The organism is Enterococcus durans, from assembly GCF_002277935.1.
GTDB classification, from domain to species: Bacteria; Bacillota; Bacilli; order Lactobacillales; family Enterococcaceae; genus Enterococcus_B; species Enterococcus_B durans.
Map to the genome: position 1 here is coordinate 230,686 of NZ_CP022930.1, position 57,186 is coordinate 287,871.

The 57,186-nt window shown below is 39.2% G+C and carries 61 protein-coding genes, 3 tRNA genes and 1 riboswitch (2 of these 65 cut by a window edge); of the genes, 8 read left to right on the plus strand and 56 right to left on the minus strand.

Features of this window, described 5'->3' with window-relative positions; genetic code table 11:
* Nucleotides 1-2,665: the 5' portion of a 2-hydroxyacyl-CoA dehydratase gene (locus tag CJZ72_RS01105; RefSeq protein WP_095443563.1), read on the minus strand. It extends 1,574 nt beyond the left edge of the window; only the first 2,665 of its 4,239 coding nucleotides appear in the window; it begins with the start codon at nucleotides 2,663-2,665; the stop codon falls past the left edge of the window.
* A gap of 176 nt (nucleotides 2,666-2,841) precedes the next feature.
* On the opposite strand from CJZ72_RS01105, the gene CJZ72_RS01110 reads away from it, so the two are divergent.
* On the plus strand, nucleotides 2,842-3,453 hold the full coding sequence (locus CJZ72_RS01110; protein WP_005880444.1) for a TetR/AcrR family transcriptional regulator: 612 nt from the start codon (nucleotides 2,842-2,844) through the stop codon (nucleotides 3,451-3,453).
* Between the two features lie 53 nt (nucleotides 3,454-3,506).
* On the opposite strand, the gene CJZ72_RS14450 is transcribed toward CJZ72_RS01110, so the two are convergent.
* From CJZ72_RS14450 to CJZ72_RS01230, 24 genes are all read right to left on the minus strand, one after another.
* Entirely contained in the window at nucleotides 3,507-3,677 is a 171-nt protein-coding gene (locus CJZ72_RS14450; protein WP_005880446.1) for a hypothetical protein, read from the minus strand.
* A gap of 119 nt (nucleotides 3,678-3,796) precedes the next feature.
* Nucleotides 3,797-3,868, minus strand: a tRNA-Gln gene (locus CJZ72_RS01120).
* Nucleotides 3,869-3,873: 5 nt separating this feature from the next.
* Nucleotides 3,874-3,954 (minus strand) — tRNA-Tyr (locus CJZ72_RS01125).
* An 87-nt stretch (nucleotides 3,955-4,041) separates the two neighbouring features.
* Nucleotides 4,042-4,275 (minus strand): DUF2969 domain-containing protein, encoded by a 234-nt coding sequence (locus CJZ72_RS01130; RefSeq protein ID WP_095443564.1) that lies wholly within the window; start codon nucleotides 4,273-4,275, stop codon nucleotides 4,042-4,044.
* 87 nt (nucleotides 4,276-4,362) lie between these two features.
* Nucleotides 4,363-5,247 carry an ROK family protein gene (locus CJZ72_RS01135; protein WP_005878484.1) on the minus strand — a complete coding sequence of 295 codons (885 nt, stop codon included), beginning with the start codon at nucleotides 5,245-5,247 and terminating at the stop codon, nucleotides 4,363-4,365.
* A 74-nt stretch (nucleotides 5,248-5,321) separates the two neighbouring features.
* On the minus strand, nucleotides 5,322-5,771 hold the full coding sequence (locus CJZ72_RS01140) for a GNAT family N-acetyltransferase (RefSeq protein WP_005878482.1): 450 nt from the start codon (nucleotides 5,769-5,771) through the stop codon (nucleotides 5,322-5,324).
* Between the two features lie 12 nt (nucleotides 5,772-5,783).
* Complete coding sequence (gene yidD / locus CJZ72_RS01145; protein ID WP_005878480.1) at nucleotides 5,784-6,050, minus strand: membrane protein insertion efficiency factor YidD; 267 nt, start codon at nucleotides 6,048-6,050, stop codon at nucleotides 5,784-5,786.
* A 309-nt stretch (nucleotides 6,051-6,359) separates the two neighbouring features.
* A complete protein-coding gene (locus tag CJZ72_RS01150) occupies nucleotides 6,360-6,536 on the minus strand; it encodes a DNA-directed RNA polymerase subunit beta (protein ID WP_005878478.1) in 177 nt (58 codons plus the stop codon).
* A gap of 12 nt (nucleotides 6,537-6,548) precedes the next feature.
* On the minus strand, nucleotides 6,549-7,850 hold the full coding sequence (gene murA / locus CJZ72_RS01155) for a UDP-N-acetylglucosamine 1-carboxyvinyltransferase (RefSeq protein WP_005878476.1): 1,302 nt from the start codon (nucleotides 7,848-7,850) through the stop codon (nucleotides 6,549-6,551).
* Nucleotides 7,851-7,938: 88 nt separating this feature from the next.
* Nucleotides 7,939-8,175, minus strand: coding sequence for a DUF1146 family protein (locus CJZ72_RS01160; RefSeq protein ID WP_005878474.1), 237 nt, complete (start codon nucleotides 8,173-8,175; stop codon nucleotides 7,939-7,941).
* 469 nt (nucleotides 8,176-8,644) lie between these two features.
* Complete coding sequence (locus CJZ72_RS01165) at nucleotides 8,645-9,067, minus strand: F0F1 ATP synthase subunit epsilon (protein ID WP_005878470.1); 423 nt, start codon at nucleotides 9,065-9,067, stop codon at nucleotides 8,645-8,647.
* A gap of 13 nt (nucleotides 9,068-9,080) precedes the next feature.
* Nucleotides 9,081-10,487: a F0F1 ATP synthase subunit beta gene (gene atpD / locus CJZ72_RS01170; protein WP_005878468.1), complete on the minus strand. Its 1,407-nt coding sequence runs from the start codon at nucleotides 10,485-10,487 to the stop codon at nucleotides 9,081-9,083.
* Nucleotides 10,488-10,509: 22 nt separating this feature from the next.
* Nucleotides 10,510-11,412 carry a F0F1 ATP synthase subunit gamma gene (locus CJZ72_RS01175; protein ID WP_005878466.1) on the minus strand — a complete coding sequence of 301 codons (903 nt, stop codon included), beginning with the start codon at nucleotides 11,410-11,412 and terminating at the stop codon, nucleotides 10,510-10,512.
* Nucleotides 11,413-11,425: 13 nt separating this feature from the next.
* The gene (atpA, locus tag CJZ72_RS01180) at nucleotides 11,426-12,982 is read right to left on the minus strand and encodes a F0F1 ATP synthase subunit alpha (protein ID WP_005878464.1); all 1,557 of its coding nucleotides are present in this window, start codon (nucleotides 12,980-12,982) and stop codon (nucleotides 11,426-11,428) included.
* A gap of 22 nt (nucleotides 12,983-13,004) precedes the next feature.
* Nucleotides 13,005-13,547, minus strand: a complete 543-nt coding sequence (gene atpH, locus CJZ72_RS01185) for an ATP synthase F1 subunit delta (RefSeq protein WP_005878462.1) — start codon at nucleotides 13,545-13,547, stop codon at nucleotides 13,005-13,007.
* Nucleotides 13,534-14,058, minus strand: a complete 525-nt coding sequence (atpF, locus tag CJZ72_RS01190) for a F0F1 ATP synthase subunit B (protein WP_005878460.1) — start codon at nucleotides 14,056-14,058, stop codon at nucleotides 13,534-13,536. The genes atpH and atpF overlap by 14 nt, the downstream gene beginning before the upstream one ends.
* A gap of 193 nt (nucleotides 14,059-14,251) precedes the next feature.
* Nucleotides 14,252-14,464, minus strand: coding sequence for an ATP synthase F0 subunit C (atpE, locus tag CJZ72_RS01195; RefSeq protein WP_005878459.1), 213 nt, complete (start codon nucleotides 14,462-14,464; stop codon nucleotides 14,252-14,254).
* Nucleotides 14,465-14,511: 47 nt separating this feature from the next.
* Nucleotides 14,512-15,231: a F0F1 ATP synthase subunit A gene (atpB, locus tag CJZ72_RS01200; protein ID WP_005878457.1), complete on the minus strand. Its 720-nt coding sequence runs from the start codon at nucleotides 15,229-15,231 to the stop codon at nucleotides 14,512-14,514.
* A 301-nt stretch (nucleotides 15,232-15,532) separates the two neighbouring features.
* A complete protein-coding gene (gene smpB, locus CJZ72_RS01205) occupies nucleotides 15,533-15,997 on the minus strand; it encodes an SsrA-binding protein SmpB (RefSeq protein WP_005878455.1) in 465 nt (154 codons plus the stop codon).
* A gap of 27 nt (nucleotides 15,998-16,024) precedes the next feature.
* Nucleotides 16,025-18,388, minus strand: coding sequence for a ribonuclease R (gene rnr, locus CJZ72_RS01210; RefSeq protein ID WP_081134245.1), 2,364 nt, complete (start codon nucleotides 18,386-18,388; stop codon nucleotides 16,025-16,027).
* A complete protein-coding gene (locus tag CJZ72_RS01215) occupies nucleotides 18,385-19,137 on the minus strand; it encodes an alpha/beta hydrolase (protein ID WP_081134244.1) in 753 nt (250 codons plus the stop codon). Before CJZ72_RS01215 ends, rnr begins: the two co-directional genes overlap by 4 nt.
* 401 nt (nucleotides 19,138-19,538) lie before the next feature.
* Nucleotides 19,539-19,775 (minus strand): preprotein translocase subunit SecG, encoded by a 237-nt coding sequence (secG, locus tag CJZ72_RS01220; protein ID WP_005878449.1) that lies wholly within the window; start codon nucleotides 19,773-19,775, stop codon nucleotides 19,539-19,541.
* A 207-nt stretch (nucleotides 19,776-19,982) separates the two neighbouring features.
* Nucleotides 19,983-20,255, minus strand: a complete 273-nt coding sequence (locus CJZ72_RS01225; protein WP_005878447.1) for a GNAT family N-acetyltransferase — start codon at nucleotides 20,253-20,255, stop codon at nucleotides 19,983-19,985.
* 98 nt (nucleotides 20,256-20,353) lie between these two features.
* Nucleotides 20,354-21,322 carry an alpha/beta hydrolase gene (locus CJZ72_RS01230; protein WP_081134243.1) on the minus strand — a complete coding sequence of 323 codons (969 nt, stop codon included), beginning with the start codon at nucleotides 21,320-21,322 and terminating at the stop codon, nucleotides 20,354-20,356.
* Between the two features lie 230 nt (nucleotides 21,323-21,552).
* Nucleotides 21,553-21,597, plus strand: a riboswitch (PreQ1 riboswitch).
* Between the two features lie 23 nt (nucleotides 21,598-21,620).
* Here CJZ72_RS01230 and CJZ72_RS01235 point away from each other — a divergent pair.
* The gene (locus CJZ72_RS01235) at nucleotides 21,621-22,595 is read left to right on the plus strand and encodes a nucleoside hydrolase (protein WP_081134242.1); all 975 of its coding nucleotides are present in this window, start codon (nucleotides 21,621-21,623) and stop codon (nucleotides 22,593-22,595) included.
* A 5-nt stretch (nucleotides 22,596-22,600) separates the two neighbouring features.
* Nucleotides 22,601-23,185 (plus strand): ECF transporter S component, encoded by a 585-nt coding sequence (locus CJZ72_RS01240; protein ID WP_053109380.1) that lies wholly within the window; start codon nucleotides 22,601-22,603, stop codon nucleotides 23,183-23,185.
* Between the two features lie 354 nt (nucleotides 23,186-23,539).
* Here CJZ72_RS01240 and CJZ72_RS01245 read toward each other — a convergent pair whose 3' ends face one another.
* From CJZ72_RS01245 to rpoN, 9 genes are all read right to left on the minus strand, one after another.
* Nucleotides 23,540-23,947 carry a DUF2000 family protein gene (locus tag CJZ72_RS01245; protein WP_005878439.1) on the minus strand — a complete coding sequence of 136 codons (408 nt, stop codon included), beginning with the start codon at nucleotides 23,945-23,947 and terminating at the stop codon, nucleotides 23,540-23,542.
* Nucleotides 23,948-24,283: 336 nt separating this feature from the next.
* Nucleotides 24,284-25,291 carry an alpha/beta hydrolase gene (locus tag CJZ72_RS01250; protein WP_081134241.1) on the minus strand — a complete coding sequence of 336 codons (1,008 nt, stop codon included), beginning with the start codon at nucleotides 25,289-25,291 and terminating at the stop codon, nucleotides 24,284-24,286.
* Between the two features lie 151 nt (nucleotides 25,292-25,442).
* Nucleotides 25,443-25,958, minus strand: a complete 516-nt coding sequence (locus CJZ72_RS01255) for a GNAT family N-acetyltransferase (RefSeq protein WP_081134240.1) — start codon at nucleotides 25,956-25,958, stop codon at nucleotides 25,443-25,445.
* Nucleotides 25,959-26,260: 302 nt separating this feature from the next.
* Entirely contained in the window at nucleotides 26,261-27,559 is a 1,299-nt protein-coding gene (eno, locus tag CJZ72_RS01260) for a phosphopyruvate hydratase (protein WP_005878433.1), read from the minus strand.
* 115 nt (nucleotides 27,560-27,674) lie between these two features.
* On the minus strand, nucleotides 27,675-28,430 hold the full coding sequence (tpiA, locus tag CJZ72_RS01265) for a triose-phosphate isomerase (protein ID WP_005878431.1): 756 nt from the start codon (nucleotides 28,428-28,430) through the stop codon (nucleotides 27,675-27,677).
* A gap of 132 nt (nucleotides 28,431-28,562) precedes the next feature.
* On the minus strand, nucleotides 28,563-29,753 hold the full coding sequence (locus CJZ72_RS01270) for a phosphoglycerate kinase (RefSeq protein ID WP_005878429.1): 1,191 nt from the start codon (nucleotides 29,751-29,753) through the stop codon (nucleotides 28,563-28,565).
* A 108-nt stretch (nucleotides 29,754-29,861) separates the two neighbouring features.
* Nucleotides 29,862-30,863, minus strand: coding sequence for a type I glyceraldehyde-3-phosphate dehydrogenase (gene gap, locus CJZ72_RS01275; protein WP_005878427.1), 1,002 nt, complete (start codon nucleotides 30,861-30,863; stop codon nucleotides 29,862-29,864).
* Between the two features lie 40 nt (nucleotides 30,864-30,903).
* Entirely contained in the window at nucleotides 30,904-31,995 is a 1,092-nt protein-coding gene (locus CJZ72_RS01280) for a sugar-binding transcriptional regulator (RefSeq protein ID WP_173284501.1), read from the minus strand.
* A gap of 153 nt (nucleotides 31,996-32,148) precedes the next feature.
* On the minus strand, nucleotides 32,149-33,483 hold the full coding sequence (gene rpoN / locus CJZ72_RS01285) for an RNA polymerase factor sigma-54 (RefSeq protein ID WP_005878423.1): 1,335 nt from the start codon (nucleotides 33,481-33,483) through the stop codon (nucleotides 32,149-32,151).
* Between the two features lie 59 nt (nucleotides 33,484-33,542).
* Here rpoN and CJZ72_RS01290 point away from each other — a divergent pair.
* Nucleotides 33,543-33,614 (plus strand) — tRNA-Arg (locus CJZ72_RS01290).
* A 153-nt stretch (nucleotides 33,615-33,767) separates the two neighbouring features.
* On the opposite strand, the gene CJZ72_RS01295 is transcribed toward CJZ72_RS01290, so the two are convergent.
* From CJZ72_RS01295 to CJZ72_RS01355, 12 genes are all read right to left on the minus strand, one after another.
* Nucleotides 33,768-34,001 carry a hypothetical protein gene (locus CJZ72_RS01295; protein WP_081134239.1) on the minus strand — a complete coding sequence of 78 codons (234 nt, stop codon included), beginning with the start codon at nucleotides 33,999-34,001 and terminating at the stop codon, nucleotides 33,768-33,770.
* Nucleotides 34,002-34,310: 309 nt separating this feature from the next.
* Nucleotides 34,311-34,829, minus strand: a complete 519-nt coding sequence (locus tag CJZ72_RS01305; RefSeq protein WP_081134237.1) for a GrdB-related putative oxidoreductase — start codon at nucleotides 34,827-34,829, stop codon at nucleotides 34,311-34,313.
* Nucleotides 34,830-34,843: 14 nt separating this feature from the next.
* The gene (gene celB, locus CJZ72_RS01310) at nucleotides 34,844-36,199 is read right to left on the minus strand and encodes a PTS cellobiose transporter subunit IIC (RefSeq protein ID WP_053109198.1); all 1,356 of its coding nucleotides are present in this window, start codon (nucleotides 36,197-36,199) and stop codon (nucleotides 34,844-34,846) included.
* 61 nt (nucleotides 36,200-36,260) lie between these two features.
* On the minus strand, nucleotides 36,261-36,590 hold the full coding sequence (locus tag CJZ72_RS01315; protein WP_005878415.1) for a PTS sugar transporter subunit IIB: 330 nt from the start codon (nucleotides 36,588-36,590) through the stop codon (nucleotides 36,261-36,263).
* 58 nt (nucleotides 36,591-36,648) lie between these two features.
* On the minus strand, nucleotides 36,649-37,596 hold the full coding sequence (locus CJZ72_RS01320) for a N(4)-(beta-N-acetylglucosaminyl)-L-asparaginase (protein ID WP_095443566.1): 948 nt from the start codon (nucleotides 37,594-37,596) through the stop codon (nucleotides 36,649-36,651).
* A gap of 151 nt (nucleotides 37,597-37,747) precedes the next feature.
* Nucleotides 37,748-39,046: a Sapep family Mn(2+)-dependent dipeptidase gene (locus tag CJZ72_RS01325; RefSeq protein ID WP_081134234.1), complete on the minus strand. Its 1,299-nt coding sequence runs from the start codon at nucleotides 39,044-39,046 to the stop codon at nucleotides 37,748-37,750.
* 4 nt (nucleotides 39,047-39,050) lie between these two features.
* Nucleotides 39,051-39,773, minus strand: coding sequence for a GntR family transcriptional regulator, LSA1692 subfamily (locus CJZ72_RS01330; protein ID WP_081134233.1), 723 nt, complete (start codon nucleotides 39,771-39,773; stop codon nucleotides 39,051-39,053).
* A 289-nt stretch (nucleotides 39,774-40,062) separates the two neighbouring features.
* Nucleotides 40,063-40,509 carry a hypothetical protein gene (locus CJZ72_RS01335; protein WP_227259879.1) on the minus strand — a complete coding sequence of 149 codons (447 nt, stop codon included), beginning with the start codon at nucleotides 40,507-40,509 and terminating at the stop codon, nucleotides 40,063-40,065.
* Nucleotides 40,510-40,579: 70 nt separating this feature from the next.
* Nucleotides 40,580-41,470, minus strand: coding sequence for an RsiV family protein (locus CJZ72_RS01340; RefSeq protein WP_081134231.1), 891 nt, complete (start codon nucleotides 41,468-41,470; stop codon nucleotides 40,580-40,582).
* A 13-nt stretch (nucleotides 41,471-41,483) separates the two neighbouring features.
* Entirely contained in the window at nucleotides 41,484-41,903 is a 420-nt protein-coding gene (locus tag CJZ72_RS01345) for an RNA polymerase sigma factor (protein WP_232509773.1), read from the minus strand.
* Between the two features lie 294 nt (nucleotides 41,904-42,197).
* Entirely contained in the window at nucleotides 42,198-42,803 is a 606-nt protein-coding gene (rpoE, locus tag CJZ72_RS01350; protein WP_016177384.1) for a DNA-directed RNA polymerase subunit delta, read from the minus strand.
* Between the two features lie 75 nt (nucleotides 42,804-42,878).
* Nucleotides 42,879-43,316 (minus strand): DUF1934 domain-containing protein, encoded by a 438-nt coding sequence (locus tag CJZ72_RS01355; protein WP_005878400.1) that lies wholly within the window; start codon nucleotides 43,314-43,316, stop codon nucleotides 42,879-42,881.
* Between the two features lie 188 nt (nucleotides 43,317-43,504).
* Between CJZ72_RS01355 and CJZ72_RS01360 the strand changes: the two genes are divergently transcribed.
* The 3 genes from CJZ72_RS01360 to yidA are packed head-to-tail and all read left to right on the plus strand — an operon-like array spanning nucleotide 43,505 to nucleotide 46,514.
* Nucleotides 43,505-44,335, plus strand: a complete 831-nt coding sequence (locus tag CJZ72_RS01360; RefSeq protein WP_081134229.1) for a lipoate--protein ligase family protein — start codon at nucleotides 43,505-43,507, stop codon at nucleotides 44,333-44,335.
* Complete coding sequence (locus CJZ72_RS01365; protein ID WP_005878396.1) at nucleotides 44,319-45,689, plus strand: HD domain-containing protein; 1,371 nt, start codon at nucleotides 44,319-44,321, stop codon at nucleotides 45,687-45,689. The genes CJZ72_RS01360 and CJZ72_RS01365 overlap by 17 nt, the downstream gene beginning before the upstream one ends.
* 15 nt (nucleotides 45,690-45,704) lie before the next feature.
* Nucleotides 45,705-46,514: a sugar-phosphatase gene (gene yidA, locus CJZ72_RS01370; protein WP_081134228.1), complete on the plus strand. Its 810-nt coding sequence runs from the start codon at nucleotides 45,705-45,707 to the stop codon at nucleotides 46,512-46,514.
* Nucleotides 46,515-46,599: 85 nt separating this feature from the next.
* Here yidA and CJZ72_RS01375 read toward each other — a convergent pair whose 3' ends face one another.
* Nucleotides 46,600-47,040, minus strand: a complete 441-nt coding sequence (locus CJZ72_RS01375; RefSeq protein WP_005878392.1) for an NUDIX hydrolase — start codon at nucleotides 47,038-47,040, stop codon at nucleotides 46,600-46,602.
* A gap of 129 nt (nucleotides 47,041-47,169) precedes the next feature.
* Between CJZ72_RS01375 and gloA the strand changes: the two genes are divergently transcribed.
* Complete coding sequence (gene gloA, locus CJZ72_RS01380) at nucleotides 47,170-47,541, plus strand: lactoylglutathione lyase (RefSeq protein WP_005878391.1); 372 nt, start codon at nucleotides 47,170-47,172, stop codon at nucleotides 47,539-47,541.
* 212 nt (nucleotides 47,542-47,753) lie between these two features.
* Here gloA and CJZ72_RS01385 read toward each other — a convergent pair whose 3' ends face one another.
* The 9 genes from CJZ72_RS01385 to CJZ72_RS01425 form a co-directional block, all read right to left on the minus strand.
* The gene (locus tag CJZ72_RS01385) at nucleotides 47,754-49,100 is read right to left on the minus strand and encodes a TrkH family potassium uptake protein (RefSeq protein ID WP_082192126.1); all 1,347 of its coding nucleotides are present in this window, start codon (nucleotides 49,098-49,100) and stop codon (nucleotides 47,754-47,756) included.
* 287 nt (nucleotides 49,101-49,387) lie between these two features.
* The gene (locus CJZ72_RS01390; RefSeq protein ID WP_081135619.1) at nucleotides 49,388-50,020 is read right to left on the minus strand and encodes a V-type ATP synthase subunit D; all 633 of its coding nucleotides are present in this window, start codon (nucleotides 50,018-50,020) and stop codon (nucleotides 49,388-49,390) included.
* An 8-nt stretch (nucleotides 50,021-50,028) separates the two neighbouring features.
* Nucleotides 50,029-51,405 carry a V-type ATP synthase subunit B gene (locus tag CJZ72_RS01395; protein WP_005878385.1) on the minus strand — a complete coding sequence of 459 codons (1,377 nt, stop codon included), beginning with the start codon at nucleotides 51,403-51,405 and terminating at the stop codon, nucleotides 50,029-50,031.
* The gene (locus tag CJZ72_RS01400) at nucleotides 51,398-53,179 is read right to left on the minus strand and encodes a V-type ATP synthase subunit A (protein WP_081135616.1); all 1,782 of its coding nucleotides are present in this window, start codon (nucleotides 53,177-53,179) and stop codon (nucleotides 51,398-51,400) included. The genes CJZ72_RS01395 and CJZ72_RS01400 overlap by 8 nt, the downstream gene beginning before the upstream one ends.
* A 20-nt stretch (nucleotides 53,180-53,199) precedes the next feature.
* Nucleotides 53,200-53,511, minus strand: a complete 312-nt coding sequence (locus CJZ72_RS01405) for a V-type ATP synthase subunit F (protein WP_053109206.1) — start codon at nucleotides 53,509-53,511, stop codon at nucleotides 53,200-53,202.
* Nucleotides 53,501-54,487 (minus strand): V-type ATPase subunit, encoded by a 987-nt coding sequence (locus tag CJZ72_RS01410; protein ID WP_081135614.1) that lies wholly within the window; start codon nucleotides 54,485-54,487, stop codon nucleotides 53,501-53,503. The genes CJZ72_RS01405 and CJZ72_RS01410 overlap by 11 nt, the downstream gene beginning before the upstream one ends.
* 13 nt (nucleotides 54,488-54,500) lie before the next feature.
* A complete protein-coding gene (locus tag CJZ72_RS01415; protein WP_005878377.1) occupies nucleotides 54,501-55,085 on the minus strand; it encodes a hypothetical protein in 585 nt (194 codons plus the stop codon).
* A gap of 21 nt (nucleotides 55,086-55,106) precedes the next feature.
* Nucleotides 55,107-55,577: a V-type ATP synthase subunit K gene (locus CJZ72_RS01420; protein WP_005878375.1), complete on the minus strand. Its 471-nt coding sequence runs from the start codon at nucleotides 55,575-55,577 to the stop codon at nucleotides 55,107-55,109.
* 24 nt (nucleotides 55,578-55,601) lie between these two features.
* Nucleotides 55,602-57,186, minus strand: the 3' portion of a protein-coding gene (locus CJZ72_RS01425) for a V-type ATP synthase subunit I (RefSeq protein WP_081135611.1). Its footprint extends 410 nt past the window's final position; 1,585 of the gene's 1,995 nt are visible here — the last part of the coding sequence; the start codon falls outside the window, past its right edge; its stop codon occupies nucleotides 55,602-55,604.

The window sequence follows — 57,186 nt, forward strand, 5'->3', positions numbered from 1 at the left end:
TACTATCCTCCGTCAAAACATGGAATCCTTCTTGTGTGATGACTTCAGCGATCCCATGATTGATTTCTGGATCTAAATGGTACGGTCTGCCAGAAAGAACAATTCCTCGTTGGTTTTTCTGGTTCAACATAACTAACGTTTCTTCACCTTTTTGTTGGATATCTCGTTTAAAAGAATCGAGTTCTTCATAACCATGATGCAAAGCTGTTGCTACTTCTTCTTCTGTGAAACCAAAGTCAGAAAATGTCTGATGTAGGACTTTTGCAACAGACGCTTCATTTGCTAAATTCAGAAATGGATTGCGATAATCCACTTTGCCTGCGCGGATATCATCGACATTATTGCGGATGACATCTGGATAGCTTTGTACGATCGGACAATTGAAATGATTGTCTGCACCCGCAAATTCAGGACGTTCAAAGATGACCCCTGGATAAAAGATTCTTGAGACACCCGAGTCAATTAGTGCTTGGATATGACCATGTGTCAATTTAGCTGGGTAACAAGCCGTATCACTAGGAATTGTTTCCATTCCTTGTTCATACAGTTCTTTGTTTGAACGAGGAGATAAAGTTACTCTAAATCCTAGATCAGAAAAGAATGTATGCCATAGTGGATAATTTTCATACATATTCAGTACACGAGGTATCCCGATCGTTCCATTGACAGCTTCTTTTTTTCGAAGTGGACGGTACTTGAACAAACGACGGTACTTATAATCGACTAAGTTGACCTTTTTATCTTCTTTTTTGATTTTGATACGTGCGCCGCGTTCACAACGATTTCCTGTAATAAAACGTCGTCCATCAGAAAAAAGAGTAACAGTTAACATACAATTGTTTTCACAAAGACCACAATGAGTGAATTCTTTTTCAGAAGTAAATTGAGCCAATTCTTCTAAAGAAAGAATCGTACTTTCATCACCAATCTCGTAATCTTCCAGTGCAATCAAAGCAGCTCCATAAGCCCCCATCAAACCTGCAATGGATGGACGAACGACTTCTCTGCCACTAATCATTTCAAATGCACGTAACACAGCTTCATTATAAAAAGTGCCACCTTGGCAAACGATTTTTTCTCCAAGTTCTTCTGGTCTTCTTACTTTGATTACTTTATATAATGCATTTTTGATAACTGAATAAGAAAGTCCTGCAGAGATATCCCCTACAGATGCCCCTTCTTTTTGTACTTGTTTTACTTTTGAGTTCATAAAAACAGTACAACGTGAACCTAGATCAACTGGTGCTTGCGACTCGACTGCTGCTTGCGCAAAACTTCTTACGTCATATTTCAAAGATTTGGCAAATGTTTCAATAAAGGAACCACAACCTGAAGAACAAGCTTCATTTAGCTGAATCGAAGATAACACACCTTCTTTGATAGTCATAGCTTTCATGTCTTGTCCGCCGATATCTAAAATAAAGTCAACACCTGGTTGAAAGAAATTTGCAGCTTTATAATGTGCCATTGTTTCAACTTCACCAATATCGACTTTGAGTGCATTCTTGATCAATGCTTCACCGTACCCAGTGGCAGCTGCTTTTCCGATATAGACATCTTCTGGTAACTGTTCATAAAGGTCTTTTAAAACTGCCATCGTTGTTTCCAAAGGCTGGCCTTCATTATTGCCATAAAAAGAAAATAAGATATCGCCATCTTCATTTATCAAGACTACTTTTGTTGTAGTTGATCCTGCATCGATGCCTAAAAATGCGACACCGTGATGTTCAGAAAGCTTTTTTTCTGAAGCCTGTGCTTTTGCATGTCTTTGACGAAATTGAGCAAGTTCATTTTCATCTTTAAATAAAGGAGTCAATGTCTTGGAAGGATTTAATTGGGCTTGGTTCCCATTTTCTAACGTGTCAATGAGTTTCGCCATTGTGGTTGGCTCAGCTTCTTCTGCATAAAATGCTGCGCCCATCGCCACAAACAATTGCGGATCTTCTGGGAAAATGACATCTTCTGGGGCTAGATTCAACGTATCGATGAATCGTTGACGAAGTTCAGACATGAAGTAAAGCGGTCCACCTAAAAATGCGACTTTCCCTTTGATTTTACGACCAGCAGCAAGTCCAGCAATAGTTTGATTCACGACAGCTTGAAAGATACTCGCTGCTATATCTGAACGATCAGCACCTTCATTGATCAGTGGTTGAACATCCGTTTTTGCAAAAACGCCACATCTCGAAGCGATCGGATAAATTTGTTGGTAATTTTTAGCTAATTCATTGACTCCATTTGCGTCTGTTTTAAGTAAAGAAGCCATTTGATCAATAAAAGCTCCCGTGCCTCCTGCACAACTACCATTCATCCGCTGTTCCAAAGAGCCTTCAAAAAGTGTGATTTTCGCATCTTCACCACCTAATTCGATTGCGACATCTGTCTCCGGTATGATTTCCTCTACCGTTCGTGTACAGGCAATAACTTCTTGAACAAAGGGGATATCTAACATCTCTGCTAATCCCATTCCACCTGATCCTGTGATTGCAATCGAAAGAGGCTGCTCAGCAACCAACTTTTGCGCTTCTCTCAATGTTTGTAACGCTGCTTTTTTGACATCTGAGTAATGTCGTTCATACTTAGAATAAATCGTCTTTCCTTGTTCATCTATTACAATTAATTTGACGGTCGTCGAACCGACATCGATCCCCGCTTTTAAACTCATATTTTCTCCCACTCTCTTTTAACGGACACCTTGTTGAATATATAACAAATTGTCTGTTATACTACTTATGTATATTTTAGGTACCTTTTTAAGTTTTTGCAATAAGCAAACTATCGCAGTTTGTGAGATAAGCAACAAAAGAATGTGAAATGTCGAAAAATAAGCGAGGAAATTTTATGGGGAATAAAACAGATCTTCGAGTAAAGCGCACCCACAAAATGATTGTGGAAGCTTTTGTCCGCTTACTAGAAAAAGAAAAAAATTATGAATCAATCACGATCCAAGCCATCGCAGATGAAGCGATGATCAATCGAGCAACTTTTTATGCCCATTTTAAAAACAAAGAAGATCTTTATGAACAGATCTTTGATATTGCCATTGAAGTTTTTATGTCTGTTTTGGATTTAGAACCATTAGTTGATGGCAATCGAATCAAGTTGAACCATATCATTCGTGCATTAACAACGATCTATGTAAATATCCAGAAAAATAAAGTGCTTTTCTTAACTACGATGGATGGAGCATCGATTGAATTATTTCGAAAAAAATTGGAAATGTTTCTGTATGATAAATACGCAAGTATTTTTAACAACTTACAAATCAAAGAGAGCCAATTAGAAGTTCCAATCGATTTCATCACGGAATATATGACTTCTATTTTTGTTGGTACTCTTCATTGGTGGATCACAAGTGACACAGATATGACACCTGAAGAACTTGCCGCATTAGTCGTTAAATTAGTCGGTAACGGACACTTGACCGTCCTAGGAATCGAAGTCGTTAAATAACAAAATCTCTAGAAATCAGTAAAAAAGAAGATTTCTAGAGATTTTTGTTATTATTAGCGGTTTTTTGATAGCCATTTTTTCGTATGGTTCGTGGGGCGTTTAGATGTTATCTGTACAGCTTTATCAGATTTTTTTGGAAAATGGACTTCCACATTGTATTTTTCTGATTTCATTAAATCATAGATCTTTTCTGCAGTTTCATCAACTTTTTCTTTCCATCTCATTTTTCCTGCCTCCATTTCTATCTTCTATACTTACTCTAGCTTAAATTGGCAGAATCTTCAAGAAACAAGGTGTTTTTTGCAAAAAAAAAAGAGCGATTCTCGATGATCACTCGTAAAAACTGGGGTAGCTGGATTCGAACCAACGCATGAGGGAGTCAAAGTCCCTTGCCTTACCGCTTGGCTATACCCCAATGAATGGAGGAGAGTGGATTCGAACCACTGAACCCTAAGGAACGGATTTACAGTCCGTCGCGTTTAGCCACTTCGCTACTCCTCCAAAAGGTCTGTATCAACCTGACTTAGTTATAATACCTAATTTTCCAGATTTTTGCAACCCTTTATTGAAAATTTTTTTGATATTTTTTTAGTCATGCAGATTCCAGTGACGAATCACTGTTTCTATCGCATTTTCAAGGGTTTTTTCTTTGCCAAAATCTTCATCCCCAAAGAAAATCTCAAATTCTTTTGGTCCATAAGCTAAAATTTCACCGATCAATTTTTTGCCTATAAATAACTGTGTGATCTCATATGTTTTTCCATTGATATTCTTTTTTACTTCTTCAATACGAACTTCTATATCTTTATTCTTTTTTGACATCTTTTTCCCACCTCCATGATAGTTTATCATATTTGAAGGGGGAATACATCGTCTACGCCCAAAAGACTTTTTCCCCCAGCAAATTTGTTACGAATCTCCTCTTGCTGTTGCAAAAAAATTAGCTGCTGCCCCGATTAGATTCGCCTCATTTCGGTAGTCGCATAGCAAGAGTTGAGGATCAAAATCATTCAATTCATAGCGAGTGGTCAATTTTTTCATCCGTTGATTCAATTCTTTAAGCAAGTCTTTTTTTGCTGAGATACCGCCACCTATGATAATTGCTTCTGGATCAAAAGTAAATTGGATACTGAATAGCCCTTTCGTCAAATAATCGTAAAAACGGTCGACTTCTTCTTTAGCAATCTGATCGCCTTGTTCAGCTAATGCAAATACTTCTTTTCCGCTATAGGACGTTTTTGCTAGGTCTTTTCGTTCACAGTATCGCCAAGCCATGCTTACCGCAGTTCCCAGCTGACTAAATGTTTGATTGTTGTCTAATAACATCAGCCCGAATTCTCCACCGTATAGATGGGCCCCTTTATGGATCTTCCCATCCATGAACACTGCTCCACCGACACCTGTGCCAATCACCACAAATGCTACATTTTGATATGCTTTCGCTGCACCTTCGTAAAATTCTGCCATCCCTGCACAATTTGCATCATTTTCGATCGTCACAGGTAAACAAAACAATTGCTCTAACTCTTCAAAAATATTGAATCCATGGATATAAGGAATGGCACTGATTCCTTCAATCCTTTGTTTCTCATTGTTCACTACACCTGGTGAACTGATGGCTATCCCTTCGATGCTCAAAGTAGCTGATAATGAGTCATATATCTGGTGTAAATCCGTTTTCATTTTTTCCCAAGTATCGGGAGTTGGAAATTGACCAGTTCCCTCAAGTGATACGCCATTCCAATATCCATATTTCACTGCAGAACCGCCAAAATCAAAAGCTAAAATTCCCATGCTCGTCTGTTCTCCTTTTTTGCTTACTACGTCTATTGTAAAATATCCTGCGCCTTTTTGAAAGCACTTTATTTTTAGATCATCAGTTCCAAAGTGACTTGATCACGTAGCAACTCCCCATTTTCATAGATGGGTTCAGGATAGTTTTTGACAAAATAGTCGATATCCCTGGAAACTTCCACAAATCCAACTTTTTTATAAAGATGGAGAGCAGCAGACGACACACTACCTGTCCGAATGATTATTTTATTTTGGGCGTTTTTACCCTCTCTAAGATGTTTGATCGTGTGAAGCAATAATTGACGGCCAATTCCTCTTCCTTGCTCGCTAGGGGCAACAGCAACGTTCATGATCTCATATTCTGTCTCTCTATTATCGTACACGATGACCCCTTTTATTTCATCAGCTACTTGCCAAACAAAGCCGGAGCCCGTATCTACATACATTTGGATTTTTTCTTTATCAGGATCTGCATCTAATAATAGCTCCCATGGAAGATGCTGCTTATCTAATGTGGTGAACATACCGTCTCCTTACTATTTTTTATAGTGTGGCATTTCCTTATCCTTTTTATTCCTTGTCAATTGGAATTTTAAAGGCACATAATCGATACCACCTTTGACGAACGGATGACAGCGTAAAATGCGTGCTGTCCCCATCAGTGTCCCTTTCATCGCTCCATGCGACTGGATCGCTCGGATCATATAATTTGAACAGGTAGGGTAATAACGGCAACTAGGAGGAAATGCAGGGGAGATAAAGCGCTGATAAAAGCGAACGAGCCCAATCAACATTTTTTTCATATTCTTTCCTCCATTTCTTTTCTACTTCAATAAAAAGCGGAGACAAAAGTAGTGAACCTCAAAGAACAAGAAGGAACTCTCACTAACTGAGTTTATGATCTTTGAGATCTTCGTTTATTTCCGAATAAATTACTTCTGTCCTCGCTCCTTATTCTGATTTAATAAGGGGAATACAGGTGGTCTTTACTCAACCTTTTTTTGCCTAACTTTATTTAGGACGAACGAAACAAAGGGTTTCTTAAAATAGCTATATCAGCGATTTTAAGAACCCTCTTTTTTACTTTAAAACGAACAATGTAAGATCAGTCTTCAACTAAAAAAATCTCGAATATGAAGCCATAAGCTTGGTTGAAAAACTTTAAGCGGATTGCCTTCACCAATCACTCCGTACCCGATCATCGTACCGGCAATAAAAAGGAGAATCAATAATAAGACAACGAGCAGTATCTTGACCAAGCTGACTAAAATATAGCGTTGTGTACTCATCTAACCACGTCCTTAAGCAATCGTTTGTGCTGTCTTATCAGCAGTTACTTGGTTACTCTCAACACGTTCAACATCCGCACCTAATTGTTGCAATTTGATATGGAAGTTATAATAGCCACGATCTAAGTATTTTAGATTACGAACACGTGTGATCCCGTTTGCTTTCAAGCCAGCTAATACTAAAGCTGCTGCTGCACGCAAGTCAGTTGCATACACTTCTGCACCTTGTAACTCATGGTTTCCATCCATGATGGCTACATTGCCGTCGATTTTTACATGCGCATTCATTCGACGCATTTCTTCTAAATGTTGGAAACGATTTTCAAAAACTGTTTCCGTCACCATGCTTGTACCTTCAGCAACTAATTGGATTGCTGTCATTTGTGCTTGCATATCTGTAGGAAATCCAGGATGAGGCATTGTTTTTACATCTGTAGGCAAGATATGTTTTGGTCCAACGACACGGATCCCGCCTTCTTCTTCAGTGATCTTAGCACCCATTTCGATCAGTTTAGAGATCAATGGTCGGTTGTGTTCTGAGATAGCGTCAGCGATCAAAACATTTCCTTCAGTCATTGCAGCGGCTACCATGAATGTGCCTGCTTCGATACGGTCTTGTACGATTGAATGTTTCACAGCATGAAGATGTTCAACACCTTCGATACGCATCGTTTCTGTTCCAGCACCGTAAACATTGGCGCCCATTTTATTTAAAATATTGGCAAGGTCAACGATTTCTGGTTCACGTGCTACGTTTTCAATGATCGTTGTTCCTTTTGCTTTTACAGCTGCCATCATGATATTTTGAGTAGCTCCAACACTAGGAAAGTCCAAATAGATCGTGTTACCGATCAATTGATCTGCAATAGCTTCGATATAGCCGTTCTTTTGGATGATTTTAGCTCCTAATGCTTGGAATCCTTTTAGGTGCAGATCAATTGGACGTTTACCAATTGCACATCCTCCTGGCATAGCTACTTTCGCATGACCATTTCTTGCAAGCAATGGTCCCATTACAACGATCGAAGCACGCATTTGGCTAACATATTCATAAGGTGCTTCAATTTCTAACTGTCTTGAGGCATCAAGTGTTACTTGATTCATTTCTTCATCAAACGCTACATCGACATTTAAATGACGAATCACTTGATTCATCGTGAAAACGTCAGAAAGAATAGGAACATTATTTAATACGGTTGTTCCCTCTTCTGCCAATAAACTAGCAGCTAAAATAGGTAAAACCGCATTTTTAGCTCCTTCGATTTTTACTGTTCCATTTAATTGATTGCCACCTTTTACGATGATCTCTTCCATGTTGTTCCCCCCAAAAAATTCCAATGAGCTACAGTTGCTCAAAATCTTTTCTATTATATCATTTCTTCTTTTAAAATAGTACCTTTTTTTAAAATAATAGGCTAACGAAAAGGTTGCGACACAAAGCGATGATCTCTAAGAAAAAATTACTCGCCGTATACCCTAAAAAAATAGAAAAAAGTACAATCGTCATGCGAATCTGTGTATTATGCATCGCTCTAAAAAAGGTTTCGATGCGCAAAGAACGTAAAGACCAAAAAGCTAAATAAATGAATGCTAAGTGGCTAACAATTCGGATAATCGCATCAATTCCGTATACTTGCATAGCTACGTCCTTTCTAACAATTGTTTTTTTAAGATAACTAACAAAACGATGATACCATAAATTGGAAGAATAGAGAAATTATTGATTGCAAAAAGTATAATTTTTTTGTTTTTTTCTTGACAAATTTCAAGAAATGAATGTGGGACAAATCTAAAAATCAAGTTTGCCACAGACTTTAATTCCCAATAAACGGTGTCTAAAAGTCAGGTTTTTCGGAAATTTCAAAAAAGAGTGTGGCGAACATATAGAAAGACGTTTATCCAATACTTTACATCTCATGTTACTTTTCTTTTAAATAAAAAAAGAACGTGGACAAAAGTAACAAATACTTTTGTCCACGTTCTAATACGAATAAACAATCAGAGCAGAAAACACTTGGAAAAGCAATCTGAAATTCACAAAATCTAAAAAATCGGGTTTCGCAATTTTCTTCTTGATCCCTTAGCACTCCTGTCTCGATTATTTATGACTATGAATGTTTTGAAACCTTGATTCGGTTGATTGCACGATGCAAAGCAACGGTTGCACGTTTCAATTCATTTGTATCTTCTTTTTCTTTTGCTTCTTCGATTTGTCGTTCCGCACGTTGTTTTGCTCTTTCCGCACGAGAAACATCGATATCACGTTCACGTTCCGCACTATCGGCTACGATAGAAACAACGTTATCACGTACTTCCATGATTCCGCCATTTACTGCGATCCAGTCGACATGCGTATCGGAGTCAGTTCTTTTTATACGAACTTCATCGATCGTTAAAGGAACGATGATGGGCGCATGTTTAGGTAGAATACCGAGTTCGCCGGCTGTTGTGCGTGCAACTACGATCGCTGCATGGTGATCATAGACCAAACCGTCAGGAGTAACCACGTTAACTGTTAAATATTGATCCATGGGGCACCCCTTTCTAGTAGCCTAGTTTTTTCGCTTTTTCTACGACGTCTTCGATTCTACCAACACTACGGAATGCTTCTTCAGGAAGGTCATCGTATTTACCTTCTAAGATTTCGCGGAATCCTTTGACAGTTTCTTCAACTGGTACATATGACCCTGGAAGACCTGTAAATTGTTCTGCTACGTTAAAATTTTGTGACAAGAAGAATTGAACTCTACGTGCACGAGAAACTAAAACTTTTTCTTGGTCAGATAATTCATCCATCCCTAAGATAGCAATGATATCTTGTAATTCACGGTAACGTTGTAAGACATGCTGTACTTCCGTCGCTACTTTATAGTGTTCTTCTCCGACGATTTCTGGAGCAAGCGCACTTGATGAAGAAGCGAGTGGATCTACGGCTGGGTAAATCCCTTGTTCTGTCAATTTACGTTCCAAGTTCGTTGTTGCATCTAAATGGGCAAATGCTGTTGCTGGCGCTGGGTCAGTATAGTCATCGGCTGGTACATAGATTGCTTGGATCGAAGTGATCGAACCTTTTTTCGTTGAAGTGATCCGTTCTTGTAATTGACCCATTTCTGTTGCTAGCGTTGGTTGGTACCCAACGGCAGAAGGCATACGACCTAATAGGGCAGAAACTTCTGAACCGGCTTGAGTGAAACGGAAAATATTATCAATAAACAATAGCACGTCTTGTCCTTCAACATCACGGAAGTATTCAGCAATCGTCAAACCAGTCAAGGCAACACGCATACGTGCACCTGGTGGTTCGTTCATTTGACCAAACACCATGGCTGTTTTTTCAATAACTCCTGAATCTTTCATTTCATAATAAAGGTCATTACCTTCACGTGTACGTTCACCAACACCAGTAAATACAGAAATACCACCGTGTTCTTGAGCGATATTATGGATCAATTCTTGGATCAATACAGTTTTACCTACACCGGCACCACCGAATAATCCAACTTTCCCACCTTTTAAGTAAGGAGCAAGCAAGTCAATAACTTTGATCCCAGTTTCAAGGATCTCAGTACTTGTACTTAACTCATCAAAGTTTGGTGCTTTTTTATGGATTTCGCTACGTTTTGCATCTTCTGGGAAAGGTGCAGATAAATCGATCGTATCTCCTAATACATTGAATACACGACCTAACGTTTCTTTACCCACTGGGACAGAAATTGCTTTTTCTGTATCAATGACTTCCATTCCGCGTTGTAAACCATCTGTTGATTCCATCGCGATTGTACGGATGACACCGTCACCTAATTCTAGCGCTGTTTCAAGAACAACTTTCGATTTCTTCTCATCATTTTTATAAACAACTAAAGCGTTGTTGATATCTGGTAAGGATTGGTCTAAAGAAAATTCCACGTCGACAACGGGACCGATTACTTGAACAATCTTGCCTGAACTCATCTTTTTTCCTCCAATCTCAATACTATTCTAGTGCCGAAGCTCCGGCAACAATTTCGGTAATTTCTTGGGTAATAGCCCCTTGTCTTGCACGGTTATAAGAAACCGTTAGATCATCGATGATCGTTGCGGCATTATCCGTTGCTGTCTTCATAGCTGTCATACCGGCAGCATGTTCTGCTGTCTTGGCATCAACGATTGCACCATAAATCAAGCTATCTGCATATTGAGGTAACAATTGAGCCAAGATTTCTTCTTTTGATGGTTCAAAAATATATTCTTGTTCAAAGGTTGTTGCTTCCTCAGGGTCTAAATCAGAAATCGGCAGCATTTTTTCTACCCGAAATTGACTAGTTAGTGAATTGATATGATGGTTGTAACATACATACAATTCATCAAATACTTCATTTTGATACATAGTTGTTGCCATTCCTACGATCTTGCGAACTTCATCAAAACTTGGTTGGTCAGATAAATTACGCAATTCGTAAGCTAAATTGATTCCTCTTGCTTTGAAGAAGTCTGCACCTGTTCCGCCGATTGCGATCATTACGTAATCGTCAGGTGATTGGTGATCTTCTTCTAAAATGGACATCGTTTGCTTCAAGATCGAGCTATTATAGCCACCAACTAAACCACCATCCGCAGTGATCACGATGTACCCCGTCTTCTTCACTGGTCGACTGATCAACATACTGTTGTAGTTGATGTCTCCACGAGGATTGTCTGAGGCGATATCGTTTAATTGCGTTGCGGTCAAATGGGTCACGATCTCTCTAACTTTGTTTGCATAGATCTGAAACTTCTGAGAAGAAGCTTCAGATTTTGTTAGTTTAGAGGCGGAAACCATTTGCATTGCGCGCGTGATTTGACTGGTTTTCTTAGTTGAAGCGATCCGAGTCTTGATTTCATTTAATGAAGCGCCCATTCATCTCACCTCACTATGCATTTTGAATGGATTTCAATTTGTCTTCTGTTGAAGAAGAATTACCTTTTGACGCCAAAAAGATATCTTTATATTCTTGGATCGCAGTATTCAAAGCTTCTTCTTCTGGAAGATCCTTCGTTGTACGAATCGTTTCAAAAATATCTGAATGGTTATTATCTAGATATTCAAATAATTCATGTTCAAAATCTAAAATACTATCAACAGGGATACTATCTAAGAATCCATGTGTCAAAGCATATAAGATGACTACTTGTTTTTCAACAGCAAGTGGTGCATGAAGTTTTTGTTTCAAGATTTCAACTGTACGGCGGCCACGATTTAATTTTGCTTGTGTCGCAGCGTCTAAGTCAGAACCGAACTGTGTAAATGCTTCTAATTCACGATAACTTGCTAAATCAAGACGTAAAGTTCCGGCAACTTTTTTCATTGCTTTGATCTGTGCAGAACCACCTACCCGAGAAACGGATAACCCAGCGTCAACAGCTGGTCGTGTTCCGGCATAGAACAAGTCGCTTTCCAAGAAGATTTGTCCGTCAGTGATCGAGATAACGTTTGTTGGAATGTATGCAGAGATATCTCCAGCTTGTGTTTCAACAAATGGTAAAGCAGTCATTGAACCGCCACCCAATTCATCACTCAATTTAGCTGCACGTTCTAACAGACGTGAATGTAGGTAGAAAACATCCCCTGGATATGCTTCACGACCTGGTGGACGACGTAATAGTAATGAAAGTTCACGATAAGCAACGGCTTGTTTTGATAAATCATCAAAGATGATCAAAACATGTTTTCCATTGTACATGAATTCTTCACCCATAGCAGTCCCTGCATAAGGAGCGATATAAAGTAATGGCGCTGGTTGTGATGCTCCAGCATTCACGACGATCGTATAATCCATCGCACCATATTTTTTCAATGTTTCTACTTGTGTACGAACTGTAGAATCTTTTTGACCGATTGCAACATAGATACAGATCATATCTTGACCTTTTTGGTTAAGGATCGTATCGATTGCAATTGATGTTTTCCCTGTCTTACGGTCACCAATGACTAACTCACGTTGACCACGACCAATTGGAACTAAAGCATCGATTGCTTTTAATCCCGTTTGCATTGGTTCATTAACAGATTTACGTTGCATAACGCCTGGTGCCATTGCTTCAACTGGACGAGCCTTGTCTGTTGCAATTTCACCTAATCCATCGATTGGTTGACCTAGCGGATTAACGACACGTCCGATCAATGCGTCCCCAACTGGAACTTCCATGATCTTTCCTGTACGTTTTACTTTGTCTCCTTCACGAATGGATTCGAAATCACCAAGGATGATGATACCTACATCATTAGATTCTAAGTTTTGTGCCATTCCGTATGAGCCGTTTGAAAATTCAAGCAACTCACCACTCATCGCATTTTCTAAACCATGTGCACGAGCGATTCCGTCACCAACATAAGTAACGGTACCGATTTCTTCGACTGAAAGCACGTTTTGATAATTTTCAATTTGTTCTTTAATCAAGGCACTAATTTCTTCTGCTTTGATAGCCATTCGATTCACCTACCTCTTTGTACTATCTATTTAATTGACTACGCATTTTTTCTAATTGCGTGCGAATGCTTCCGTCGATCACTCGATGGTTGGCTTCAACAATTGCCCCACCAATAATAGATGAATCAACGATTTCTTTTAATTCAACTGTTTGATAGTCCATTGTTTTTGCAACATTCTTTTCTAAATTTTGTAACTGTTCCTCAGAAAGCGGTACTGCTGTTTTTACACTACCTAAAAGTAGTCCTTTATGTTCGTTGTAACGATGTTCGTATTCATCGATCATAAAGGTTAGATCAGACATTCGATTGTAATTGTAAACAACTTCTAAAAAGTTTTTCACAGTGCCCTCGAAGCCTGCAACAAGTTTATCCATAATTAGACGTTTTTCATGAGGTTCTAAGCGGACATCACTAAGCAGGTTTCCTAATTCCGGAACTTCTGCATAGATTTGTCGCAAACTTAATAACTCTTGGTAAATTTCTTCCGCACGATTTGAATCGATCGCCAGTTCAAACAATGCTTTACCATAGCGTCTGCCTACAGTATATTTATCTAGTTTCATTTGAAGAACCTAGACCTTCGATATATTGATTGATTAAAGATTCGTGCATTTCTGGAGAAAGTTCTTTGTTCAAGATTTTTGCCGCAATTTGAAGAGATAGATCAGCTACATCGTCTTTCACAGAGTTTAAAGCTGAGTCACGTTCTAATGTGATATCGGCTTGCGCTTTGCTTTTTAGACGAGCTACTTCTTCTTGCGTATCCTTCAAAATATTTTGACGGCTTAATTCTCCACTTTCTTTCGCATTTTTAATGATATCAGCTGCATCTGAACGAGACGCTAACAATTGTTGTTCACGTTCTTGTTCCATTTTTGCTGATTTGATGCGAGATTGTTCGGCAGAATCTAAATCATTGGCGATCTTATCTTCACGTTTTTTCAAAATATCGCTGATTGGGCCCCAAGCAAAATGCTTTAGTAGGGCCAGTAGTATCAAAAATGAGCCGCTGACAACGATGATATTACCTAACATCGGATTACCAACTTCTGCAATTGCCAATTGATTCAGCATAGGCTAGCCTTCCTTTCTTTCAGGTGTTTCTAACTGGTGTAAAGGATGCGTCTCTCATTTAAGAAATTCGTCTTCCTAAACGCCTTTTTCTAATTTTATGAAGAAACTTTTTTAGTTTTTCTACATCTTTTTCAATTCACTGCAATGAAAAGAGGATTAGTGACATGCGTCCCATCCTCATTGAGTAAATTTACTACATAAATACTAGAATTAAAGCGATAACCACACCTAGAATTGGAACGGCTTCAACAAGGGCTACCCCGATGAACATTGTTGTACGGAATTGACCAGACATTTCAGGTTGGCGTGCCATTGATTCGATGGTTTTAGAGATAACTTGTCCATTACCATAACCAGCTCCGATTGCTGCCCCCATGATTGCGATTGCTGCTGCGATATAATTCATAATATATTTCCTCCTAAAATAGATAAGTAGTTTGTTCAAAAACGATGTTATTCTTCTACTTCAATCTTATGGCTCATATACACCATTGATAAAGTAACAAAGACAAATGCTTGGATGCTTCCGATAAACAATGAAAATGCAATCCAAATCATCTCTAAAGGAATTGCTAATGGTAAGGAGTACCAACCTATGTTATTCATCATGCTGGCGATTAAGGTTAGCAAAACTTCCCCCGCGTAAATATTCCCATAAAGACGTAAAGCAAGTGTTAATAGGTTCGTAAACTCTTCGATCAGTTTCATTGGAAACATGAAACTATATGGTTTTAGGAACGAATTTACGAAATACCCTTTGAAGCCGAGTTTCTTCACCCCAAATAGATGAGTAAGAGTGATCATTATAAATGCCAATGTTAAAGTAATAAATGGGTCTGCCGTCGGACTTTTCCAAAGTGTCGTATCATTCGGTAAGACGATTTTCGTTACTAAACCAATATTGTTCGCAACAAAGATAAATAAAAACAACGTGAATGCCAACAAATGGAAATTGTTTAATTCTTTTCTAGGCAAGTTATCTGTTACGATTCCTCGGGCAAAGTCAATGACCCATTCTATCGCATTTTGTTTTCCAGTTGGTTTCATCTTAAGGTTCCTAGTAAAGAAGTAAACCAAAAAGAAGACGATCAAACAGGTCAATAACACCATCATACAAACTGTACCATCAAACCAAACAGGTCCAATATGGAAGGTTAGCGAGCGTTCATCCAATCCATTTCACCTCTTTTCCCTGAAATTCACATAAAATCAAATTCATGTGTACATCTGGTTTTTCTAAATCGTTTTCTAACCAAACGGTATCATACCACCATGAAACAGAAAACTCAAAACATTTTCATGAAAATTAGACACTTTTTTATTTCAGTCAAAAAATGTCTAAATCTCAAAGAAATCCATCGTGGTATTATACAGAAAAAACCTGTGATAATCATGCTTTATCAGATTAAATGCTAACAAATTTTATCATTAAGTAAAACTAAAAGCACCGAATATGCGAAAAAGGATAATGAAATTATCTAGAGAAATTTTTTAATGTTCGATCAATTTGACGATCCACATCTTTTCTCTTCAAGTCTTCTCGCTTGTCATACGATTTTTTCCCTTTCGCAAGCCCAATGAGGACTTTTGCGTATCCATTGCGTAAGTATACTTTCAACGGTACGATCGTGACCCCAGTATTTTTCGTTTCATTTTCAAGACGTGCAATCTGTTTCTTGTGGAGTAACAGTTTTCTTGTCCGTAATGGATCATGATTGAAAATATTTCCTTGTTCATAGGGGCTGATATGCACATTGTGCATATACGCTTCCCCATTACGTACTCGGACAAACCCATCTTTAAGATTGATCCGACTGTTCCGAATAGATTTTATCTCTGTTCCTTGCAATACCATTCCAGCTTCCATTGTGTCGATGATCGAATAATCGTGGCGAGCTTTTTTATTTTGCGCGATCAGTTTCCCCTCGCCTTTTGGCATAGTTCATTCCTCCAAACGAATAACTTGTTATTTTTTCTTCTTTTTCTTTTTGATTCCTTTATAAAAAGGTTTTTTCCCTTTTTTACCTGTGGTTGATTTCGCATTTTTACGATCGTTCGTGCGCGGATTCTTTTTCCCTTTTTTATCCGAACGTTCGCTATTTCTATTTTGTCGGCTCACGGGTCTACCTTTTCGCTGAGTTTTAGGTCGTTCAAGGGATGCTACTTCTTCCGCAGATACGAGTTCAAAATCAACTGCTCGTTCATCTGGATCAGCTTTCGTGACTTTGACACGAACTTTCTGACCAATTTTGAAAGTCAACCCAGTTCGTTCCCCAACTAAAGCTAAGTGATTTTCGATGAAGTGGAAATAATCCTGTTTCAATTCATTGATATGGATCAATCCTTCTACCGTATTCGGCAATTCGATAAATAAGCCAAACTTGACAACCGAACTGATGATGCCGTCGAATTCTTCTCCGACTTTATCCATCATGAATTCAGCTTTCTTCATTGAATCGACTTCACGTTCCGCTTCTACCGCGCGACGTTCCATTTTCGAACTGTGGTCTGCGATCTCAGGTAACTCGCCTTCCCAATATGTTTTGTTTGTATCACTAGCATCTTGTCCGTACGAACGGATCAACCGATGGACGATCAGATCGGGATATCGTCTGATTGGCGAAGTAAAGTGGGTATAGTATTCTGCTGCTAACCCATAGTGTCCAAAATTGTCTTCTGAGTAACGTGCTTGTTGCATGCTTCTCAATAGCATCGTATTGATCACTGCAGATTCTGGTCTATCTTCTACATGCTCGATGACTTTTTGTAAATCTTTCGGTGTAATCGAACCTTTTGTTCCTTGAACGACGATTCCTAAAGCCGAAGCAAAATCAAAGAACCGTTGCATTTTTTCTTCTTTCGGTTGTTCATGGATCCGATAAATGAATGGAAAATGCTGCTTATAGAAGTGTTCTGCGACAGTTTCATTTGCTGCCAACATAAAGGACTCGATCAATCGTTCCCCTACTCCTCGGCTGCGCAATTGGATATCCATTGGATGGCCATCTGGGTCTACTAGTATTTTTGCTTCACGGTCTTCAAAGGAGATCGCACCACGACGGATCCGCATCTCTTCAAGAATATCATGCAGCTCTTTCATTTCTTGGAACATCGGTACGAGTTGTTCATAGCGTTCCATGACCGCTTCATCTTGCTCCTCTAAGATTTGGTTGACAGCTGTATAGGTCATACGTTCAGTAGTTTGGATCACACTAGGAAAAATCTCATGAGAAATCACCTTTCCAGTCGGATCGATCTCCATCTCACAACTCATCGTCAATCTTGGAACATGGGGGTTCAAGGAACAGATACCATTTGAGAGTCGCTGAGGGATCATTGGGATCACTCGATCGGTCAAGTAGACACTTGTTCCTCGTTCGTAGGCCTCACGGTCCAATTGGCTGCCTTGTGTCACATAATACGACACATCTGCAATATGGACACCAAGAAAATAATTGCCATTTGCCCGTTTTTTTACAGTAACTGCATCATCCAGGTCTTTGGCATCTTCTCCATCGATCGTCACGATCAACTGATCTCTCAAGTCTTTACGACCGATGAGATCCTTCTCGCTGATCTCATCTGGTACATGGTCAGCTTCTGTTAAGACATCATCAGGAAATTGCGTAGGAATACCATTAGAGACCACAATGGATAAGATGTCCATACCTGGATCATTTTTATGCCCGATGACTTGTTTGATGATTCCTTCTAAACTTGTGGCATAGTTTTTTTCTGGATAATGGGTCAATTCGACCATTACGATACTACCATCAACAGGACGGATTCCTTCTGCGGCAGCGTAGATTTTGAATTGATTCATTTTTTTATCTTTAGGGATAACTACACCATATAGATCTGTTTCTTTGATTTCTTCTTCGGGATAAGCAACGAATTCTCCGGCAAGTTGTGTAGTGGCTCTTTTGCGGATCTCGACTACTTTTCCTTCAGCTCCACGATCCATCGCTGTATCTGCGGTTTTGATGATATCGATTGCTACTGTATCCCCATCCATCGCATAACCCGTTGCCTCTTTAGGGATATAAATGTCGTCTTCTTCGGGATCGATCGTCACAAAACCGAACCCCCGTTCATTTGCCCGAAAGGTACCTTCTACTAAAATAGGCTGCAATGGTAATTTCACTTTTCCTTTTTTGGTAAAGACAACTGTTTGCTCTCTTTCCATCTGAGCGATCGTTTGTACAAGTAATTTGAAATCTTCACTTTTTTCCAGCCCTAGTCCTTGGGCAATTTCTTCCATTGAAAAGCTTTTTTTGCGACTGCTTTCAATAAAGAAAATAATTTTTTCTTTCAACGTTTCTTTGGTCATATTGATTCCTCATTCCAAGGTAGATTTTCTAAGAAATCCAACACATCTTTTTCGAGTATCCTTCTTGAATCACCTACAGTAATCACATGTTTACTGTTGGGATACCATTGAAGTGTCACTCTTTTTTCAGCCATCTTTTTAGCGGTCTCAAACACACCATAGGGGTCGATCATTTCATCTTGCCCCGCTTGTGCCATAAAAATAGGCGATTGGATCTCAGAAAGTTTTCCTTCTGTAATTGTTGCCTGATTTTGGATTTCTTCTAATTGTCTGCGTATCATTGGTCTAAAACCTGCTGTTGCAGCTTCGATTGCTTCATCTGACTGTCCAGCAAATTTCAATACTTGCCGAACGTATTTCTCAAAATTTTCTGGTACGTGATTTTCCACAGGAGAAATCGGCGAACAGAAAAATCCTCCCCCGATCAAAGACTCATCTGCCAATGCACGAACAGCAAAAATCCCTCCCATTGATAAGCCAAATGCGGCGATTTGAGAAAAGCCTTCTGATTTTAAAAACTGAATCGCTTTTTGTGTGTCCTTCCACCAGTTCTCCGCTTTTTGAGATAAAATATCTTCAGGGTCCAGTGTTCCATGTCCTTCAAATAAAGGAGCATAGACTGTATACTCAGATTTTTCCAAAAAACGGCAAAGCATTCGTACATCATTCGGACTCCCAGAATACGCATGTAATAAAAGCACGGCACGTTTTCCATGCTTCCCATATAAGGGTTTTGGTAGACTTTTCATTTGGTTCACCTCGTTCTCTTCATTTTACCATAGTTTCCATGAACCCTTCTCGTAAAACAGCTTTTCTAAAAAAGAAAAAAAGAGCCGTGACATCCGCCGCTGCTCTTTTCTGGTTCATTCATCATTGAGCGTGGGACAAAAGTAAGAAACACTTTTGTCTCATGCTTTAAAAACGAATAAACGGTGGGAGCAGAAGCAACTCCTTCGGAAATAAGCCAAAATTCACAAAAATTTGAAAAGCAATTTTCGTGAATTTCTTCTTATTTCTCGGAGTTAAACACTTCTGTCCCAGCCTCTTGTTAAACTTCTACCTATACTTAAGCAATAAACAGACTGCTGATCCATCCTGTGTGCATATAAAAACTATGATTCAGGTTGAAACAAGTAGCTGTCCTCTTCGCTTATTTCGAAGATAAAAAGACAAGTACAAATAATAAGATCATCCAAATCGCACCCATTACCGCTGTCGAGCGTTGCATCACAGCTTCAAAGCCACGTGCTTTTTGTTTTCCGAACAATTGATCAGCGCCACCTGTAAATGCGCTCGCTGCACTATTTTGTTTGCTCGGCTGCATCATAATAGCGATCACCATTACAATAGATAAAACGATCACGATTCCTAAAATTAGATTATACATATGGCAGCCTCCTTTCTAAAAGATATCATCTCTCTCATTCTATCATATTAGAAAAATACCTACAACTCCCTACTTTATCTAAAACCATTCAAGAGAGACGAGGCTGGGACAAAAGTGTTTCTTACTTTTGTTCCACACTCATCAACAAAAAAAGAGTTGCCAAAACCATCTAGTGATCCTGGCAACTCTTCGTTAAGAAAGCAAAGGTTATTTTCGTAAAACGTCCTGATATTCTGGTTTTCTTTCAAATTCTTTTTTAGCGTAAGGGCATAACGGAATCACTTTTTTCCCATCTCTTCTGGCGATTTCTACGCCTGTAGATACTAATTTTTCCGCTAGTTTTTGTCCGCGATAAGCTGGGTCAACAAATGTATGATCAATGATCATAATGTCTGGTCCAGCATCTGACCATGTCATTTCGCCTATTTCTTCTTCAGCATTCAGCAATACCAAACGGCTTTTTTCTTCTTTGATTTCCATTTCACAACACTCCTTGTATCGACCACTTATTTTGTTCATCTTGATTTTAACAGTCTACTTTCCTACAGACAATTATTTATACTCGAACTGCTTTTCCATTATAGACGAATCCGTTGTTCGATAAACGAGAAGACCACCGTCCAATATGTCTCAGGGGCTTTTACCGCTGCTTCTAGATGTTGCGCTTCTGGCACTAAAAGCAGTGCTTTATCACCAGCTGTAGCATTCTGGATAGTATAAGCCGCTTCTGTTGGAACGAAATGGTCATTTTCTCCATGGACGATCAGTACTGGAAGATGGTTACTGCCTAACTGACGGGTAGCCGAAGCTTGTTTTAATGAATAACCCGCATACTTTTTTGCACAGCGATCTGCATGACGCATGATGGATTTTTTTGGAAAAGCAGTCAATTTGCTCAACATATAGCGAAATTCTGCGTAAACAGAAACAAAACCGCTATCCAAGATAAATCCTCGGACTGCAGAAGGGAGTTTTTCTCCACTTGCCATCATGATAGCAGAAGCGCCCATGGATCCACCATGTAAAATAATTTTTGCAGACGGATCTTGATTCAACACATAATTGATCCACACGATCAAGTCGAGCCGGTCGAGCCAACCCATCCCGATGATTTCTCCCTCGCTTTTTCCATGCGCTCTTAGATCTGGTATCAGCACATTGAATCCATTTTCGGCATATTTTTTCCCGATATAAGACATATCTTTCTTTCCATCACTACGGTAATCATGTACACAAATCACCCACTTGTGACTATTCGGTTGGCAGTGAAAGCTTCGGCCAATCAATTTGAGACCATCTTGACTTTTGACTTCTATTTCTTTCCCGCTTGTCCAAAAGTCCTCTGCTTGCGATTCAGCTAGTTGTCGCTGCCTTTCAACCGTCGTCAATGCGGAAGGATCCATTAATTGATGTCCGGTACTCTCATACCATTCATAGCCTCGTTGTAAACCAGACTTGATAAGTTTGTTTGCATAATAATAAGAAAGAACTTGATAAATGACTGTGCCTAAAATTAGGATGCCCACTATCAAATAAAATACAATCACTTATCTTCCCCACTTTCTATCGTTTTTAATCGTACTTTCTACCCTAATATCGATGATTCTATTCTTCTTTATTGTAACATTTTCTAAAAAAACTGCTCAAGGTTTCCCCTTCGATCTGCAGAAAAATAATTTTATCTCAGTGCTCATACCTGTTTCTTAATATTAAATAACGTTTACAATTTATTTAAAAGCCAGTATACTAGGTTCGTGCATTGGAATCAAGGATTTTCCTTGGACTGGTTCGGAAACTTCCCAGAATAAAAAACTAAGGATCTCTAAAGAAAGGAGATTGGAAATAATGCGTAAAGTAATCATTGATTGCGACCCTGGAATAGATGATCTTTTGGCTCTGTTATATGCGGTCAAATCATCTGAAATCGAGGTAGTCGCCATTACCACTGTCTGTGGAAATGTTCCTGTCGAGTTAGGTACGCAAAATGTTTTTACGTGCTTAAACCGATGTGGACGATTAGACATCCCTGTTTATCAAGGAATGGCTAAACCGATGAAACAACCATTTATCAGCGCCCAAGATACTCACGGGATGGACGGCTTAGGTGAAACAAATTTCCCACCGGTCCATGAAAAACAAGCAGAACAGATAAATGCCGTTGACTTTCTTGTTCGCTACTTTTCTGAAGAAAGGGACACATCGATCATCGCACTTGGACCATTGACGAACATTGCCAGTGCCCTTATCAAAAATCCTCGCATCGGCAATCACTTAGAACGTTTCGTTTCAATGGGTGGCACATACAAAAGTCATGGAAACTGTTCTCCTGTTGCAGAGTATAATTACTGGTGCGATCCTGAAGCGGCTGCAGTTGTTTTTGAGAAGCTTGGGAAAACCATTGAAATGGTGGGGTTAGATGTCACTAGGGAAATCGTCTTTACCCCTACGATACTTGAATACTGCTGTCAAATGAATCCAACTGAAGGCAAGTTTTTAAAAGACATCACTCGCTTTTACTTTGATTTTCATTGGCAGCAAGAACGAATTCTTGGTTGTGTGATCAACGATCCTTTAGCTGTTGCTTATTTTATCGATGAACAGCTATGTCAAGGTTTTGCCAGTTACACAGCCGTTGAAACACAAGGTATCAGTCGAGGACAAACTTTAGTTGATCGATTTGATTTTTGGCAAAAACCTGCTAATAGTATCATCATGACTGAAGTAGATTCTCATCTATTTTTTCGGAAGTTTTTGACCGTTCTTTTAAATGCACAAGAAGAAACGATTAAAAAAGATCTGGAAAGATTAAAGATGGGATGAAAAAAATGTTGAATAAAAGAATAACAACAAGAACAATCACGATTATCGCTTTATGTATTGGACTAAATTATATTGGTGGAACAATTGCTTTATGGCTGCGCTTGCCGATTTATCTAGATTCTATCGGTACGATCTTCGCTGGTGCTTTGCTTGGACCTGTGTTTGGTGTACTGACAGGTATAACTAGCGGTGTATTGAGCGGTTTTACTACTGATATCTTTTCATTGTATTATTCGCCTGTCCAAATGATCACTGGGCTGCTAGCAGGAATCATTTTTTATCAGCGATTATACCAAAAGAAAAATCGTTTCACTCTGATTTTTTGGGCATTTGTGTTGTCTTTACCAGGAACGATCCTTTCGTCCCTCATCACAGTAAAGCTATTCGGTGGCATCACATCCTCTGGTTCCAGTATGATCGTCCAATTGCTGCATGGTCTAGGAATGGATCTAACGATGAGCACGATCCTTGTTCAAGCTGGAACAGATTATCTTGATCGACTGCTCTCTTTAATCCTCGTGGCATTCGTAGTCGTTGCTTTAGGAAAACGAGGAAGAATCGGCAGTCAGCTAAAAGAAAATCAGCAGTGATCCTGTTCATTTCACTATGCTACTGAACGATTCGTTGGGTATGCCAACTCTTGAACATCTGACTTAATACCAAAGTGTAATAAATTTAGGCATTTCATGTTTGATCATCACAAAAGAAGCTGTGACCTCTCAATAGAAAAATGAGGTCAAGATAAAAGTCGTTTAGGTTTGAGAAATTGAAAAAAAAAAGCGACTGGGAGCAGAAGCAACTCCTTCGGCTTATTTCCGAAGGAGTTGCTTCTGCTCCCGCCGTTTATTTGAGAGTCTGTGGCAAAACTGATTTTTAGATTTGTCCCATACTCATTTTTTGTTCAATAATCCAAGCTGGTCAACCATACATAATACAAGAAACGCTTATTTCAGTAGGCTGAATTTTTTTGTTACAGCTCTAACCTCTTCATCTGGACCAGAAACGACAATTCCAACTGGCTTCAAATTTTCTAAATCACTTTTTTGGATCTGTTCTTGGTAGACCTCAAATTGATTATTTAAGGACTGCCCTGTTGCGGTGAACACACAACTAGATATCGTTTCACTTTCTTTCAGTGATTTTGCTAAATTAGCGATTTGCCCTGATCCAGCTTTTAATACGACTGTGCTATAACGGATCGCGGCATGACGAACACCATCTGCATCCGTCACTTCTGAATCTAAATAGACCTCTGGATTGATTTGCGCTATTTGTCCCATCAAAATGCCAGCTACATTGCCAACTTCTCCGGCTGTTAAGTTTTTTTCTAATATGATTGCATTTCTTTGCATAGTTATCTCCCCCAATTTTTAAACATCCTTGTCATCGTTTACCCAAGTAAGAATGCCCCAATATGCGCAATCAGTATAACTTAGTTTCTGACCGACTGAAAGGCTTATTTAAGACTCAACCGCTTACTATACGTAAAAACATATAAGCAAAAAATAGAGGGTGTTTTTCTTTCGATACTTATCGAAAAAATCATTATTCTACCTATGGTGTGCCTCTTTCCATGCAAAAGGATCATCACCAAAAATCATGTTCATTTCTGGTGATGATCCTTCTTATCAAAAGAGCATATTGCCAAGTGTGTTGCATCTCAAGCTAAAGAAAAAAGCAGCCTAACATCAAAACAATCCGTTAATAAAGGTCACAGTCTGTTCATAACATTCTTTTGATTCTGGTAGAGAATAATCAAATTGGTATTCATGACTGATTTCTTTTTTCTCATCTTTATAAAACAAACCTTCAACTGGTACCTGTAGTTCTTTCAATTTGTTTTCCAACGCTATCCCTTGTTCTTGGAAAGAATACGCATTTCCATCGGTAATAAAAGTTGGTGGGAAATTTTTTGTGACGTGATCAACTAAACTAGCTTGGAATAAACGGTCATCCGTTTTCCAATCTTTTTGTCCTAATAAAGACCATGCAACAGTTTTAACGAAAAAGCGCATAAATCGATTATCAGATTGTTGTTTAGCCGTTTGTTGTAGATCCACAGGCCCACAATAAGAAATGGTCCCTTTGATTGTTTCTGGCGCCATACTTTGTTTTATATTCATTTCTTTAGCATACTCTTCATTTGTTTGGATCGTTACGTATTGTAACGCAATCTGAGCGCCTGCACTGTCCCCGCCAAAGAGAACATTAGAAAGATCCAACCGTTTATCTTTGTCTTTCTTCAATTGTTGGACTAACTCATCGACTTGCGTTACTTGATTCGGATATTGAGAAGCCGGTGCTGGTTCATAATTCATACTCACTACTGCTACATGAGTATCTGCTGCTACTTTTGTCGCAAACTCTTTTACACCCGCTTTATCTCCACTTACATATCCGCCGCCATGTACCCAAATCAACACTGGAACAGCTTTATCACTATTTTTAGGATAGTAGATATCATAATTGTTCTGTTTATGTTTAGATTGATAGACTTTGTCCGCACTCAATTTAGTCGATGCTTTTGCGTGATCATACTCTTTTTTATTCGTGATCGCTGTTGTATCGTTGAACAAATGAGCAATCACAAAGGCCCCTGGTCTTGGCGAAACTTGGAAGGCTATTACGATCACTAACACTATGCTGATCAGCGCGATCCCCAACCATTTTAATCCTTTAAAAATCTTAGCTCTCATTCATTTTCCCCATTACATTTTTACTTTTTTTGCCTTTAATATCTTAGCAAGAAACAGTCAATTTGTAAATCTGCCTGCTACTTTATCAATAGCCACTTGCTGATTTGTCGAGCCTTTTATCAAGTGATTCATCCTCTTCAAGTTTTACGAGTTAATATTCAGAAGCCAAAATGGCATACTCAAATGTATCTACCCAAATCGGCTTTCCTTGCCCATCTTTCTTGAACCAAATATTTTGACGTAGATGTCCTTCTCTTCGCAAACCTAGACGCTCAAGTAATTGCCACGAAGAAACATTTAAAGGATTACACCTTGCGAAGATCCGATGAGCGTGTTTTTCTTTGAATGCATGCTCTATCAAAGCCAGTGCTGCTTCTGTTGCGTAACCTTTCCCTTGAAATTCTGGATTGAAGACATATCCTAATTCCCAAGTGTCAAACTCCTGACTTGCTAAATAGATGTTCCCAATCAATTTGTTTGTTTCTGCTACACATACTGCCCAAAAAGAATCATCTTGAGAACGTCGAATAGCTTCTTTTTTACACTCCTCGATACTAAGCACATCATAAGGTTCAAATTCAACAACCTCTTCTTTGGATAAATAGTCAAATAGATCCTGCCAATCCTCCTCAGTAAATTTTCTTATTGAAAGTCTTTTTGTTTTCATTGATTTCCTCCAAAAATTTGATTAACAATTTCTTGATCTTAGGCCCGTTTCTTTAATCATACATTGGTAAAGTTTAAGAAACAAATCATTCCTATATTATGGATAGACTTTCCTTTTTAAAACGTTCGCCAAGTTGATTTTCAGTGTTCTTTTACTGCTCTGTTGGATAAAAAAATACCCTCCTCCTATCTTTAATGATAAGAGAAAGGTATTTTAGAATAATCTCATAAGGGAGAAGTAAGTCACTGAATCAGTCGATGGTATCGATTGAAAATCAGTTGTACTTATTTTCCGATTTAAAATTATTTATTTTTTAAGTTGTAGAAAGATTTCAAACCTTTGTATTCTGCAACTTCACCAAGTTGGTCTTCGATACGTAGTAATTGATTGTATTTAGCAATACGGTCAGTACGTGAAAGAGAACCAGTTTTGATTTGGCCAGCGTTTGTTGCAACAGCGATATCAGAGATTGTTGAATCTTCTGTTTCACCAGAACGGTGAGATACAACTGCAGTGTAGCCAGCTTCTTTAGCCATTTCGATAGCTTCGAAAGTTTCTGTCAAAGTACCGATTTGGTTAACTTTGATAAGGATTGAGTTAGCAATTCCTTTTTCGATACCTTCAGCTAATTTTTGAGTGTTTGTTACGAACAAGTCGTCACCAACTAATTGAACTTTGTCGCCTAATACGTCAGTTAATTTCTTGAATCCGTCCCAGTCGTTTTCGTCTAAGCCGTCTTCGATTGAGATGATTGGATATTTAGCAACTAATTCTTCGTAGAATTTGATCATTTCGTCAGTTGTTTTTTCGCCTTCGCCTGAATCAGCTAATACGTAAACACCTTTTTCTTTGTCGTAGAATTCTGAAGAAGCAGCATCCATAGCAAGAACAACGTCTTTACCAGGTACATAGCCAGCTTTTTCGATTGCTTCGATGATTACTTCGAAACCTTCTTCGTTTGAACCAAGGTTAGGAGCAAATCCACCTTCGTCACCAACAGAAGTAGCTAAACCGCGTGCTTTTAGGATTGATGCTAATGCGTGGAATACTTCAGCACCCATACGTAAAGCTTCTTTGAATGTTGGAGCGCCAACAGGCATGATCATGAATTCTTGGAAGTCGATTGAGTTGTCTGCGTGTGATCCGCCGTTGATGATGTTCATCATTGGAGTTGGTAATACTTTTGTGTTGAATCCGCCTAGGTAGTGGTATAAAGGTACTTCTAGGTAGTCAGCAGCTGCACGAGCAACAGCGATAGATACGCCTAAAATAGCGTTCGCACCTAATTTACCTTTGTTAGGAGTGCCGTCTAAAGCGATCATAGCTTTATCGATTGCCATTTGGTCACGTACATCGTAGCCAATGATTGCTTCAGCAATGATGTTGTTTACGTTGTCAACAGCTTTAGTTACACCTTTACCGCCATAACGAGCTTTGTCTCCATCACGTAATTCAACTGCTTCGTATTCACCAGTTGAAGCACCTGAAGGAACCATTCCGCGGCCAAAAGCTCCGCTTTCTGTGTATACTTCTACTTCGATTGTTGGGTTTCCGCGTGAGTCTAAGATCTCGCGAGCGTAAACATCAGTAATAATTGACATGTTTTGTCTCTCCTTTGAGTTTGTTTTTTCCTAAGGGATTACCCTCATATACGATTTTAGTTAATTTCTTGCATTAGTGCAAACATTTCTTGCATTTTTTGCAAATTTTCACAAATTATTTTACAGCGTCTAATAATGCTAAGAATGAATCAGCTTGTAAGCTTGCGCCACCAACTAATGCACCATCAACATTTTCTTTTGCCATATATTCAGCAATGTTTTCTGGTTTAACAGAACCACCGTATTGGATACGTACTGCATCAGAAACTTCTTTGCCGTATAATTTTTCAACTGTTTGGCGAACAACACCACAGATTTCATCAGCGATTTGTGCATCAGCTGATTTACCTGTACCGATAGCCCAGATTGGTTCGTAAGCGATAACCATGTTGCTTACTTGGCCGTCTGTTAACCCTTCAAGTCCAGCAGTGATTTGTCCTTCGATCCATTCAGCTGTTTTTCCAGCTTCATAAGTTTCTAAAGATTCACCACAGCAAAGGATTGGGATCATGCCGTTTGCAAAAATAGCTTTTGCTTTTTTGTTGATGTCTGCATCTGTTTCGTGGAAATATTCACGACGTTCTGAATGGCCGATGATCACATAGTCCACTCCTAGGTCTGCTAAAGCAGCTGGTGAAGTTTCACCTGTGAACGCACCTGAGTTTTCCCAGTAGCAGTTTTGTGCAGAGATTTTTAATTCTGTTCCTTCAGCTGATGCCATTAATTCTTGTAAGAATAATGCTGGAGATCCGATAACTGAATCCACTTTATCATTTGAAGGGATATTGTTTTTTACTGCTTCTGCAAATTCTTTTGCTTCAGAAGCTGTTTTGTTCATTTTCCAGTTACCAGCGATAATTGGTTTACGCATGACAGTATACACTCCTTTAAATTATGAGTCGCAGATGTTCTTCTACGTATTGAAAAAGAAAAACTACGATCCGAACGAATGCTCTCGCTACAAAAAGTAGCTTTTCTTTTCCTACTTAACTTTTACGATTGATTATTTGTCGTTGATTGCTGCTAGACCTGGTAATTCTTTACCTTCTAACAATTCTAAGCTTGCGCCGCCACCTGTTGAGATGTGTGTGAATTTATCAGCAAAACCTAGTTGTTCTGCAGCTGCAGCTGAGTCACCGCCACCGATGATAGTTGTAGCACCTTCAAGGTTAGCGATTGCTTCACATACGCCGATCGTACCTTTTGCAAAGTTACTCATTTCGAATACACCCATAGGTCCGTTCCAAACAACTGTTTTAGCACCTTGTAATGTATCAGCAAATAATTTAACTGATGCAGGGCCGATGTCTAGAGCCATCAAGCCTTCAGGGATATCTCCTTCGATGACTTGTGTTTCAACATCATTTGAAAATTCTGGAGCACATACATTGTCGATTGGTAATACAAGTTTGTCGCCAGCTTTTTCGATCAATTCTTTCGCCAATGCTACTTTATCAGCTTCAACTAAAGAGTTACCGATCTTGATGCCTTTTGCTTCGTAGAATGTGTAAGTCATTCCGCCACCAATCAAGATTTTGTCAGCTTTAGGAATCAAGTTTTCGATTACGCCGATTTTATCAGAAACTTTTGCGCCACCTAAGATTGCGATCATAGGGCGTTTTGGATCTTCAACTGCTTCACCGATAAATTTGATTTCTTTTTCCATTAAGAATCCAGCAACTGTTGGGATACCAGTTGAAGCAATCCCTACGTTAGAAGCATGCGCACGGTGAGCTGTACCGAATGCATCGTTTACAAATACATCACCTAATGAAGCCCAGTATTTACCTAGGTCAGCATCATTTTTGCTTTCTTTTTTACCATCAACATCTTCAAAACGAGTGTTTTCGAAAACAACTACGTCTCCGTCTTTCATGTTGTTGATTGCAGCTTCTAATTCAGCACCACGAGTTTCAGGAACGAAAGTTACTTCTTTTCCTAATAATTCGCCTAAACGTTTTGCAACAGGTGCTAAAGATTTGCCTGCTTTATCTTCTTCAGTTTTCACACGTCCTAGATGAGAGAAAAGGATTGCTTTTCCGCCTTGTTCTAATACGTAGTTGATTGTTGGTAAAGCAGCTTTGATACGTGTATCATCAGTGATCACGCCATCTTTCAAAGGAACGTTAAAGTCAACACGGACAAGAACTTTTTTGTCTTTTAAATCGATATCTTTAACTGTTTTCTTAGCCATTTTATATCCTCCTAAATAAACTTATTATCAAAAAAAGCGGAGAAGCGCGATTGCTTCCCCGCTTTTAAGTGTACATGTTTATTGTTTACACTTGTACGTTTGTCTATCTTATAAGTTAGCGAAGTATTCTAAAGTACGTACTAATTGTGCAGTGTATGACATTTCATTGTCGTACCAAGCAACAGTTTTAACTAATTGTTTGTCGCCAACAGTCATTACTTTAGTTTGTGTAGCATCAAATAATGAACCGTAAGTCATACCAACGATATCAGAAGAAACGATTTCGTCTGTGTTGTATCCGTAAGATTCGTTTGAAGCTTCTTTCATTGCTGCATTGATTTCGTCAACAGTTACTTCTTTGTTAAGAACTGTAACTAATTCAGTTAATGAACCTGTTGGTACAGGAACACGTTGAGCAGCTCCGTCTAATTTACCGTTCAATTCAGGGATTACTAAGCCGATAGCTTTAGCAGCACCTGTTGAGTTAGGAACGATGTTTGCAGCAGCAGCGCGTGCACGGCGGAAGTCACCTTTAGGATGAGGTCCGTCAAGAGTCATTTGGTCACCTGTGTAAGCGTGGATAGTTGTCATTAATCCTTCAACGATACCAAATTTGTCGTTTAATGTTTTAGCCATAGGAGCTAAACAGTTAGTAGTACATGAAGCACCTGAGATAACTGTTTCTTTACCAGTTAATGTTTCGTGGTTTGTGTTATAAACGATTGTTGGAACGTCATTTCCACCAGGAGCAGAGATAACAACACGTTTAGCACCAGCTGTTAAATGTTTTTCAGCAGCTACTTTTGAAGTGAAGAAACCAGTACATTCTAGAACGATGTCAACACCTAGTTCGCCCCAAGGTAATTCTTCAGGGTTACGGTTAGCTAAAACTTTAACTTCTTTTCCGTTAACATTGAATGAACCTTCGTGAACTTCAACTGTACCGTTGAAACGTCCTTGAGTTGTGTCATATTTTAACAAGTGTGCTAACATTTTAGCATCTGTTAAGTCATTGATTGCTACTACTTCGATTCCATCTACATCTTGGATACGACGGAATGCTAGACGTCCGATACGTCCAAAACCATTAATACCTACTTTAACTGTCATTTAAGATTTCCTCCTTATGAAAATCAAAAAAATATTTATTTTAAAGGGATATCCCTTTTAAAATCTCATTTGCAGCAGCTTCATCTGTGATGAGCCACGTTTGTTTTGGTGCATTTTTCATATAGGCTCGAATTGCTTTAGCTTTTGACTTTCCACCTGCAATAGCTAGGATGATCGGTACATTTGCTAAGTCTTTCAATTCTATGCCGATTCTTGGAACCTTATAAACAACTTCTCCATTCTCGTTAAAGAAATAGCCGAAGGATTCCGCAACAGCATTGGCCTGTTTTAGCATGACTAATTCTTGCTCAGTCATTTTTCTTCGTGCAGCCATGTGTAATGCACGTCCAATACTATGAATAACACAATTCGCCTGACTAATCAAGTTTAAGACTTCTTGGATAGACGGTTCATTGAGTAAAGAATTGTACGTAGCTAGACTTAATTGTTCTGGTACATACAACGCACGATGATTGCCACTTGCCTTTGTAGCCATTCTAGCACTGACCGAATTTGCTTGTACAGTTACAGCTTCTCCGATACCGCCACGAGCTGGCACAAATAAGTTATGTCGTTTACTGTTTTCCAGATTTGTCAATTGTTCAGCGACGATTGCCATCGTTGTTCCTCCCATTACGGCGATAATATTATCACCTTCCGGAAGTAAAAGATCCAACGCTTCGTCTAGTGCTTCACCGAAGCCGTCAGCGACTTTAGGCTGTTTCTCACTGTTTCCTGACACGACAATACAACGTTGATTCCCGAAATACTCAGCCAGTTTTTTTTCTGTCTGATGCATACCTAAAAGTTGATCCATGAAGCTTTCAAGACTCTGATAAACTTCCTCACCTTTTTTTGTCAACGTCATTCCGCTTTTAGAGGTGTTGATTAAATTCAACTGTTTCAATAAATCAGTTTCTGTTCGTAATACTCGTTCTGTGATTCCCATACTTTCTGATAAACTGCGGCGACCAATCGGCTGCATCCAATAAATATTTCGCAAAATTTTATAGCGTTCTTGCAGAACCTCGATAATATCTGGTGCAACAGATTCAATCATTTTCAATTCATCTAGCATAGCGATCTCCTTAGTTGGACGATAAATGTCCAATGTAGACTCAAAACGACCCATGTACGATAAAAAAAGAAAAGTGACTTTCCAATTTTTAAAAATATTAAAAAGGAAAATCTCAACCTCACGAGTGTTAGTCTAACAGTTTTATTCTACTTTTTCAATAAAAAACAACTAGAAAAAATTTTTCATTTTTTCTAGTCAAAATTCACATTAATTATCATAACGTTTTCTTTTCGATGAACTTGGGATTCCTAACAGGTCTCGATACTTTGCAACGGTTCTTCTTGAAATCAATATTTCATCTTTTTTTAATAGTTCTACTATTTTTTGATCGGATAGCGGCTTCCCTTTATCTTCTTCCTCGACTAACTCTTGGATTCTTTTTTGGGCCGTATCTGCAGAAAGGTCTTCTTCTGACATGTTTCCACTTTTTTGGATGCGATTCGTAAAGAATTTTTTTAGTTCAAATACACCGAACTCTGTCTCTAAATATTTTCCATTGACAGCACGGCTGACTGTTGATTCATGCACATCGATTTCTTGAGCAACTTCTCTTAACGTCAACGGCTTGATTGGTCGGTTCTTATTCGTAAAGAATTCTTGCTGATGCGCCACGATACTTTGCGCCACACGCAAGATCGTATCCCCTCGCTGTAAGATCGTTTTTTTCAACCAATCAAATTCCTGTTTTCGTTCTTTCAAGTATACTTGTGTTTCTTTGTCCGCTTTTTTTTGCATCTGATTAAAGTAATGTTCTTGAAAACGGACATCTGGTTGGTTTCCCCGATTTGATCGAACATGGACCTGATTGTTCTCATCTACCATTACTCTTACATCTGGAATGATGTAAAGTTCGCTGCTTCGATCAAAAATCCTACCGGGACTCGGACTAAGAGTTTGAATATAATCAAAGATCTGCTGTACTTCGCTTAATTCAATCGAGAAGCGTTGCGCAATTTCTTTCCACTTCCGTTCCACTAACGGTTCAAAACACTCTTCTAAGATGATGTAAGCTAATTCTGGTGCGAAATCATCTCTTTCTGTCTGAAGCATCAGACACTCTTGCAAACTTCTTGCGCCGACTCCTGCCGGTTCGAGTTGCTGGATCAGTGTAAGAGCATCAAGTATTTCAATCGATGACGCATTCGTGTTGGTTTCTGCTTCTTTCAAATCAATCGTCAAAAAGCCGTTCAAGTCGATATACTCAACTAGATAAAGTACGAGTTTACGCAAAAACGTATCACGATAATTCAAATGGACCTGATCGATCAATGATTCAAATAAGGAAGTGCTTGTATCTGGAATTTGATTCAAGTAGTTTGTTTCCTCGCCTTCATAGTTCGACGATTTTATTTTTTGAAAGTCAGGTTGCCAATCTGGCTCTACGACTTCTAATAAAGGATTTTCCAGTGCTTGATTTTCAACAAACGCGAGCAGTTCCTCACTGTTATACTGCAATACTTGAATGGACTGTTGCAGCTGCTGTGTCATGGCTAATTTTTGTGTTTGTTGTTGTTTTTGTGAAAAGTTTTGTTGAAATTTCATTTTTTTGTCCATTCCCCTTGTTTTTTTTTTTGGGTTTCGTTACAATTATCCCAGTGCTTGCGTCCTTAGTGTAGTGGATATCACGTAAGATTCCGGTTCTTGAGACGGGGGTTCGATTCCCTCAGGACGCGTCTATTGTTATCTTAGCATATTTGAGAGCGTTTTGCTTTCTAAAATTTTCACTCAAAAAGCTGGTCCTCGATCGAGAACCAGCTTTTTATTTATTTTCTCTCTTTTATTTCCCTTACAGTCGAACATTTTTCCCTCTATCATCAAGCTTTCACTTAATTTTTGCTTGCAGAAGATATCACGTGGATTGCGTCAATAAAGCGGTTAAGCGAAAAAGCCAAAAATAAAATCGCCAAACTATGCACCAAGAGTGTTCCAGCATATTCAATGAGGTATTGTTCGCCAAAGACTTCCTTGGCAGAGATCGATTGAGAAATTATGACTGGAGCAACAAATAAACTGATGCCTGCTAATACATTCACACCTAATTTCACTATTGGTTTGATCATTTTTATTCTCCCATCACCTTTTATGAACTAAACATCCACTTGTTTTTCCATAGCTTCTTTACAGAACTTCCAACTACAGACTAACCTAATAACTAACGTCATAAAATTGTTATGTTCTAAGTTTTTTTTAAATTCAAACGTTCTTTTTTGCTCATTCTTGTTCTTTGGAAAATGGAGATACCTCACAAAAAAAATAGGACGTGGGACAAAAGTAAGAAACACTTTTGTCCCAACCTCCATGAAAGTCTGATTTTTAGATGACTATTCTTACTTGATTCTTTTGACCAAACGTTATAAGAAAAAATTTTTTTAAAATAAGAGTTCTTGTTCTTCGGCTGTCAATTCTCCTCTTTGTGCTAGGACTGTGACGCATTCTACCATATTTTTGTAGGATTGATTTAAGCCGATTCCGCCCTTTTTCGGCATTTTGATAATTGGGATTGTTTCACGAAATTCTTCAACAGCTGGGTTTTCTGCTGACATTGCTGCCGCTGCGGGGATTCCATTGTTCGCTAATGCTTTTGCTAAGCTACCTGCCATCATACCAAAATTGGGATAATGCATCGCTGGGCCGCATAATACTGCATCAGCGCCGAATTTCTTGGCAAAACCGATGAATTTTTGGTTTACCTCTTCAGGATGACTTACATAGTACTGATCACCACAGTATAAAGTTGCAATAATCTCAGCATCTTTTTCTTTGAATAGTGGAACAAGCGTTTCTGCTGGTCCCATCGCTGCTTTTTTTCCTCCTGGAGGCAGTTGCGCTTGCTCATCACTTCCCATACCAGCCGTGACATGGTTCAAAATCACGAGTATCTTTTTCATGAAATACCTCCTTTTTACAATGTATCAAAATCGAAATCATCAAAATTGATTTCTTCTGTTTCTTTTTCTTCCGCTTCATGTTCTTCTTTTAGGTACTGATTATCTAATACCTTGATAAATGGATAGTAGATTCCCATTCCAAGTAAAATCAAAACGCCTTGTAGGATCGAAGCTTGCCAGCCACTTACTAAAAATCCAGAAATGATCGGTGGTGTCGTCCAAGGAAGTTGGATACCGTTGGTGTAGGCAACCAATCCGAAATCCATACAGAAATAGGCAATGATGATATTGATCGTTGGAACAAGAACAAATGGGATCAAAATGATTGGATTCAATACGATCGGCAAACCGAAAATGATCGGTTCATTGATGCCAAAAATTCCTGGTACAAGGGATAATTGAGATAATTTTTTGATACGTTGACTCTTACAAATGATGACCATCACTAAGATCAATGATAATGTTGATCCGCCACCACCAAAAGTTGCGAACATGTCTTGGAATTGACCGGTAATGATGTTAGGAACTTCCAGACCATTTTTATAAGCGTCTAAATTTTCAATGGATAACGCACGTAGAACCGGATTGAATACTGCTCCGACTACACTTGATCCGTTGATTCCAAAGAACCAGAAAAAGTGTAAGAATAAGTACGCAATGATCATGGCTCCTAGCGTATTCCCCAAACTTAACAACGGCATTTGCAAAAACTTGAATAAAATTTCTTGCAGGTTTCCATATGAAGTTAAATCTGCTAACCAATTGGCTACCATGAAAAATGTAAGGATAACAAAACTAGGGATAAGTGCCTCAAATGATTTCACAACAGTTGGAGGGACGCCTTCTGGCATTTTGATCGTCCAGCCTTTGCGAATCAACGCAACGAACATCCTCGTTGAGAGCAATGCAACGACCATTCCCAAGAATAGACCGCTTGAACCCATCCAGCGTAATGGAAGGCTTCCTACTTCATATACTTCGGTAGAGCCTTCTGGAGTGAAGGTCGTTGAAAAAGGTGTCACGATAAAAAACGAAACTAATGAAATGATTGCTGCCTGCATCGCATCGACTTTGAACTGTTTCGCTAAACTATAGCCGATCCCACCAACGGCGAGGATCGTCATGATATCAAAACTGGCTGTTGCCGGTTTATTCAACATCGTTGCCCAGTCATCACCTAAAAATCCGCTCATGATTTCATTCCAGTTAGGAATCGGGAAATTGGTCAATACTAAGAATAACGATCCTACGATCAATAATGGGGTAGAAAGTAAAAACCCATCCCGAATAGCGATTAGATATTTGTTTTCGCCAATGGTTTTCGCCATTGGTGTAAGGACTCTTTCCAGCCAATTTAAAAATTTCTGCATCTTTTTTCCTCCGATCTTATGTTTGATTTTGACTGTTACCGGTTACATTGCTATTTACTGTTTACTTTTTACTATCTTTGATCAATTTTAGAACATCTTTCATTGCACGTTCGCCGTCCATCATGCCATATGCTTCCGCCGCAATCGTGCCGACTGGTATTCCTTGTGGTTCAAATGTTTGCTTCATCTTGTCACTCAAATGACGAACTTGCGGTCCAAGTAAGATTGCTACTGGTTTTTCTTGTTCAACTTTCTCTTCCGCATGAATTGCTGGAAAAGCACTGATTTCCAAAGGCATTTTGTGTTTTTTCACGACCTCCATCATTTTGTTGACCATGATACTTGTAGACATTCCTGCTTCGCAAAACAAATAGATTTTTTTTGTAGCCATTCTTCTTCCTCCTTAATTTATAAATAATAGCTGAGAGCCAGCTGTATAAATAGATTTATTAAACTGGTGCTTTGATTCTCTTCTCATATGCATCCAACCATTCTTTAGTGATCGGCTCAATGATCGTGTTTTGTTCTGGTCCTGGATTTGCTAAGTAAATAGCTGGTTGCTCTTTCTCAGTAGCAAGACTGAATGTAAATTCGACATTTGTCGCAACACCCCACTCACCTTCATTATTCATTGCGATCAGTGAAAAAGCTCCCGCTTTTCCATAACGTTCTTTCAGCGTGTCGCTGAACCGGTATACTGCTTGGTCACACGCTGCTTGTGGGGAAAGTCCTTCGCCCATCAATCGGACGATCTCATATGACAAACAGCCTTTCATCAAATCTTCCCCAAGACCTGTAGCAGCTGCACCACCGATTTTACTATCGACATAAAAACCTGAACCTGACAACGGAGAATCGCCTACGCGTCCTTGTTTTTTCATGAATAGTCCTGAACTAGAGGTTCCTGCAGCCATGCTTTGGGATTTGTCTAAGGCAACAACGCCAACTGTGTCATGACCATCATATGGACTTAGGTTTGTTTTTGCCATTTCGTCTAATCGTTTTTGCCAGATTTTTTTTGCTCGCTCTGTCAGCATATTTTTACGTTCGAAACCTGCCAACATAGCATATTCGGTTGCTCCTTGCCCGACTCGGAAACTATTGAATTTTTCCTCACTTAACCGACGTGCGACTGCAATTGGATTGGCTATATCAACGATCCCTGCGACAGCCCCTAACTTGAATGTATCACCATCCATGAATGCTGCATCCATCTCTACGATCCCACGTTCATTTGGCAGTCCGCCATACCCGACTGATTTATAAAATGGATAATCTTCCACACACTTGATGGCCGTTTCAACAGCATCACCACAAGTGCTTTGCTCTTCGAGTAATTTTTTTGCTGCGAGAATGCCGTCATGCGCCATGCGCCAAGTTGCTATAATTCCCCACATACCTACTCCTCCTGACTATACTAACGCTTACAATTATTTTTATTTAGTATATACTAATATGTCTATACTAAAAAGAGGCTTATCCAAAAATCTAATCGATTTATAAGATAAGCCTTCTTTATTTCATTATAAAAATCTTCCACTATAGAAACTATTCTAACAGTGCCTGGATACTTTTTAGATAGATCTCTAAATTCATACGTAGATCTGCTACATCCATATATTCGTTTTTATTATGTGCAATCCCTTTTTGCCCTGGAAATGAAGGGCCAAATGCTAACGTATTCGGTATCTTTCTAGCATACGTAGCCCCTGTGGTTGTTACTGGTGTTGGGTCATTACCGGTGACTTCACCATAGATCATTGATAGTTTTTGGATCTCGAGTGAGTCTTTTTCACGACAGAATCCCGGAATACTGCGTGTCACCTCATAAGAAGCACCTTTAGGCAACTGTTGCGCCAATCGACGAAGTACCTCGTCTTCACTAGCAGAAACTGGGTAACGGAAGGCGATTTCCAGATTCAAACCCGTCTCGCTTTTTTGTAAAACTACTGGTGTAAGGATGAGTTTACCAGAATCCTTATCTGCCAAGGCAAGATCGATTCCTTCACCGTAGTGTTTGCCGTGAAAGCTTTCAGCGATCCACCTAAAATAACTTTGCAGTTGTGCAGGTATTTCAGCCTCTTTTAGTTTCTGTGCGAGTAAAGTAATCGCATTCTCACCCATTTCTGGCGCATTGCTTGGTGAACGTTTGCCTGTCACCTGATGAGTGGTGCCATTGATTGTTACACCTAATTGATCTGGAACATGATCTCTGTATTGATCTCCTGAGAATTGACTGATCTGACCAAGCACTTCTGGATCAAGGGGAAGCTTGATCGTTACATTGACGACTCCACGTTCACCATAGACTACAGGGTATTTGCAGTCAGGGGTAAATCCAAAAATCGGCGGTTTTTCCGACTTTAAATAGTGCGGGATATCAGACATCCCACTTTCTTCATCTGTACCAAATATAAGTCTGATCGTCTTTTTGGGAACGAAACCACTTTTTTTCAATAAAAACAGTGCATAAAGACAACTAATGATTGGACCTTTATTGTCTAAGATACCTCGACCATAAAAACGTCCCGCTTTTTCAGTCAAATCAAATGGCGGAAAATCCCAACCTGTTCCTGCAGGCACAACATCAAGGTGACCAATGACTCCGACATATTCTTCACTGTTTTCACCCCATTGAACATAACCGATGGCATCGTCGATTACGTTCGTCTTGAAACCCTTCGCTGCAGCCTCGGACAAAACAAGATCCAATACTCTTCTTGGTTCTGTCCCATACGGTGCATGATGTGCTGGTTTACCTTTCACACTTGGAACTTGCATTACCTTTTGAAGCAAAACTAAAAACTCTTGCCAATGTGAATCAATACTTGCGGTTATTTTTTCCATTTTGTCACCCCTTATTCTGTCGTATCAATGTATTTTTGAATGTATATTTATCCGCACGATAAAACGAGCGGTCATATAAAATAGGGCGGGCGGCTGGTGAATACGTCATGGAGTGAACTAGCAGCATGGGTTCCCCAACCTGGACTTTAAGTAGTTTTGATACATCTTTAGTGACTTTTACTGCTTCGACCTCTTGATGTGCATAACCGATCTCGATATGTTTTTCGATTACTTGATACAATGAGCCACTTAACTCTTTTTTTGTTGCCTCCCCTATATAGCGTTTCAGTACGTAGAGGTTTTCGACTGTCATTGGTTCATCTTCAAAAGACCGTAGTCGAATCAAGTGAACGATTGGCTCAGAGGCATATTCGCCAAATGCCTGTTTTATTTTAAGGGGCAGTTCCTTGGCAATCTCATATCCCAGCACTTCTGTTTTTGTTTGTTTTCCTTGGATACGAGCCGTTTCAGTAAAACTTTGCAGACCACCAGAGCCACTTTGGATCTTTGGCTGCTTCATGACATATGTGCCTTTTCCTTTTTCTTTTACTAAGATATTCTGACTGATCAATAATTCAATCGCTTTTCGTATAGTGAGCCGACTACATTGAAATTCATCCGCTAGATCATATTCAGAGGGTAGTTTTTGACTAGATACATAAACACCATCTTCCACGCGTTCTTCAATTTTGCGTGCAATCTCCTGAAATATCGGCTGGTTTTTCACAGCATTCCCTCCTAATTTCTGTTTCTAATACAGTATGGTATCCCTTTCATTTCAAAACAATTCAACTTTAGAATTACTTTTAAAAGAATACCAACAAAAATAAGTATATACCAATAAGTATATACTTTCACTTAAAATTTCAATTTTAAGAATAATTTATCCAATTGAATGACCGAAAAGAGTCGTTCATTGGCAGCTGCAGAAATAACTATCCCTATTCGGAAATAATTTTTCCGATCAAGAACACTCCAACGAACCGACACTTTTCGTTTTCTTCAATTACTGTAGTTTAGTCTTCATGATAAGGAACATAATCTTCATAACTTTCGCTACTATTCAATTCTTCATTTTCTAAAAGCATGTTTGCTCCGCCCATCAATTCAGAACTCATTGGACCATTGAGTAGTCGATCATTCTCTTCGATCAATCGTTGGTAATCTTCTGAACTGATGATAGCGCCTGTTTTGATATTTTTGTATTGTTCAGGTAACGGTTCTTGTCCTAAATCAATATTTTTATTCTCAAACTCTTCTTCTTTGTAAGTGACGAAATAGCCATGGGACAATTTCTTTTTGACCGTGTAGTCACATTGTGGACAACGGATCGGCATTTCTTTTTTTCGATGATGGACAACATTTGTCACTTCATTATAATAAAATTTCGTTTGACATTGCGGACATTTCAATTTGTCATCAAGCATTTTGATCGTCTCCTTCATCATTTCTTTGTCTACCACTTTTGTCTATTACTATAGTAGCGCAAAAGGAGAATTTTGGACAAATGAAAACTATTTTGACGATACAAAGCTAACGGTCTAAGTAATCACTTGTTGCCAATAATTTGCTGGTTATCGCTTTTGGAATCACAAATTCTGGATTCCCCATATAGCCTGGAGCAATAGCAAACTGGTCGTAAACCAAAACAAGCTCGTAATTTTTATTGATGTAAAAAGACGTATCCTTCGTTACTAACGGGATTTCTTCTACTCCTTCTTGAAAATCTTTGTTTGTCCAGTAGTATTTCTCTGGATTTTCTTTTACTTGTTCGCTCATTTGTTGTTTGACCTCTTTAGTCAGTGTAGAAATATACTGGTCATCCTTGAACAACAATGGCAAAGATAAAACTACACTGTTTTGTTTATCGATCGTGTCATATCTTTTTTCTGTATAACTATCTGCAGCCGTTTTTGTTAGGTTTCTTTCAACAACTAAAAAGCGCGTATCATCTAGGACCTTCCGATAATCACCCGTAACTTGAAAATGACCCTTTTCAATATCCTGATACTCCATTTTTGCTTTTTCAAATTCGACTTTTCCTTCGCGAAAGTATTTTTTGTTCAATCCACTGATGGTTTCATTTTCTTCACTTTCACTTGTCGTTACTTGCGGAACATCGATAGTGATACCCTTATCAGACAGCTGCTCCCCTAAGAGCAATCTGACAGCTGGACCAATGATCGGGAGGTCTTCAGCAAAACTACGTGCCTGATCGCTAAAAAGCAGGCTGCTAGTTGTTACTGCCAATAATGCAATAGTGACTAAAAATCCTTTTATTTGTTTTTTTCTTCTTAACTTCCTAACGAGCAAATGCTCTTCCAAGGAATAACGGGTGAATATCTCATTCTTTATGTTCTCAGGTATTTCTTGTTCTCCATATACTTTCTTTAGTACATCCAGTTCTTTTTGGGCAGAATACATTCTTAACTCTCCTTTACTGTAAAATTTTTCTTAGCAGATTCAATGAACGATACATCTTGGTTTTGACTGTATTTTCGTTCAGCTCTAATATCTCAGCGATTTCTTTCAAGCGAAACCCTTCAAAAAAGTGAAGAATCAAAATTTCTTTTTCCGGACTGTCGATACCTTCTAATACTTCGTAGAGCTCTTTTGTAGAAATTTCAGAAGGATCTACCCCGACTGAGCGTGCTTCTTCAAAAGATTCAAAGCGGTAGCGTTTTTGTTTTCGCCAAGCATCGATAGCTGTTCGGATAAGTATTCGATAGAACCATGCGGCAAAATGTTCGATGTCTTCTCCTTTCTCAAAATAAGTTAATGCTTTGTGAAAGCTATCTTGCATGACATCTAATGCTTCTTCTTTATCATGAACATAAGTCATTGTGATCCGATACATCTTTTCATATTCGGTTTGGATCAATTCATTTAATAAACGTTTAGATTTTTCAATCTGTTTCTTTTTCCTATAACTAGTAAAAATCGAACTCAGCCCCTTTCCGTCTCACCTACTATGACGTTTTGAATCACCAAAAAGTTTCAAAATGATTTATTTTTTTATGTACATACTGATTTAAAGATAGAAAAAAGGTGGGACAAAAGTAAGAAACACTTTTGTCTCGCCCTCTTCTAAATACGAACAAAAGGCGGGAGCAGAAATAATTTCTGCTGTCCCGCCCTCTTTGAAAGACATTTACTCTTCAGTAAATTCTTCGTCTTCGTAGTCTTCATCGTCATCTTCTATAATGCTTAGATCCTCTTCGATGTTTCCTGGCAATTCTTCTTCATCATCACTTGTATCGTCTGCACCTATTTCTTGGAGGTCAGAGTTATAAGCAGCGATTTCTTCATCATCGTCATCATCATCTTCAAAAAGATCATCATCGTCTTCGTCAGACAAATCAGTATCTTCTGGGTCGTCATCATTATAATCGATTGCATCTTCATCATCATTGATAAAGGCATTTACTTTTTTACGTTTGCGTCGACGAGGTGTATCTTCATCTTCTTCGTCGATTCCATGGTTGACTTCTTCATCGATTGAATCGATTGCATACCATGAACGCAAGCCCCAGCGATTGTCGCCTAATGAAATAAAGCTACCATCAATATTTAAGTCAGTATAAAATTGTGCGAGTGAATCACGAATTTCACTATCTGATTTTCCAAGATAGTTTTGGATTTGGTTTGCTAAATCAGAAAAATCCATCACATCGCCACGTTGTTCTAAGATCGCGTGTGCTACTTCGATCATCGATAATTCGTTTTTGTTTGCACCTTCAAATACACTAATTTCCAATCAGGACACGTCCTTTCACAGTCTACTCCTTATCATACAAAATCAAACGCAAAAAATCAAACGTTTCTTTACGATTTAAGCAGTAAAGTCTAAAGTTAAATAATATTCGCCTAATTTTTCAGGACCCATAAATAAATCATAATCAATGAGGACTTTTCCCGCTGTTGGTCGATCCTTCAAACTTACATGTAATTCTTTTGTAAATGTTTCAACTTGGATCATTCCGTAAGGTGTTTTATAATTCGTTTCTAGGCGCTCACGGTAGCCGAATTTCAAGCGCATCCGCATCTCACCTGCGCGAATCAATTGGACATGACCATCTGGCATCAGCTTGATCGTCACTGGCACTTCCTTATCTGTTCCCTCTTGGACTTCTTGATAACGTATGTATAGAGTGTCACCGATTTTGACCATTTGTCCTTTTAAATCAAAGAAAAAATCTTGCTGTTCACCGTGTTGTTGAACTTTCGTGCGTAATTTAATTGAAATAGGTGTACCATTTGATCGTTCCATTTTTTCATTCTCCTTTGCTTCTCATAGCTACATTGTTCCCAGTTTTCCCATATTTGTCAACCAACTTGTATGAAAATCTAAGAAGATTTTTTTCACAACATCTTTTATCATTTAGAGTATAATAATGAAGAAACAGGCTTTCAGCACTCTGTTTTTTCAATCAACCAATTACAAAAGGAGTGAATGGCATGTATCCAACAACCATTTTGGATCAAAAAACTTATCATACAAATGATTTTACCCCTTTTGCCCTGACGGATATATTAACCGAGTATTCCAAAAAAAACAATACGGTCTTTTTACATTTTTGGCAATACGATCAAACGGTGATTCTAGGAATGAAAGATACACGGACACCTTATTTGAAAGACGGAATAAAGGAATTAATAGACTTAGGATTCGTCCCAGTGGTAAGAAATTCTGGTGGATTGGGGATTATTTCAGATAGTGGGATCTTGAATATCTCATTGATCTTCCCTCAAAACGAAGACGCCAAGATCTCGATCGATGATGCGTACAAAAAAATGCTGAAACTGACTAAAGTAGCATTTCCTGAGGCTGACATCCAGGCCTTTGAAGTCACCCATTCCTATTGCCCTGGTACTTATGATCTGAGTATCCGTGGCAAAAAATTTGCTGGGATCGCTCAACGGAGAATAAAAAATGGCATCTCTGTTATGATGTATTTAAGTGTCAATGGCGATCAGCAAGCAAGAGGATCAGCCATGAAAAAATTCTATCAAGCATCTTTACAAGATGACTTTGGAACCAATGGCTATCCTGCAGTCATTCCTGAAAGCATGGAGACTTTAGAGACACTGCTTGCTACTTCCTTTACTGTTGAGGAAGTCAAACAACGCTTCATTCATGCTTTCAATCAGTTATACTTACCTGGTCAGCAACTTGACTCCAATCAATGGAAAAAGGACCATGTCCTTACAGATGAATGGACAACACAGATCGATCGTATGCAGGAACGAAATAAGATAAAGGAGCTTGCCCATGACTATACCATATAAATATCAGATGCTACCGATGGAAAAAGTTTTTCGTGATCCTGTCCATAACTACATCCATGTACAGCATCAAGTAATTTTAGATTTGATAAATTCCAAAGAAGTCCAGCGCCTTCGACGGATCAAGCAGCTAGGAACAGCTTCCTTTACCTTTCATGGAGCTGAACATAGCCGCTTTACACATTCTTTAGGCGTATACGAAATATCGCGACGGATCTGCGATATTTTTTCCCGTAACTTTCCTCAAGAAAAAATGGGTCGTGATGGCTGGGATGATCAAGAACGTTTAGTCACGTTATGCGCAGCGCTACTTCACGATATCGGCCATGGACCTTATTCACATACATTCGAACATATCTTTCATACGGATCACGAAGCAATCACTGTCGAAATCATTACTTCACCTGAAACAGAAGTTTACCAAATTCTTAACCGAGTAGAGGCTGGTTTCCCAGAAAAAGTCGCGAGCGTAATCCAAAAAACGTATCCTAATCCTCAAGTCGTCCAAATGATTTCTAGCCAAATCGATGCAGATCGCATGGACTACTTGTTAAGAGATGCTTACTTCACTGGCACAGAATACGGAACATTCGATCTCACTCGAATTTTGCGTGTGATCCGTCCGTATGAGGGTGGCATCGCCTTTTCAATGAGTGGGATGCATGCAGTGGAAGATTATATCGTTAGTCGTTACCAGATGTATGTCCAAGTTTACTTCCATCCAGTTTCCCGTGGAATGGAAGTCATTTTGGAACATCTCTTGCACCGTGCCCATGAACTTTATCGTGAAGATCCTAGCAGTTTTGAGTTGCACTCACAACTTTTATTGCCTTTTCTTGATGAAAAATTTACATTGAATGACTATTTGAAATTAGATGACGGTGTCTTAGGAACTTACTTCACTCAATGGACAGAATCAGATGATCCCATTTTAAATGATTTAGCCAAGCGCTTTTTAAATCGAAAACCATTGAAATCAGCTGCCTTTTCTGGTGATCGCTCGTCACACTTGATCAAAGAATTGACTACACTTGTTGAAAGAGTCGGTTATAATCCTATTTACTATACTGCAGTGAATTCAAGTTACGATCTGCCTTACGACTTTTATCGTCCTGAGGAAAATCGCCACCGCACGCAAATCGAGATTTTGAGAAATGACAGAACTTTGGTAGAATTATCAGAGGTGAGCCAACTGGTGGCTGCTCTTGCTGGACAAGAGCAAGGAGATGAGCGTTTCTTTTTCCCTAAAGAAATGGTCGATCCATCTTTACGAAACCACTACGATCTATTCGATGAAACGTATCAAGAATTCGCCCGTCATATACGTAATGGTTCATTGATCGAGGAAATAAATTAAATACTGGAGGAAATTATGTCTATCAAGTTAGTCGCCATCGACATCGATGGTACCCTATTAAATGAAAAAAGAGAAATCACGTTAGAAGTCAAAGAAGCAATTGCAAAAGCTGTAGCCCAAGGAGTGGCCATCGTATTATGTACAGGTCGTCCATTACCCGGTGTCAAAGAGCAATTGGATGAATTGGAGCTATTCCAAGAAAATGATTATGTCATCACTTATAATGGTGCATTAGTTCAACAAACAAAATCTGGTAAGATCATCGCCCGTCATGGATTGACCCATGAAGATTTCCTAGAGATCGAAGTAATGGCACGTCGCGTCGGCAGCCATCTACACTCGATCGATGACAAAGCGATCTACACACCCAACCGTGACATCAGTGCTTACACGATCCATGAAGCAAGCTTAGTCAAGATGCCATTGAAATACCGCACACCCGAAGAAATGACACCGGATATGAATCTAGTGAAGATGATGATGATCGATGAACCAGAAGTCTTAGATGCTGCTATCGCTCGTTTGCCGCAAGCTTTCCGTGAAAAATATACGACAGTGAAGAGTGCTCCTTATTACTTTGAAGTGTTGAATAAAGAAGCAAGCAAAGGAGCAGCTGTAGCAAATCTTGCCCAACATTTGGGTATCGCACAAGATGAGATCATGGCGATCGGTGATAACGAAAACGACCTCTCAATGATCGAATATGCTGGATTAGGTGTCGCTATGGGAAATGCTATCCCACTAGTGAAAGAAGCAGCAAATGTCATCACGACCACAAACGATGAACATGGTGTAGCAGAAGCAATCAAAAAGTATGTATTATAGTTTTAACTAATACTATCGTCAAAATTGCATGTGAAAAAAATTAAGAAACACAAACCTCTTCTTTACTTAGGTTTGTGTTTCTTGTTTATTTCTTTTTTGTTAGCCATTGCTCAACAGCCCATTTATGACTCCCACGTTTCAATTTTTGGATAGCATCAACGGGACTTACCCACCAGATCTGATTCGTTTTTTCAGTCGGTTCCCCCACTTGTTGCCAGTTGCTTGCAACATAAAAATAACCGGGATTATAGTAATGTGTTTTACGATAATTGGAATAAAAATATTCATCTGCTTCACCTAGATAGATGTCGATCTCCGCCGCGATCCCCATCTCTTCGATCAACTCACGACGAAGTGCTTCTTTCTTTGTTTCTTGCCCTTCAATCTCTCCACCAGGTAAAAAAAAGGCTCCATTTGGTGCTTCAATCAGTGCAATTTCGTTATTTTTTTCGACGATTATATAGGCAGCATATCGATTCAAATACTCTGCTGATTGTTCTTTCTCACCAAATACTGGTTTATCCATGTTTGTTTGTCCACCTTAAACTTATTTTCTTTTATTCTACATGAGAGTTTTCTCATAAACAAGCGCAAATCTATTATTTTTTATTCTTTTTTTGATATGATTGAAAAAAAGAAAGGATGGATTTTACTTATGAAAATGGCTCATACTTGCGTACGAGTAAAAGATCTTGACGCTTCCCTAGAATTTTATCAAAAAGCATTTGGCTTTGAAGAAAGCCGTCGTCGCGACTTTCCAGAAAGTAAATTTACACTTGTTTATTTGACTTTACCTGGAGACGACTACGAATTGGAGCTTACTTATAATTATGACCATGAAGCGTACGATTTAGGAAATGGCTATGGACACATTGCAATTGCCTCAGATGATTTAGAAGCACTCCATGAAAAACATCAAGCAGAAGGATTCAATGTGACTGACTTAAAAGGTCTGCCTGGAACAGCCCCTTCTTATTACTTCATCGTAGATCCAGACGGCTACAAGATCGAAATCATCCGTGGCTAGATAACTATCTAGATACTAAAAAAGAGGTCAAGATAAATTAAAAAAACGAGCATGGGACAAAAGTAAAAAACACTTTTGTCCCATGCTTTAAATATGAAACGATGAAAAAGATGCAGCCTCTTCGATAATCAATCCGATATCCACAATAAGTTGAAACACAATTTCTGTGATCTCCTTACTTTTTTTGAAGTGAAACCCTTCTTTTCCAACCTCTAGCCAATCATGACACTTTCTTCAGGAAGCTTGTAGTTTGGTTCTGCTTTGTTTGCTTTGACTAATAAAGAAAAAATGACAGTCATGACCCCAACACGCCCGATATACATCAATGAAATGATGACCAGTTTGCCAACAACTGATAAGTCTGGTGTCAGACCCATTGTCAGCCCTACCGTACCGAAAGCTGAAAATACTTCAAAAGCAATGTACTCGATTCCCGAAGTACTTGGAATGGTTTCTGTAACAGACAAGATCATGATAGCCACTACACATAACGTCAGAGTAACAAAGAAGAGTGTCAAAGCTCGTAGAACAGCTGCTTGGCGAATTGTTCGACCAAATGCTTCCGCACGAGTTTTCCCTTTGAACATCGCCCGCATCTGAATGAACAATATCCCTAACGTCGTTGTTTTCAAGCCGCCAGCTGTTGACCCAGAAGTTCCTCCGATATACATCAAAAACATTGTTACGATCAATCCTGCATGGCTCATCCTCAAATAATCAATGGAATAATACCCTGCAGTTCTTGGTGTCACACTCATGAAAAAGGTGTTCGCTAACTTTTCCCAAAATGTTCCATCTACTAGTTTCAGTCCATTTCTTTCCGTAAAGAAAAACAGAATAAATCCACCGATCAGTAGGCTGGCTGTCACTGTCAACGCAATTTTGGAATGTAGCGTGATTCTTTTTACTTTGTGATAGCTTAACAAATCTCGCCAAACAATGAACCCTAACCCACCTGCAATGATCAATACTGAGATCACCATGATCAAATAAGCGTTTGTCTGATAGTCATGCAAACTATCTCCCAGTAAATCAAACCCTGCATTACAAAAACTGGATACTGCATGAAAAATACTAAACCAGATACCTTTGCCCCAGCCAAATTTAGGCACAAATGCGAAACTCAATGCTAAGGCACCCAATAACTGGATAACTACTGCAAATTTCAGGATATAAAGCATCAGACTCATGACACCAGAAATCTCTTCAAGGTTTAATGCTTCCTTTAAAACGATCCGCATACTGAAGCTGACTTTTTTCTTCGCTAATGCGAAAAAGAGAATAGGGATCATCATGAAACCCAATCCACCAATTTCAATCAGCATCATGATCAAAAACTGGCCGGCACTGTTCCAATGCTCTGCTGTATTTAGTGTGGTCAATCCTGTGACGCAGATTGCCGAAGTAGCCGTAAACAACGCATCCAAAAAATTGGTTTGTTCCCCGTTTTGACTAAACATTGGCAAGGAGAGCAAGCCTCCTCCAATGAGTATCAAAACAAAAAATCCTGCCGCAATCAATTGTACGGGCGATATTTTTTTGTTCCTTTTCTTTTTCATGACAGACATTCCTTTTTTGTTTTCATTTACAAAAGTGAGCGCGTGGGACAAAAGTAAGAAACACTTTTGTCTTATTCTTTAAAAACGAATAAACGGTGGGAGCAGAAGCAACTCCTTCTTAAATAAGCCGAACTTCACAAAAATTTGAAAAGAAATTTTCGTGAAGTTCTTCTTATTTCTCGGAGTTAAACACTTCTGCCCCAGCCTCTTTTTCGATTCTCTCAAGCTTTTGCAGCAACTTTTTCATTTCGTCTAAAGAATCATTCACTCAGACGGTCGCTTTTTGGCTACTGCTTGTTGCTCATATTTTTGACTTTGATCAAACGAGTCACTTCCGCACGTTCATTTTCTTCCAGTTTCATTTTAATATAATAAATCGTTTCTTCCAACTGTGGGATCGTCATATACTCTAAAGCATTGACCCGTCTTCTTGTCTTCTCGATTTCTTCTGCCATCAACTGACACGATTTTTCGATTTCTGATAACTCTAGAAGTTTCGGCAACAAATGGGTGAAACGGTCGATCGAGCGATCCAATTCAGCATTGGAATTCAGAAAACCATATTCTAATGGCGCATCACTTAGTTGCTCATCATACTGAAAATTCATGATCGGTACTTTGACACTCATGATATTTTTCTCTACGACAGAAAGTTCCACATTTTCAGTAGGCAAAGCGAGCAACTCCTCAATGAACGAGTCATTGATCGTTGATTTCGCCAAAACGAAATCACTCATCGCCTGTTCCATTGTTTTTTCCACTGTCTGTCGCAAGTCATTATTTTTACGAATCAATAGAATAAATTGTCGCATCAATTCATCCTGTTTGTCTTTTAAAAGTTTATGCCCTCTGGTTGCGGTCGTCAATTGTTTTTTTAATCGAGTTAATTCCATTCTAGTTGGATTGACGTTTAATCGCATCGAAAAACTCACTTCCCTTCCGGCAGATACTTGTCCAGTAGATCGTCTTTGATCCGTTTTAATTCAGTTCGTGGAAGCATCGCTAAAAGTTCCCAACCTAAATCAAGTGTTTCTGTAATTGTTCGGTTTGTATAGAATCCTTGATTCACATATTCATTTTCGAATCGCTCCGCAAATTTCGCATAGATTTTATCGACATCTGATAATGCAGATTCGCCCAAAACGACAGCTAATTCTTTTGCCTGTTTTCCCTGTGCATAAGCTGCGAATAGTTGATTCATCGTTGCTGCATGATCCTCTCGCGTTTTCCCAGCGCCTGTTCCTTTGTCTTTCAAACGAGAAAGAGACGGCAATACATCGATTGGTGGCTGGATGCCACTCTTATACAGCTCTCTAGTCAAAATGATCTGTCCTTCAGTGATGTAGCCGGTCAAATCGGGTATTGGGTGGGTCTTATCATCTTCTGGCATCGTCAAGATCGGTATCTGTGTCACTGATCCTTTCAACCCTCGAATACGCCCTGCACGTTCGAACAATGTCGCCAAATTCGTGTAGAGATAGCCCGGATAGCCACGGCGCCCTGGTACTTCTCGACGAGCAGCGGAGATTTCGCGCAACGCTTCGGCATAGTTGGTCATGTCTGTCATGATGACCAACACATGCATGCCTTTTTCATAAGCCAGATATTCTGCAGCTGTCAGCGCCATTCTTGGTGTCGCGATCCTTTCGATTGCTGGATCATTGGCCAAATTCATGAACATCACCGACCGATCGATTGCGCCCGTTTGACGGAAATCTTCCATGAAAAACTCTGCTTCTTCAAAAGTGATCCCTATTGCGGCAAAAACGACAGCAAAATCATCTGAAGAATCCAATACAGTTGCTTGTCTCGCAATTTGTGCAGCTAATTCTTTATGGGGTAACCCTGAACCAGAAAAGACTGGTAGTTTTTGTCCGCGAACTAACGTGTTCAAATGATCGATTGCTGAAATACCTGTTTGGATGAACTCATCGGGATAGTCTCTCGCAACGGGATTGATTACTTCACCGTTGATATCCAAATATTTCTCTGGCAAGATTTCTGGTCCATTGTCTTTTGGTCTACCTAGTCCGTCAAAGACGCGACCGATCATATCTTCTGATACACCCAATTGCAGTGGATGACCTAAGAAACGAACAGAAGAATCTCTTAGATTGATTCCACTAGTTCCTTCAAAAATCTGGACCATCGCTTTATCTTCTTGCACTTCAAGTACTTGTCCCCGACGGATCTCACCATTTTGCATGCGGACTTCGATCAGTTCTTCATACTTTACTCCAGAAACTTTTTCTACCGCCATCAAAGGTCCGACCACTTCTTCGATCGTTCGATATTCTTTAATCATTGGTCATTCCCCCTTCAGAGATGATTGCTTTTATCGTTTCTTTGATTTCCTGATTGATCGCATCTAATTTTGATAGATCGTCTTCTGGAATGTATTTGCTTCGACCGATACGTTCTCTGATAGAAACAGTGCCATCCATGATCTCATTAAGATACGCGCCTAAACTTAAAGCTTTTCGTGCTTCTTCCCCAAACATCAAAATCATTTTTAGCATTTTGAATTGTTTTTCCCTAGAAGTAAATGTATCGACATCATCAAACGCATTTTGTTGTAAGTAGTCTTCACGGATCGATTTTGCGACTTCCAATGTCAAACGGTCATTGTCGGATAAGGAGTCGATCCCTACTAAGCGTACGATTTCATTCAATTGTTCTTCTTCCTGTAAAATACGCATGCCAGTGGCAACCATCTCTGACCAGTTTTCTTGTAACACTTGATCCATATATTTTCCTACTTCAGTTGAATACAAGGAATAACTTTGAATCCAGTTGATCGATGGAAAATGTCGTTTTTGGGCTAATGTTGAGTCCAATCCCCAGAAAACTTTCACGACCCGTAACGTATTTTGTGTGACTGGTTCTGAAACATCCCCGCCAGATGGTGAAACTGCGCTGATTGCTGTAATACTTCCTTCACGATTATCTGAACCTAACGCAATCACTCTACCAGAGCGTTCATAATATTCTGCTAAACGAGAACCTAGGTACGCAGGATAACCTTCATCCCCAGGCATCTCTTCCAAACGTCCGCTCATTTCACGGAGTGCTTCTGCCCAGCGAGAAGTTGAATCTGCCATGATTGCCACATCATACCCCATATCACGGAAGTATTCCGCGATGGTGATACCTGTATAGATAGAAGCTTCTCGGGCCGCTACCGGCATATTGGAGGTGTTAGCGATCAATACTGTACGTTCCATCAATGACTCCCCAGTATTTGGATCGATCAATTCTGGAAACTCGTTCAGTACATCCGTCATTTCATTGCCACGTTCCCCACAGCCCACATAGACCACCAAATCAACATCTGCCCATTTGGCGATCTGGTGCTGTACAACTGTCTTTCCTGCACCGAATGGACCTGGAACAGCTGCTGCTCCACCCTTTGTTACAGGGAAAAATGTATCGATGACCCGTTGTCCTGTGATCATTGGTGCATCAGGATTCAATTTTTCTTTGATAGGGCGGCTTCTTCGTACGGGCCACTTCTGTAACATCGTTAATTCTTTCTTGCCATCTTCTGTATTAATGACACAGACTGGTTCATCGATCGTAAATGAGCCTCTTTCGATCTTCTCGATTTTCCCTTTGATACCGTGAGGGACCATGATTTTATGCTTGATGATCTTAGTTTCGTCGACATAGCCGATTACATCACCAGCACTGACCTCATCCCCGATTTCACTTATAGGTTCGAACCACCATTTTTTCTCATGATCCAATGCGGGCAATTGGATACCCCGGCCTAGGAAATTACTTTGAGTTACTTCCATAAATGTATCTAAAGGCCGTTGGATACCATCAAACATTTGAGCGATGATCCCTGGTCCAAGTTCGACTGACAATGCTTCACCAGTCGATCGAACGGGTTCTCCAGGACCGATGCCTGAAGTTTCTTCGTAAACCTGAATCGATGCGACATCGCCACGCATCTCGATAATTTCACCGATGACTCCTAAATCTCCCACTAAACACATGTCTTGGATACTTGCATCCGACATATTTTCTGCCATAACGAGAGGACCGGAGACTTTTATGATTTTTCCAATTTGCAAATGATTATCTCCTTTTTCTATTATAAGATATTTTGTCCAACTGCTTTTTCTACACTTTTTTGTATCTCAGCAATCCCGATCCCCAAAGATCCTTGATGATTTGGGATCAAGATGATTGCTGGTGTCAACTGTCCTTTATAACGTTCGATCGTTTCAGGGATTTCCTTTGCGCACTGCTCCGTTAAATAAATGACCCCGTATCCTTGTTTAGCCATCTCATCAACAGCGTGTCTGATCTCCTGCTTCGTAGCACTATTTCGAACATCGAATCCAAATAATTTGAATGGCAAGACAGAATCTTTATCGCCCACTACACCTATTTTATGCGTCATAGACTTGTCTCATCCTTTCTTTTAACTGTTCGATCGAAAAATGATTTCGTTTACCAATGATCAACAGTCGAAGATTCTTGCATTCTATTTCTTTCGCGTTCATAAAGGCCAATAGAGGTAAAGGTCCAAAAGCTTGGGTCTGAGCAATTTGATAATAAGAACTTAAATAGTCATCTTTCAGTTGCTCTAACCTCACCAAATCGATCGTTCCATCCTGTATTATCGGTTTTAATAACTCGCTATAATTTGTAGATTGTAAAAATTGAATATACGATTCGAGATCACTGTGCACAAAGGACAAGAAACTTTCCTTCGCAATCTCTCCTGAGCTAGAGATGACTGTGGTCATGAATCCAAGCGATTGTTGCTGTAGGATTCCTCTTGCCATAGTTGTAATATTCGTCAAATCAATGAAAGCGATGATTTCTTCTAGTAACTCCTGATAGCCAAGTTTTTCCCCTAATCTACGCTGTTCTGTCAGAAAACATCGATCATAAATGACATCGATTCCCTGCAAAACAGAAGAGGCATCAAAATATTCTCGCACTTCTTTGATACAAGTCATCAGGTTACTTGGTAAGACAGACGATGCTTGTGTATGGATCGCATCTTTTACTTCCTCAAGTGTATAGAACCCATCATCAATGAACAGATGGTCTAAATCTTTTCCAGTCATCTCTGACTTCGTCAACACCTTCAAATTATGAAATGTATAACGCATCGTGTAGATCCAAACGATTTCTGGTTCTGGGGAAGACTCTTTCAACCATTTGAATAACTCGCTTCGTTCTTTTGCAAGATTGTCTTCAAAATCATACTCAAATCCTTCGTGGATATAGGGACTGTAGATCGTGGTCTTTAAAATCTCTCCAAGGTCTTCGATTGAATCAACTTGAAGCATTCGGTCAAAGGTCTCTTTAGAGATCAATTCCAGTTCTCTGCCACGTATCAAGGGATTCAATTCATGGTACTCCATTCGTCATCCCTCCTTAATCAAATAATTGTTGAGCAATTTCAAAGCGCATCGTTTCTTCCACTTCTCTTATTAAATTACGGTACAAAAAGTTATACTGTACGCCTTGATCATCGATCAAAAAACCAGCTTGCTTTTCAATCACTTCTTCATCCAATACCAATTCAAAGGGAAGTTCATTATTCCACTTATCGATCAATTCTAAAGAAACATGATCCACTGTTTTTTCGCCTAAAATCAAACGAACTTGTCCCGTCAAAGTCAATGTATGAAGCATTTCTGTCATCAAATCGATTTGCGCTTCTTTAGGTTGGCTTTCCAGTTGAGTAGTAGCTTCTGTAAATAATCGTTGCAAAAAATTTTGCTTCTCATTCAACGTCTGTTGTCGACTTTCTACTTGCTGTCTATTTCTCAATTGGCGGTAATTTCGCTCAATGCCTTCTAATTGCCTTGCTTTTTGTTTTTGAAAGTCATTTTCTAATTTTAATCGCTTCGTTTCAAATTCTTGCTCGATTTCGTTTCGTTTCGTCGCTTCGAGAAGTGTTCGTTCTTCTTGCGCTGTTTTATTCATCTGCGTGATGATTTTATCAATAGCATCCACTGGGCTTCCTCCTTATGAATCTTAAGCATTTAGAACAAGTAAGAAAGAAATAACGAATCCTAGGATAGCATATGTCTCTACCATCGCCGCATAAATGATTCCTTTCGTTGCGTGTTCTGGTTTTTTCGCTAAGATTTGAATACCAGCAGCGGCAACTTTCCCTTGAGCGATACCAGAAAATAGGCCCGTAAATGCGATTGGTAAAGAGGCACCTAAAAAATTAAGTCCTTGAACAACTGTCATATCGCTTCCCAAATTGATGAAGATCAAAAAGGCAATAACAAATCCGTAAAGTCCCTGTGTCCCTGGAAGCAACTGTAAAATCAGTGCTTGACCAAATTTTTCCGGTTGGCTTGTCGTCAAAGCTGCTGCAGCTTCCCCTGTCATACCAACTCCTTTAGCAGATCCAATCCCTGAAAAAATCGTTGCTGTTGCCATCGCTAATACCGCAAATACCATTCCACCGTTTTGACTAATCAAATAATCCATCATTGTTTCAAATTCCTCCAATTATATCTATTTTTTCTTATGATTGATGTTGACGTATTTCTCCGCTGTTTTGAACGGTTTGAAGGCACGTCCGCCTCCACTATAAAATTTCCCAAAAAATTCAACGTATTGTAATCTTGCACCATGGACATATGCACTTAAAAGTGTCAAAAACATATTAAGGGCATGAAGTGCAATGATCAGGATGATCCCCACACTAAAACGTGCAGCGGGTGGCATGAATGCCACTAACATATTGAACGCAGCACCGATGCTCCCTCCAGATATTCCTAAAGCCATCAAACGAGTGTAACTGACCAAATCTCCGATATATCCGGTCAAGCCATACAAGTTATAGGCACCCTTCGCCATCCCTTTGACTTTCGATGAAGATTGAAAAATAGGAATGATCAGGATGCACAATGCGGAAAGAACTGCTAATCCGATTCCTAGGTAAACAAATGCTTGGTTCTTCAAGATCATCATGCCTAGCAAAACAAAGATGATCCCCATCAAAATCCCTTGCCAAGCGAAACCTTCATTGACCGCATCGATATACGCTTTACGTTTCATATTTTCCTTTGCTGCAATAAATAATCCAACTAGTATTTGGATCAAGCCAAAGATGACAGACAAGATCAAGATCGTATTGACATCGTTGGTCGTTGATAATATCGGAAACGGTAAATGGATACCACCTATCTCTTTTGGCAGCTCGTTTCCGAAGAAGGAACTATAGATGAATCCCCAAATAATTGAAGGGACCGCTAAAATCTCAAAAAATTTAGCAAATCGCTGCATACTACGAGGCAGTACGATGAATCTTTGGACAAGAAAAGCGCCTAGAAACATCAGTAATCCATACCCAATATCAGCCACCATCATCCCGAAAAAGACTAGATAAAATGGGGTCATCCATGGCGTAGGATCTACCTCTTCATACTTTGGCAAACTGTACATCTCCGTCAACATTTCAAATGGTGCTACGATTGGATGGTTTTTCAGTTTAGTTGGTACTTCTTCTGCTATTTCGTTCACCGTTGGTTCTTCAAAACTGACATATACTTCTTCTGCCAAATGTTCTTGTTGCAACAAATGGATAAAATCTTCTTTTTCTTCACTATCTATCCAACCTTGCACAATGATCAAGTATGGTGAGCGGACCAGTCGATTCGTGATTGCTACTCGCTCTGCTCTAGCCAAAAGGATTTCTTCTGTCCATTCAAATTCAACAATATAGCCACTGCAACTAGCAATTTCAGAAGCAAGCTTCTTTTGTTGCTTACTGATTTCAGTTAGTTGTTTCTTTACAACATTTAGCTGTTGGCGCGGACTATTTTCGTATTTATACTCTTCTTTGACGAACCCATAACGACTAGCGATATCATCTACAGCTTGCATCTTGTTTTGTAAAACGATATAAGCAAAATAGACCGTTGTTTGTGTCGCATTGACTTCCTCAAGATAGATATCTTGTATCTTTGCCAGTTCTTCTTTGAAGGCTTCGGCATTGGCTGCACTGACTGTTCCGATGACGAATGACGTAACCTGACTAAGAAAAGCAGAAGGTGTCGCATCAAGATTTTGCCAGTTATTCAACCATTCTTCTTCA

What these genes read in the sequence shown, in the direction of transcription:
- CJZ72_RS01165 (WP_005878470.1), bottom strand. Translation starts at nt 9,067, where the DNA reads ATGGATCAATATTTAACAGTTAACGTGGTTACTCCTGACGGTTTGGTC.
- CJZ72_RS01355 (WP_005878400.1), bottom strand. Translation starts at nt 43,316, where the DNA reads ATGGAACGATCAAATGGTACACCTATTTCAATTAAATTACGCACGAAA.
- CJZ72_RS01140 (WP_005878482.1), bottom strand. Translation starts at nt 5,771, where the DNA reads ATGTTCACCACATTAGATAAGCAGCATCTTCCATGGGAGCTATTATTA.
- CJZ72_RS01150 (WP_005878478.1), bottom strand. Translation starts at nt 6,536, where the DNA reads ATGAGTACACAACGCTATATTTTAGTCAGCTTGGTCAAGATACTGCTC.
- gloA (WP_005878391.1), top strand. Translation starts at nt 47,170, where the DNA reads ATGAAAATGGCTCATACTTGCGTACGAGTAAAAGATCTTGACGCTTCC.
- murA (WP_005878476.1), bottom strand. Translation starts at nt 7,850, where the DNA reads ATGGAAGAGATCATCGTAAAAGGTGGCAATCAATTAAATGGAACAGTA.
- CJZ72_RS01255 (WP_081134240.1), bottom strand. Translation starts at nt 25,958, where the DNA reads ATGAAAACAAAAAGACTTTCAATAAGAAAATTTACTGAGGAGGATTGG.
- rnr (WP_081134245.1), bottom strand. Translation starts at nt 18,388, where the DNA reads ATGACCAAAGAAACGTTGAAAGAAAAAATTATTTTCTTTATTGAAAGC.
- secG (WP_005878449.1), bottom strand. Translation starts at nt 19,775, where the DNA reads ATGTATAATCTAATTTTAGGAATCGTGATCGTTTTATCTATTGTAATG.
- CJZ72_RS01315 (WP_005878415.1), bottom strand. Translation starts at nt 36,590, where the DNA reads ATGGCTACAAAAAAAATCTATTTGTTTTGCGAAGCAGGAATGTCTACA.
- CJZ72_RS01160 (WP_005878474.1), bottom strand. Translation starts at nt 8,175, where the DNA reads ATGCAAGTATACGGAATTGATGCGATTATCCGAATTGTTAGCCACTTA.
- eno (WP_005878433.1), bottom strand. Translation starts at nt 27,559, where the DNA reads ATGTCAATTATTACTGATGTTTACGCTCGCGAGATCTTAGACTCACGC.
- CJZ72_RS14450 (WP_005880446.1), bottom strand. Translation starts at nt 3,677, where the DNA reads ATGAGATGGAAAGAAAAAGTTGATGAAACTGCAGAAAAGATCTATGAT.
- atpA (WP_005878464.1), bottom strand. Translation starts at nt 12,982, where the DNA reads ATGGCTATCAAAGCAGAAGAAATTAGTGCCTTGATTAAAGAACAAATT.
- CJZ72_RS01390 (WP_081135619.1), bottom strand. Translation starts at nt 50,020, where the DNA reads ATGCGATTAAACGTCAATCCAACTAGAATGGAATTAACTCGATTAAAA.
- gap (WP_005878427.1), bottom strand. Translation starts at nt 30,863, where the DNA reads ATGACAGTTAAAGTAGGTATTAATGGTTTTGGACGTATCGGACGTCTA.
- CJZ72_RS01130 (WP_095443564.1), bottom strand. Translation starts at nt 4,275, where the DNA reads ATGTCAAAAAAGAATAAAGATATAGAAGTTCGTATTGAAGAAGTAAAA.
- CJZ72_RS01360 (WP_081134229.1), top strand. Translation starts at nt 43,505, where the DNA reads ATGTATCCAACAACCATTTTGGATCAAAAAACTTATCATACAAATGAT.
- CJZ72_RS01235 (WP_081134242.1), top strand. Translation starts at nt 21,621, where the DNA reads ATGCGTAAAGTAATCATTGATTGCGACCCTGGAATAGATGATCTTTTG.
- celB (WP_053109198.1), bottom strand. Translation starts at nt 36,199, where the DNA reads ATGCAGAAATTTTTAAATTGGCTGGAAAGAGTCCTTACACCAATGGCG.
- smpB (WP_005878455.1), bottom strand. Translation starts at nt 15,997, where the DNA reads ATGCCAAAAGGCGAGGGGAAACTGATCGCGCAAAATAAAAAAGCTCGC.
- CJZ72_RS01365 (WP_005878396.1), top strand. Translation starts at nt 44,319, where the DNA reads ATGACTATACCATATAAATATCAGATGCTACCGATGGAAAAAGTTTTT.
- CJZ72_RS01340 (WP_081134231.1), bottom strand. Translation starts at nt 41,470, where the DNA reads ATGTATTCTGCCCAAAAAGAACTGGATGTACTAAAGAAAGTATATGGA.
- CJZ72_RS01245 (WP_005878439.1), bottom strand. Translation starts at nt 23,947, where the DNA reads ATGCAAAGAAATGCAATCATATTAGAAAAAAACTTAACAGCCGGAGAA.
- atpH (WP_005878462.1), bottom strand. Translation starts at nt 13,547, where the DNA reads ATGAAACTAGATAAATATACTGTAGGCAGACGCTATGGTAAAGCATTG.
- CJZ72_RS01215 (WP_081134244.1), bottom strand. Translation starts at nt 19,137, where the DNA reads ATGAAAAGTCTACCAAAACCCTTATATGGGAAGCATGGAAAACGTGCC.
- atpD (WP_005878468.1), bottom strand. Translation starts at nt 10,487, where the DNA reads ATGAGTTCAGGCAAGATTGTTCAAGTAATCGGTCCCGTTGTCGACGTG.
- CJZ72_RS01325 (WP_081134234.1), bottom strand. Translation starts at nt 39,046, where the DNA reads ATGGAAAAAATAACCGCAAGTATTGATTCACATTGGCAAGAGTTTTTA.
- rpoN (WP_005878423.1), bottom strand. Translation starts at nt 33,483, where the DNA reads ATGAAATTTCAACAAAACTTTTCACAAAAACAACAACAAACACAAAAA.
- CJZ72_RS01295 (WP_081134239.1), bottom strand. Translation starts at nt 34,001, where the DNA reads ATGATCAAACCAATAGTGAAATTAGGTGTGAATGTATTAGCAGGCATC.
- CJZ72_RS01305 (WP_081134237.1), bottom strand. Translation starts at nt 34,829, where the DNA reads ATGAAAAAGATACTCGTGATTTTGAACCATGTCACGGCTGGTATGGGA.
- CJZ72_RS01270 (WP_005878429.1), bottom strand. Translation starts at nt 29,753, where the DNA reads ATGGCTAAGAAAACAGTTAAAGATATCGATTTAAAAGACAAAAAAGTT.
- CJZ72_RS01405 (WP_053109206.1), bottom strand. Translation starts at nt 53,511, where the DNA reads ATGACGCATAAAATAGGTGTAGTGGGCGATAAAGATTCTGTCTTGCCA.
- CJZ72_RS01410 (WP_081135614.1), bottom strand. Translation starts at nt 54,487, where the DNA reads ATGGAGTACCATGAATTGAATCCCTTGATACGTGGCAGAGAACTGGAA.
- CJZ72_RS01250 (WP_081134241.1), bottom strand. Translation starts at nt 25,291, where the DNA reads ATGAGAGCTAAGATTTTTAAAGGATTAAAATGGTTGGGGATCGCGCTG.
- CJZ72_RS01385 (WP_082192126.1), bottom strand. Translation starts at nt 49,100, where the DNA reads ATGAAAAAGAAAAGGAACAAAAAAATATCGCCCGTACAATTGATTGCG.
- CJZ72_RS01110 (WP_005880444.1), top strand. Translation starts at nt 2,842, where the DNA reads ATGGGGAATAAAACAGATCTTCGAGTAAAGCGCACCCACAAAATGATT.
- atpF (WP_005878460.1), bottom strand. Translation starts at nt 14,058, where the DNA reads ATGCTGAATCAATTGGCAATTGCAGAAGTTGGTAATCCGATGTTAGGT.
- CJZ72_RS01345 (WP_232509773.1), bottom strand. Translation starts at nt 41,903, where the DNA reads ATGTATCGGATCACAATGACTTATGTTCATGATAAAGAAGAAGCATTA.
- tpiA (WP_005878431.1), bottom strand. Translation starts at nt 28,430, where the DNA reads ATGCGTAAACCAATTATCGCTGGTAACTGGAAAATGAACAAAACAGCT.
- yidA (WP_081134228.1), top strand. Translation starts at nt 45,705, where the DNA reads ATGTCTATCAAGTTAGTCGCCATCGACATCGATGGTACCCTATTAAAT.
- CJZ72_RS01135 (WP_005878484.1), bottom strand. Translation starts at nt 5,247, where the DNA reads ATGGGAATTTTAGCTTTTGATTTTGGCGGTTCTGCAGTGAAATATGGA.
- CJZ72_RS01420 (WP_005878375.1), bottom strand. Translation starts at nt 55,577, where the DNA reads ATGATGGATTATTTGATTAGTCAAAACGGTGGAATGGTATTTGCGGTA.
- CJZ72_RS01280 (WP_173284501.1), bottom strand. Translation starts at nt 31,995, where the DNA reads ATGGGTCGTTTTGAGTCTACATTGGACATTTATCGTCCAACTAAGGAG.
- CJZ72_RS01175 (WP_005878466.1), bottom strand. Translation starts at nt 11,412, where the DNA reads ATGGGCGCTTCATTAAATGAAATCAAGACTCGGATCGCTTCAACTAAG.
- CJZ72_RS01375 (WP_005878392.1), bottom strand. Translation starts at nt 47,040, where the DNA reads ATGGATAAACCAGTATTTGGTGAGAAAGAACAATCAGCAGAGTATTTG.
- atpE (WP_005878459.1), bottom strand. Translation starts at nt 14,464, where the DNA reads ATGAATTATATCGCAGCAGCAATCGCAATCATGGGGGCAGCAATCGGA.
- CJZ72_RS01240 (WP_053109380.1), top strand. Translation starts at nt 22,601, where the DNA reads ATGTTGAATAAAAGAATAACAACAAGAACAATCACGATTATCGCTTTA.
- CJZ72_RS01395 (WP_005878385.1), bottom strand. Translation starts at nt 51,405, where the DNA reads ATGATTAAAGAATATCGAACGATCGAAGAAGTGGTCGGACCTTTGATG.
- CJZ72_RS01225 (WP_005878447.1), bottom strand. Translation starts at nt 20,255, where the DNA reads ATGGAAATCAAAGAAGAAAAAAGCCGTTTGGTATTGCTGAATGCTGAA.
- CJZ72_RS01320 (WP_095443566.1), bottom strand. Translation starts at nt 37,596, where the DNA reads ATGTGGGGAATTATAGCAACTTGGCGCATGGCGCATGACGGCATTCTC.
- yidD (WP_005878480.1), bottom strand. Translation starts at nt 6,050, where the DNA reads ATGAAAAAAATGTTGATTGGGCTCGTTCGCTTTTATCAGCGCTTTATC.